We start from the raw sequence: 57,671 nt of genomic DNA on the forward strand, positions 1-57,671 counted from the left end.
AGTTCTCATTCATGAGAAAGAGTAATGAGCTTCTTTCACTCTGGAGAGTTGTCCGAGAGGCCGAAGGAGCATGATTGGAAATCATGTAGATGGTTCACGCTGTCTCAAGGGTTCGAATCCCTTACTCTCCGTAGCATTATTTTCCTGGCCCGTTGGTCAAGCGGTTAAGACACCGCCCTTTCACGGCGGTAACACGGGTTCGAGTCCCGTACGGGTCATTAATTGAAAAATGGAGGTTTAGCTCAGCTGGGAGAGCATCTGCCTTACAAGCAGAGGGTCAGCGGTTCGATCCCGTTAACCTCCATAATGAACTGGTTCCGTGGTGTAGGGGTTAACATGCCTGCCTGTCACGCAGGAGATCGCGGGTTCGATTCCCGTCGGAACCGTCATTCTTTTTCAATTAATACATTTTAAAATTTGGCGCGGTAGCTCAGTTGGTAGAGCAACGGATTGAAGCTCCGTGTGTCGGCAGTTCGATTCTGTCCCGCGCCACCATGGAGGAGTAGCGAAGTGGCTAAACGCGACGGACTGTAAATCCGTTCCTTAGGGTTCAGTGGTTCGAATCCACTCTCCTCCATTACATAGGGGCATAGTTTAAAGGTAGAACAGCGGTCTCCAAAACCGTTAGTGTGGGTTCAATTCCTGCTGCCCCTGCCATGGCGAATGTGGCGAAGTGGTTAACGCACCGGATTGTGGCTCCGGCATTCGTGGGTTCGATTCCCATCATTCGCCCTTCTTTATTGGGGTATAGCCAAGCGGTAAGGCAAGGGACTTTGACTCCCTCATGCGTTGGTTCGAATCCAGCTACCCCAGTTCTATAATTTCATTTATAGATTGAAAATAGTATAATGGCGGTATAGCCAAGTGGTAAGGCAGAGGTCTGCAAAACCTTCATCACCGGTTCAAATCCGGTTACCGCCTTAGTACTAATAAAATCAACTTGCCGGCGTGGCGGAATTGGCAGACGCGCTGGACTCAAAATCCAGTGCCCGTTGAGGGCGTGCCGGTTCGACCCCGGCCGCCGGTATTGACTAAGATGTACTCATCTTAGTTTTTTATTGAGAAATAAAATAACATTGTTTATAATGGCGAATGTGGCGAAGTGGTTAACGCACCGGATTGTGGCTCCGGCATTCGTGGGTTCGATTCCCATCATTCGCCCTTTCTTATTGGGGTATAGCCAAGCGGTAAGGCAAGGGACTTTGACTCCCTCATGCGTTGGTTCGAATCCAGCTACCCCAGTTTTTTTACGCCGGCGTGGCGGAATTGGCAGACGCGCTGGACTCAAAATCCAGTGCCCGTTAAGGGCGTGCCGGTTCGACCCCGGCCGCCGGTATCATAATGAACTCCTAATGTGTCTTACATTAGGGGTTTTCTTTGGCTCTTTGTCAATAAGAACTGATGAGTGGTGTAAAAACAAATCTGGGTCAGAATGAACCTCATTCTGTCTCAGATTTTTTTGTTATAGAGCCATTTTCTTTTTGAAGCGGACTATTGTCCTACTCTCTATACAGAAAATCATTCCACATCATGAAAAGAACCGTACCTACTGCCGTATAAGAAGCTAAAATGAATAGAGGTAATGAAGATGAAGAAAACGTTTTTCTATCTGATGATTTTTATGAGTTGCTATCGCTACTGCAAAGAGCAGAAAATGGTCATTATCATGGGTGAGGGTTCTACAGGGATTCAAACGTTAGATAGCCTATGATTCTTCTGGCTTCTAGGTATAGTGAAAGTCGTTTTTACCCACTCATCTGTGTTTGAAATGATTCATCTAATCAAATTGAGTAAAGAAAATACAATAATGGTAATCATCTAATTAAAAAAAACAGGGATCTATCTATTGTTTTTTTGAATACCTTAATAGTTTAAAATTGCTCCCACTCTATACAATTATGAATTAAATGAATTGGACTTTAGTCTAATGTTTTTTACATTAATCAATACTATAATTAATATAGTATTGTGGATTTAAGAAATTAAAGAGGAAAGAGAAAATATAGATGTTAGAGTTAATTATCTCCAATTTTTTTTTGTACATATTCTATTTTTATTTCTATCCTATTAAAGTCAAATTTGCTTGTTGGAGGGATTATGGATAATAAGAATCAAAAACTATTTATTGCTCAGTTTATTGCGACGATTTGTGTTGTTGTTATTCATTGTGGGACCATTACTAGTCACCCGATAGTGCATTTTTTTCTAAAAAGTATGGTTTGTCGTATTGCTGTTCCATTCTTTTTTGTAAATAATGCATATTTCTTTCGGATAAATAGTAAGAGGGAAGGATATTCGAAGATGTGGCTAAGAAGAATAGTACGTCTATATACTATAGTGTTTTTGCTGTACATTCCGTTTGGTGTTCAACTGTTACAAGATACAGTTGATATTCAGTGGAATTTATGGTCAATATTATTGGCATTGGTAGTTAGTTTCCTATATACTGGAAGCTTCTATCACTTATGGTATTTTCCTGCTTTGATAAGTTCATTAGCTATAGTTAAATATATGTTTCAAAGATTTAGATATAAATGGATTTTTCTGGTTTGCTTTTTATTTTTTTCTGTTGGTTCCCTTGAAACGTATTCCTTATTTATATCAAATCCAATGGTCATATCAGTTATGGAAAAATACTTTAATATTTTTTTTACTACAAGAAATGGGTTATTCTTTAGTCCACTCTTTATTTCCATAGGATTTGTTTTGGCTGATAATGTACATAATTTAGAAAAGCATCGAAAGTTATTAATATATGGACTAGTCGCTGCGTGTTTTTTAGGAGGAGTCGAAGGGATAATCACATTTTATAATCAAGGAATCGATAAGAATTTTATGTATTTCACAATCCCTTTTATTTTTAGTTTGTATGGACTGCTGGTTATTTCTAAAAGTAAAATCAAAAGTTTTGAAAATTTAAACTCCTATAGTAAGAATATATTCTTGTTTCATATGATACCTATTCAAATTTTTAATATGAGGCATGGCGAAATAACACCTATAAATGGATTATTCCGCTTGATGTTAGGGGTGTTTGTTCCAATAAGCATTGTTTTGTTTTACAATAAAATTGTGAAACAAATATCAATTTTTTATAAAATTAAAATGTGAGATGAATTGATGCAGCATATTTGTTTGATTATGCTGAATTAGGATTTAAGTCAGCAATGTTGTTTTGAAATTAATCACTTAGTCAAACTGAACTAAGAAGATACGAGATGGGTAATCATCTAATTAAAATAATCAGGGTTCTAGCTAAACCTCAGCTTTGGGGTATCATAGAACTCCTAATGGATCTTACATTTTTGGTCTCTTTGTCAAATGATGTTGGTTAAGAGAAACATCAGAATCATTTGGACAGAAAGAAGAAAATTTCTTTCTGTTCTTTTTATTTGGTTAAAATAGTATTACCAGGACAGATAATGATTCGTCGTTTGAAATGATAAAAATTTCGAAAACCATAAACTATGGTATGAAATAATGAGGGAGAAGTAAGAAGTAGTTAGTCTCTAAGGATAAACGATCGCCTGTGATAGCTGGGTTATTAATAGGTAGTATGATAAAGTATGAGTAACATATAAAGGATGGTGAATCATATGAAAGTTTTTAAGTTTCTCGTTAAAATGTTCTTAGCTGTAGTAATTCCTGCTTATGCCACTTATGGTTTGTTATCTGATAGGAATAAGTCAGACAGTAAGAAATCAAAACGCACTTAGATTGATTTGATGATTTTATTCGTTGTACCCTGATCCATGGGAATCGAAAAGCTAAAAGGAGCAAAACTATCAGAGGATGGAATGATTGTCGAACTTTATTTTTGACCTTATTAATACATAATAATGTAAAGGCATTCATTGGAAGGTGAGTTAAAATGAAGAATATTATTGAGTATAAGATACCCTTTAGTTCTAAAAATATTGAAATACAAGTCAAAGAATTTTTGAATTATTATGGGAAAGATAAAACCGTTTTTCACTCGTATGAAGTAGCCAACAAGGCGAAAGAACTTGCAGAAAAGTTTAACGTACCAAAAGATAAAGCCTATCTTGCTGGTTTGTTACATGATATTAGCGTAATCATTCCTGATGATGAAAGGATAGAACTACAAAAGAGTTTAGGGGAGGAAGTTCTAAAAGAAGAAGAGAAACTACCTATGATTCTCCACCAAAAACAATCAGTATGTATAGCAAAAGAACTATTCAATATCAAGGATAGAGAAATATTATCAGCTATTGAATGTCATACAACGCTTAAAAAAAATGCTTCTAGTTTAGATAAAGTTGTTTTCATTGCAGATAAGATTAAATGGGATAGAGACCATAGTGCTCCTTATTTAAAACAATTGAACAAAGCTTTAGACATCTCCTTAGATCAAGGGTGTAAAACCTATATTGAATGGGCTTTAACGGATATTTTCGTTTTACATCCTTGGTTAAAAGACGCAATGTGTGACTTAGGAATGTGAGTTTATGAGAAAATTCTATTTGGTTCAATAAAGAATTTGTGCTTTTTTATGATTATATTTTCGTCAGTTAATTTTATAGAGAGATTACTATTTTTTATGCCGAATGAGTGCAATCACCGATGAGGACTAGACAAACGGTTATTCTCAAAGCAGTAAAAGACATACACAATTTTACTTAGTAGTTTGGCGTGATCAAATAAGTTCTTTCAGATTAATGGGTTGAATAACTTCATCTTAGCGGTAGTGTGGTAGTTTTTTATAAAAAATCAGGACCGATAGAATACTCTATCAGTCCTACAATGGTTGAGTGTTCGTCTGATATAGAGATTAAAAGGTGAGTGTCCTAGACTTAACATGTTTTACTAGATCTGCTTTAAACGAAAGCAGAAGAAGTTGTCTACTGAGATCACTATACAATTTATTTTGATAATGGAATCAGATTCATTTCTTCATAATAAGACATTTCCCAAAAAAGATATTCAAATTCCAAACTGGAAATAAAAATTTGTTTTATTTTTTGTTGTTCCTTCGCACTTTTCATTTCGACTAATTCATCCAACAGGTCAAACATCCACTCAAATGATTTTTCAAAACTAGGATCTGCATATAAATCAATCCAGGAGCGATAGGGGTTCTTTTTTAAACTCGATTGATATCGTTTTTTTAAACGACTCGCATAATCGTAATAGGTCCAAGCACAGGGAAGGATAGCTGCGATGATTTCAGCTACACCTCCACTATGGCCGATCGCTAGCATATTTGTTGTATAAGAGCGATTGTAAAAAGAAGGTTGTACGGTGTTAAATTCTTCTTTTTCAATAGCATAATCCAACATATATTGGCGATGTAAGTCAAGTTCTGTTGCTAGAATACTGTATTGTGCTTCAACAAAATGAAATAATTGATGTTCATTGTCTGATTTGGTGGTAGCTAATGCGAATACTTTAGCATATTCAAATAAATACAAGTAATCTTGTAGTAAATAAAATTGAAATGTCTTTTTAGCAAGAATACCTTTTCCTAATTCTTGAATAAATGGATGATTAAATCCTTTTTCCCAGCTGTCATAAGCTTCGATTTTTAAATTTTTTGAAAATGACATTGATTTACCTCCCAATCGTCTGATCAATCAATCCTAAAAGTTCCTGACTGGCTTTTTTGATATCTTTTTTTGACAAAATAGCAGATACGACAGCAAAACCTTGAATGGGAAGTGAGTGAAAAGCTGGGATTGTTTGCTGATTGATTCCACCGATCACAATGATTGGAAGCGAGATTTGCGCACAGATTTTTTCTAATTCTTCAGTTGTGACATGTATTGCATCTGGTTTGGTATCTGTAGGAAACATTGCCCCGACTCCTAGATAATCCGCACCATTTTTTTCTGCTTCGATGGCTTCTTCAACCGTTTGTACTGAAACACCGATTAGTTTATCTGGTCCAAGATGCTTACGAGCTATAGTTAAGGGTAAGTCATTTTGACCTATATGGAGACCGTCTGCATCACATGCCAGAGCAATATCAAGGCGGTCATTGATGATCAAGGGAACGTTATATTTTTTGGTTAATCGCTTTATCTGTATGGCTTCTTCGTAAAACTTTCTAGAATCTAACTGTTTTTCTCGGAGTTGGACAGCAGTAACGCCTCCTTCAAGTGCTTGTGAGACAGCTTCTAGCAGTGTATTGGTAGTGAATAAGAGTGGATCTGTTACTAGGTAGAGCCGGTAATCAATCATCGAATGCAATATAGTCACCTCGTTCTGATAAGGTTTGATCCGTTAGTTTACTTATTTCATCTATTAAATGAGTACGTAAACTACCTGTTCCTTTGGTTTTTGCCTTTTCAAAAGCTAATTCACCAGCAACACCCATTGCAATCACGCTACTTACGGCTGCTTCAAAAAAATCATCGGAATAACCACCACAAAAACTAGCAATTAGAGAATCTAACATACAACCAGTACCAGTAACATGGCGCATTGCAGCACAACCATTTTTGACCTGCATCGTTCGAACACCATCTGAAACGATATCGATTGCGCCGGTTATGACGATGATACAGTGAAAAGAAGAAGCTAGTGTTCGTGCAATATTGATGACTTCAGTTTCTTTTTTTTGATTCACAAGCGAAGTGTCTACTCCTTTAGCTGAAGTTTGAATACCTGCTAGACAAAGGATTTCTGAATAATTTCCACGAATGACTGTAAATTGGATACTGTTTAATAACTTTTTAGTCACATCCATACGAAATTGAGAAATACCCACACCGACTGGATCGAATATGACCGGAATTCCATGCTTGTTCGCTTCTTTGCCAGCAAGAATCATCGAATCAACGGTTTGTTCATTCAAGGTTCCTATATTGAGAACGAGTGCATCCGTTTTAGCTGTTATTTCTGCTACTTCTTGAATCGCATCAGCCATTATCGGAGAACCACCAATAGCTAAAGTAATATTGGCACAATCATTGACTGTTACATAGTTCGTTAGATGGTGAACCAACGGATTGCATGCACGAATCTGTTGGATAATCGTTTCGAATGATGACATAAAATTACTCCTCTTCAACGGTATTTTGGTAAAGCGAGTAGAAATGATTCGTAGGACCATGTCCTTGACCGATCGCCAACGAATGTTGGATTGCAAGTGTAACGTATTTCTTTGCTTCACAGACAGCCTGCTCTAAGGATTTCCCTAGAGCTAATTCAGAAGCAATAGCAGAAGATAACGTACACCCTGTCCCATGAGTATTTTTGGTTTCGATTCGTTCTGCAGTAAAGTGATAGAATTTATTTCCATCAAAGAGCACATCGGTAGCTTCACCAGATTTATGCCCACCTTTGATTAAAACAGCTGTTCCACTATTTTCGTAGATGGTTCGTCCGACTTGTTCCATATCTGCTATTGATGAGATCGTACATTGAGCAATTTTTTCTGCTTCTGGGATATTAGGTGTAATCAAGTTAGCTAAGGGAAGAACCGTCTGAATCAGTGTATCAATCGCAGTTGGCTCCATCAATGCATTGCCGTTTTTAGCGTACATCACTGGGTCTAAAACAATATTTTGTGGTTGCCATTTTTTTAAACTTTCAGTCACTGCAAGCATTGTTTCTTGGCTAGAAAGCATCCCAATTTTTACGGCATCGGGAAAAATGTCTTCAAAAACCGCATCCATTTGATCTTTGATGATTTGAGGGGAAATATCTTGGTAGGTCAATACACGAACCGTATTTTCAGCTACGACTGAGGTGATAACCGACATTCCATACACTCGATGAGCAGAAAAAGTCTTTAAATCGGCTTGTATACCCGCGCCACCACTACAATCTGATCCTGCAATACTAAGCACTTTTTTCATCTGCAATCCTCCTTAAAATAGAAAAAGACATTCCCCTAGAAAGAAGAATGTCTTGTTTGTTTTGATTTCGCATCAACAAAAAGGACATTTGCTCCCTACGCTGGTATCAACCAAACAGGTTCAAAGGGTCAGGTTTTACCTTCTCAACGCAACAGCGTCCCCCTGCAAACAAAATCATATTTTATTACTTTTTAATCATAGCGGAAATAGTTAGGAGATTCAAGAGCAGATAAAGGAAACAGGTGAGAATCGGAACTGCTCTTACGTAACTTCCGTTTTTGTTATTGCTAAATATCCATATGAATCAAGTGATCCGCAATGGTGTCGGTAGTAATGATGGAGTCAATCAGTTGATTTTTGCAAGCATAATAGATTCCTTGCCATTTCGCATCATCATAAGCAATAGCGATGGTTTCAGGAATCGCTTTAAGCTCTTCAAGACTTAAACCAACCACATGCTTATTGATTGGATGATTTACTTCTTGCCCATCTTTATCATAAAAACGGGAGTTGATGTCCCCAACTGCACCAATCCCTCTTAATTGTGCCATTTCTTTTTTATTAGTATACCCGATTTCTTCCATCGTGTTGAAATGATCAGGGGAGGAGATACCGACAAGTGCTAATTCGACTTTTTTGGCTTCAGAGAGAATTTTATCAATGTAAATATTACCTTCAAATTCTTGACGAATTATCTCATTAGAAACCAGTGCTGGAGTGTAAAGATATTTTGAAGAACCACGTGTCTTTCGAGCAAATTCATGGCAAAGTTGATTGGAGTGGATATCAAAATGATCATATCCCATGCCGCCGATTAATGGAATGAATGTTGTATCAGGATAATTCTCAAATGGAAATTGAGTAACTAAGCTTTTGATTGACTTTCCCCATGAAATCCCGATTGTTTTCGTAGCTGCAATCTTATCTTTTAAAGAGATTGATGCAATTTGTCCAACCATTTTCTCGATTTCTGGATAAGATAGATTAGTTGTGTCCACCACTTTAACAAAAGATAAGGCAAATTTTTTCTCTAGTTCGGTTTCTAATTCAATGGCATAGATATTTTCACTATTAATAAAAAATTCAATGAAACCTGCTTTTCGAGCATCAATTAACCATTTAGAAATGAGTGAACGAGAGACTCCCATTTTCTTAGCAATCTGTGCTTGTGTCAGACCTTCTTTATAATATAAAGTTGCTACTTTCACCATGTTTCTTTCTTCAGACTTACTCATTTTTTCCTCCAATTGATCGTTTCACTCCAGTTATTCACTTCACTTAAATAGATCAAGTCGATCGGGTAATCATAACTGTCATACATTTAATAAAAAACATTTCCATTTTTAGTGTACTTTATTTTTTCGAAAAAATCAATTGACATTAATTTTGTCAAATGATATATTCTTGGTGTGGTATCATATGACAAATGAATTGTCTTTTGATAAAAGCGCGCAATTTGATCTTAAAAGGAGGAATGGGATTTGAATTTTCTGGTGAAGTTGTCAGATGGCTTTATGGGAATGTTTCAAGCTGGAGCAGATACTTTTGTTGGATTTTTAACGACGATCGTTCCGCTGTTGATTTCTTTGATTCTTTTTGTAAACGCTCTAATAAAAATTATCGGAGAAAAAAGAGTATTTGGATTCATGCAACGATGTACGAAATTCACGTTATTACGTTATACATTGATTCCGTTTTTAGCGTGTTTCTTTTTAACAAATCCAATGTGTTATACATTTGGACGATTTTTAAAAGAAGAACACAAGGCAGCTTACTATGATGCAACGGTTTCAATGCTTCATCCCATCGTGGGATTATTTCCTCATGCAAATTCAGCTGAACTATTTGTTTATCTTGGTGTAGCAGCTGGCTTTGGTAAAGTGGGAAATCAAAGTGAATTAGGTCTAAGGTATTTATTAGCTGCTTTTATGATTATCTTAGTACGAGGAATCATTACAGAAAAAATTGCTCGTTTCTTAACACAAAGAGAAGCAAAAAAAACAACAGAAGCATAGACGAAACTGAGAATGGAGGTAGAGATGGAAGCGAAAAAACTAATTATCCATAAAGGAAATGGTGGCTGGGGAGGACCATTAACCATTCCGTTAAATGATGAACGTAAGAAGTACGTTATCAGCGTAACCGGTGGGGGCATTCATCCCGTCGCTGAAAAGATTGCGGAATTAGCTGGGGTAACAGCGGTTGATGCATTTAAAAATCCAGTGGAAAAAGAAGAAACCTTGTGTGCAGTCATTGATTGTGGCGGAACAGCACGCTGTGGAACGTATCCAAGAATGAAGATCCCAACAATCAACGTAAAATTGCAAGCGCCTTCTGGGCCGTTGGCGAAATTTATGACAGAAGATATTTTTGTTTCAGGAACAACGATTACAAACATAGAAATTATTAGTGAGAGCGAAGCTGCACAAGTACATAATAAAGAAGATAAGAATGAAAAAACATCAAATATCAACACAAATAAACCGGAAACAACTACAGAAATAACAAAAGAAACCACTGAAAAGAAAAATCATAGCAATAAAAAAGGTGGGATTTTTGGCTTGATCGATACCATCGGACGTGGTGCGGGGAGCTTTATCAATATCATGTATCAAGCAGGGCGTGAAACGATCGATACCGTGCTAACAAATATTATTCCATTTATGGCTTTTGTTGCAACTTTGATTGGTATTATCAACTATACAGGAATTGGGGATATTATTGCGAAGTTTTTGTCACCTTTAGGCGGTAGCTTACTTGGCTTAGTTCTATTAGGTGCTATTACTAGTTTGCCGTTTTTATCTCCTTTATTAGCACCAGGGGCGGTGATTGCTTCGGTGATTGGTTTATTGATCGGAACAGAGATCGCCAATGGTACAATCCCGCCACATTACGCTCTACCAGCACTGTTTGCTATCAATTCACAAGTTGGCTGTGATTTTGCACCTGTAGGAATGACTTTGGGAGAAGCAAAACCAGAAACGATTTCTAATGGTGTGCCAGCTGTGTTGTTTTCGCGAATTTTAACTGGTCCGATCGCAGTTATCATTGCGTATGCTTTTTCAATTGGATTATAGAATAGGAGTGAAAAAATGCAACCTAAAAACATAACGTTTGGCTATTTAGCTGAGAAGAAGAATGCAAAGATCAAGGAAATACCGATGCCTGAATTGGCAGAAGATGAATTGTTAGTAAAACAAGAAGCTTGTAACATTTGTACAACTGACTATCAACAATGGTTAGGACTTAGAGAACATCAAGGCTATCCTATGGCTGGCGGACATGAATGTTCAGGAATTGTCATAGCAAAAGGCAAAGCTGTCGGAGATACCTACCAGATCGGCGATCGAGTCAGTGTACTTTATGATTATTGTGGTTACTGTGATGAGTGTAAATTTGGTGAAATTACGAATTGTGAAAACAAACGGCAATTTGGAAAGAATTATTCAAAAGAGTTTTATGGGATTTTTGGATTTGCGAATTATTTTGTTCGTAAAGCCAAAAGCTTCGTAAAGATGAGACCAACTTTATCTGCCTCAGAAGCTGCTTTTGTCGAACCCTTATCCTCCGTCGTTCAAAATATGAAAAAATTACGAATAGTGCCTGGGAAAGAAACGATCGTGATCATCGGTGGAGGAACAATGGGACTTCTCAATGGACTAACAGCACAAGCAATGGGCGCAAGGGTCATTATTTCTGAGGTCATGCCTAAAAAGTTAGCTCTGATCAAGGAATTAGGGTTTGAAGCGATTGATGCAAGTCAAACCGATCCAGTCCAAAAAGTCAAAGAACTCACAAATGGAAGAGGGGCTGACAGCGTTATTGTCGCAGTTGGATCAACTTTGGCGATGAATCAATCCCTTGAGATGGTGAAAGAAAAAGATGGGAAAATCTCGATTTATGCTGCGGGTTATCCTGCGCCTGAAATGGCTATCCAGCCAAATACGATTCATTATATGCGTCTCGAAGTGATCGGTACGTATGCTTCCACATTAGAAGATTTTTATGACGCAGCTACACTCCTAAATGAAGGGCGTGTCGATGTATCAAAATTGATCGAAACCAAAATTCCATTAATGGATATTCAAAAAGCATTCGAGATCGCTAGTACCCCAGGAAGCTACCGGGTATCAGTTGTATTAAATGAGGAGGGGAATAAAGAATGATCAAATGTTTAGCAATCGCAGATTTATTTATTGATCGAGAAATGATGGAAGAAGGCTTAAAAGATTTAGCGACAAAAGGAATTTCTGTAGACATCAAAGAATGGCGGCATTCTGATTTAGATAGTCTGCAAAAAGATAATATCAAGATTGAAAAACATGGGTGTGATGCAGTCGAATTACCAGAGTATCTCTTAGAAAATATTGAAGAGTATCAGTGGATCATTACTCAATTTGCACCGATTGGTAAAAAAGTGATCGAACGGGCGGAAAATTTGGAATTAGTTGGCGTACTGCGAGCAGGTACAGAAAATGTCGCTGTTAGCTATGCCGAAGAAAAAGGCATTGCTGTTTATAATACTCCTGGCAGAAGTAAGACTAGTGTGTCGGAATTTACTGTTGGTTTGATTTTGACAGAAATTCGAAATATCGCACGAGGAAATCAAAAATTAAGAGAGCATCAGTGGCAAAAGTACTATCCTAATGGGCTATTAGCACCTGAATTAAAAGAGTCAACGATTGGTTTAATTGGTTATGGCGAAATTGGCCAACGAGTTGCTCATTTGTTGCGACCTTTTGGATGTAACATTCTTTTCTTTGATGATTATTTTGATGGTACGTCCCCTGATACTCAAGTTAGCTTAGAGGAACTGGTGGAAAAAGCAGATATCTTTTCGATGCATTATCGATTGACTCCTCAAACAAAACATATGATCAATGAGTCGCATTTCAAGAAAATGAAACCTTCTGCTGTTTTCATCAATAGTGCCCGTGCTGGATTAGTCAATGAACAAGATTTGATTCAAGCATTAAGAAACAAAGAGATTACGGGAGCGGCAGTGGATGTTTTTGAACAGGAACCATTACCCGCAGACCATCCTTATCTAACATTAGATAATCTCACGATCACTCCTCATATTGCGGGCTCGACAATTGGTAATTTTGCCAATTCGCCTAAAATATTAGTGAACCGAATCTTTAGAGAATATTTATAAAAAAACATAAAAAATTGAATGAGTGGAGGAAATACATAAAATGACTTTATATGGTGAATTACAATTAAGAGAAAAAACAGGTAATCCAATCAAAGTGGGTGTAATTGGTGCAGGACAAATGGGCAGGGGAATGATTGCACAAATAGCGTCAATTCCAGGGATGATCGTAACAGGGATCAGTGACTTGTCCCTTGATTATGCACAAAAAGCGAAAGAAGCGTATCTAGCTTCGGCAAAAGTTAAAAATGATGTCCTTATTTCAACAGATGCTAAAGAAATTATTCACTCTGATTGGAATGAAGTAATCGTAGATGCTACTGGTGTACCTGAAGCAGGAGCAAAAATTGCGCTTGAAGCGTTATTAGCAAAAAAACATCTTGTCTTATTAAATGTTGAAATCGATATCACTATTGGACCTTTGATGCATAAACTCTATGATTCAGCAGGGTTGATCTATACAGGATCAGATGGCGATGAACCTGCAGCAACCACCGAATTATTTGAATTTGCTTCGTCTATGGGGATGGAAGTCTTAGTTGCGGGAAAAGGGAAGAATAATCAATTGAATATTTCCGCAAATCCGGCAACTGCTGAAAAAGAAGCTCAGAAAAAACAAATGGCTCCTCATATGCTAGCTGCTTTCCAAGATGGAACAAAAACAATGGCTGAAATGAATCTTTTATCAAATGCGATTGGCTATATCCCTGACAAGGTAGGTATGCATGGTTTGAAAGGGGATCTAGATTCTGTCATTACTTCGTTAGATTTAAAGGAAAATGGTGGGGTCTTATCTCAATTTGGTGTAGTGGAATATGTGGATGGTTTAGCGCCAGGCGTCTTTGTTATCGTTAAGGGGCAAAATAGCGAAGTAGCTGAAGAAATGAATTACTTGATGAAGAAAGGGGAACGGGATCATCATATCTTATATCGCCCGTATCATTTAGCAAGCTTAGAAACACCAATTACGATTGCAAAAGCTGTCTTACAACAAGATCATGCCATTGTTCCATTAGGCGCTCCAATTTCAGAAACCGTTGCGGTAGCGAAAAAAGATATTCAACCTGGGGATCATTTAGATGGAATCGGTGGTTTTTGTGTCCGAGGAGTACTTGAGACCCACGAAGAAATGAAACGAGAGGGACATATCCCGATTGGACTGATCTCTGGAGAAGTAGTAGCAAAACGTTTTATACGGGCGGGTTCTTTCTTAACTGAAGATGACGTTGAACTAGATGCCAGTACCACTGTTTGGCAGTTACGTCATTTACAAGATACGACGTTATCATAGAAGGAGGAGAAAACCATGCACACAACAAAGATTGTTGAGGTTGGTTCTTTAGTGGAAGAATTTGCGGCAGAGTACTTAATGATTCTTTTCGGACAACAGGTACCACCTGAATTAAAAGACATCTGTGTGGTCCATGACAATCATGAAACGGCTAAAAATGTCATCAAAACAGGGGAAATACTGACCATCGGCAACCAAGAATATGAAATCAAAGAAGTTGGCAGTGAAGCCAATCATAACTTTGAAACCCTCGGTCATATCTCCATTTATTTCCGCACAGGAGAAAACGAAGTCTTGCCAGGAGCAATCGTTGTAGAGCCTCAAATCTTTCCAGAGTTTGCGATTGGAGATACCATTCGATTTGGAGAATCACAATAAGTAGTCGCTAGTTGTTGAAGAACGGCTGGGATTGTTCCTGATCGTAGTAAAGAACTAATGTGTTTGATAGTATATCAATAACTGCTAGATCAGAAGAAAAAAACTAACTCTGCCTCGTGAAAATTTAGGTAGAGTTAGTTTTTGTTTGATAACAGTTATCGTTTTTTCTTTCTCACCAGATACAGTAAAAAGACAATAATGAGGACGAGAGCGAAAATAATACCTCCAGCTAGCCAAAGGAGCCAATTGTTTTGCGGCTCATCCTTTGTAGTAGATATATTTTGTTCATTATAAGTTGCAGCTGTTTTTTGCGAAATAGTAAAATTTATCTTTTGCTGCCAATTGATTTCCTTGTTTTTGACATTCGTCATTAGCTGATAGGTTCCTGGTTCGAATTCTTTTCCTTCTAAAAAAATCAAATAGTCCGTGCCGCTGTTAGGGGCGAACGAAATGGGCTGGGTCCCAGTTAGTACTGGGGTTTGTTGTTGTTCTTTTTTGATCTCATAGTGTATACGAGCACTAGATAGATAAGCAGCATTAGTATTTTCCAAAGTTGCTTTGATGGCATTTCTCTGGTTGATTTGGGTAGGTGCTGCTTTTTTTAGTTCTAAGTTCGGTTGGATTTTGTTTAGTTGTGTTTTAAGTAAGACAGCAATCTCCCGAGAAAAGACATGTTGGATATTTCCTTGTATATCTTTTTTTGGTTCTTCTTGGAGATAGAGCCCACCCGCAATTACTCCATCAAAATCTTTTTCTGGCATTTTGATGGTTAAAGGAATCTTTTTTTGTTCATGTCCCGCAAGAGTAAACTTTTGCTTATCAACAGAAACAATTTTCTCGATATCAATGGGCAAATTATTAGGACGATCTTGATTTCTACCAGAATATTCAACAACGCCTAGTTGATTGGTCTTTGCACGATTAAAGGACGGAATGATCGTGATCTCAGTTTCTTTTAGATTCGTGACTAAGACATTCAAAGTCGATTCCTGTCCAGGTTTTAGTTGTAGATCAAAATAATTGTCGTTTGTTGATGGTGTTGATTCATTGACTTGTATTTGTGCATCAAAACTTTGTAAGGATTCGCCGTAGACGGTTAGATTTCCCATCAGTAGAAAGAAGAAGGGTAGTATCCAAAACCACTTTTTCACGATCATTCCTCCTTTCTTAGTTGGTTGGACTGAATGAGAAAGTCCAATTTAATATAGTAGTATATTGTTCGGCTACTTTATTTGTATTCGCTGGAACAGATAAGCTGAATTGATTGATCGCTAGTGCAGTATCACCCGAGTTTTGACCTGCGGTTGCATCTAAAATCGTAGCATCTTGATTGAATACTTGGATCGCTAATTCATCGTTTTCATAGGCACTGGTAGGGGCTAACCCTAAATTATTTGTAAGTCCGCCAAAAGATAAATTGAGCTGTGCACCTGATAGCTCAACATCATCCGCTGTTTTGAACTGGTCAGTTTGAGATAACTTGACTGTCCATGTAGCTGCAGGATTTCCTCGGTTGTCTCGAACAGCTACGGTTCCAGTAGTAGGTGTAGAGCCGGTTTGTTCACCTGTAGCAGTAGCAATCCAGTTTTCAGCAGCTGCAGTCTGCAAGGGATGATCCCCAAAGTCTAAATTAGTTGGTATACCGCCAGCATAGTCAAACTCAAGTGTGCCTTCCACATAGGCCACTTCTCCTTGGGTTTGTGAATCAGCAAAAACGAGAGAACTTGAAAACAAGCTGATCCCCAAGACAAAAAAAGATAACGTTTTCTTTTTCATTTCTTCTTCCTCCTAAATAAATTACGGTGTATCCGATAAGAGCCATTCCACCATTGTTTGGTAGGTTCCCTTTGTTTTCAGACTTTCTTTGGGAACCGCTAATGAGAACTGATTGATTGCTAATTGGACTTGACCAGGATCAGTTACACCATTTAATTTGAGTAATGTTTGTTGCGTGCCTATAGATAGAGGGACCATTTGATTAGCAGTACTTGTGATCCCAGTGATAGGAAAGGTAGTTGTTAAATCTGCTGTTGAGATTTGTAATTGGGACGTTAATTGATTGGTTCCGTTTTGCCAAGGACTAAGTTGTTGGACTTTTATTTGCCAATTTTTTACAACTGTCCGTGTATCAGTAATCGAAATCGATCCGGTAGTTACTTGATTGTTATTGGTGGCTACTAAGTGCTCATCCTGTTGGGTCTGGATCAAGTGCTGACCAAAGTTCAAGTGAGTCGGCAAGCTTGTGGACTGCCAGGTGAGTGCTCCGGCTGAAAAATAAACAGGTGTTGTACCAGTAGTAGGTCCTAACTGAATCGTCGACTGATCTGTTTGAATAAAACCGCCCTTAAAATTAGCTGTTAGATCTTGGGTCAATTTGGGCGAAGATAAAAGAAATGGTAGCGAAACACTCGTATTACCTAAAATCGAAGCAGCAACCAAATTTTTACTATTATCAGAAGTTGGTGAATTTAAACTCGTAATAAATTGAGACAAAGCTGTGACAAAGGGGGACAATAATGTTCCTAAAACAGTCCCAATCAGCGGTAAAGCTTGGACGATCGTTAATAAATTTTGAATCCGATTTTTTAATGTCGTTGTCAGGATAGGTAATAGTCCTTGACTAATCGCTACGCCATATTGAGTGCTTGAGCGTGGGACGATAGCTAGAGTAAGATTCTGGGCACCAAAAGTTTCCGAACGTAATTCTGACAATGCCTGATTAACCGCTGTTTTATTTTGTGTGGAAACTAAAGGTGAGTTGACGATCAACGAAATCACAGAGGTTATGGTCGGCAAAATCAATTGTAAAGGGGACTGACTAAGTGGCACAGTAACAGTAGTTTGAACAGTCGCATTCCCATTAGGTTGGATATACCCGACCATTTCAGTCGGTGCTTCTAAAATGGCATATTTATCGCCAGTTGTGATAACCCCAGCGCTGATGCCATTTTTTCCTTCAATGAGAAAAGTGACAGGGACATTTACTCGGTTTAAAAAAGGCGCATTTGGACTGGTTTGACTGTTATTAGTTGCGGTAGTCGTACCAAATAAATTTAACGAAACTGCTTGAACAACATTTGTTTGTGCAAGCACTGACAGAAGTGTCAATAACAGAAAGATTACTTGTTGAATCTGTTTTCTTTTTTTGTGAAGCATCGTGCCCCCTCCCTAATGAGTGAACCATATTAACTCGACAAAAAATTGGCGAACGCTAAAATGATTGCAACTCTGATTAATTAAACTATAGCAATTTTTCGGAAATCTAGCTAATCAAAAACTCATTTTTTTCTAATTTTTATAATAGAAATCCATATTCTACAGTTTTTTCAAATGAGGAATGTTTCTATTTATCTTTAATATGATGCGTTTATAATGAGGGGGAGCCAAGAAGGATTTTTCAAAATGAAAGTTAAAAGAGATGATTTGAGAAAAATGGATAGTTGGATCTAGCACTTACATTCATTTTTCTGTTTCGTGCGTAAAGGTCGAAACAAAAAAAACGCCCTAAAAATTGTCGTTTTCACGTACAACTTTTGGAGCGTACCTCATTATAGAGTCTTTGAAAAAGAGACTTTGAAAAATAATCCGATGCATCACAACTTTCGTCCAATATTAGTTAACCGAAAGCGAAGAAAGCCAACTTTTCGCGGCAATTAATTCAGCCTTTGTTAATTGATGACCAGTAAATGTTTCTTGTAATGTGAGGTGAGCTTTTTGCATTTCAAAATCTTTGATCAGATTCGTAATCGCTATAGAGGAGACGATTGGATCGGTCTTGCTGTAAGAAAGCCAGATCTGAGTATCAGTCATTACTTTTGCTGGATAATTGACGTTTAAAGACATTGGATGAAAAAGGATTCCTTTTCGCAGCTCAGTATTTCTTGATAATAGCAAGTGAGCAGCGATATTCGCTCCATTGGAATAGCCTACGATCACCCAGTCATGTAACGAGATGTTTTCTTTTTGGCTAACTGCTGAGATTTTATGATACAGAAGCGCTGTTTCTTCTGCTAAACTCTGGTAATCGAATTGATTCAATCCATTCCGTCGAAAGAAGCGATTCATTCCGTCTTCTTTGATTGAACCACGAAAAGAAAGAATCGTAGCATCCGGTTCAAGGAACTGGGCGGTTTCAAGTAAAGAATATTCATCGCCACCTGTACCATGAAGAAGGAGTAAATTTCTACTTGTTTGTTTTCCCGCTTGAAAAAAATATTCCATGATTTGACCTCTTTTTCTTGAAAGTTATGTTTCTTGAAAACGACTGTCTGGATAGAAAGAAGATCATTCTCGTTGTTGGTTGGCATCCTGAGTATCGAAGGGACGAATGTACGCTTCGATTTCTTCTCTTTTACTTTCGAGTTGTGGTGGGAGTGATAGTTTTTCGCCAGCTGTATCTGCTGATTCATCGCCAAAAAAACCAGGTCCATCTGTTGCTAATTCAAAGAGAACGTGGGTGGCAGCTAAGAAGTATTCTGATTGGAAGTAGAAGCGATCCACAAACCCTGAACTTGGTACGTTTATCTGATTGATCACATGGATCCAGTGACGTAAGGCTTCTTCATCAGCGACACGCAAGGCAAGGTGATGGATATTGCCGAATCCTTCGATTGCTTTTGGTAAATCTGCTCGCTGTTCAACAATGATGCTTGCTCCATTACCGCCTTGACCGACTTCAAAGAGCGAAAAAGCTCCTGTTTGATCAGTAAGTTTAAACTCTAAAGTCTGTTCTAATAGTAACTGTAATGGTTCCATTTGACTCACTCGGACAAAAACTGGTCCCAAGCCTGTAATTGCATATTCTGATGGAATATTGCTGTTCTTCCAAGGAGTACCACCAGCAACACCTGTATTGTTTTCATCAGAAATCAATTGATAGAATTGATGGTCAAAGTCTTCAAACTCCAGATATTTTTTTGAAAAACGTTCCTTGATCGCAGAGTGAAGAACATTCTTTTCTTCAAAGCGTTTGAACCAATAAGGCAATGCTTCATCAGTTGGTACTCGAAAAGACACTCTAGAAATCGTATCCGTTCCTTTACTTCCTTGAGGTTGATTAGGAAAAGCGAAAAAAGTCATGTCAGTTCCAGGGGAGCCGTATTCATCTGTAAAATAAAGGTGATACGTTTCGATATCATCTTGGTTGATCGTTTTTTTTACTAAGCGCATTCCTAAAATATCCGTAAAAAAACGATAAATTTTAGTGGGACTTGAAGTCATAGCGGTAACATGGTGGATGCCTTTGATTTGAGTATCCATGGGAGTTCCTCCTTTGAACTTACAAAAAGTAAGTATTGTGTTAGTTACAGTATAGTGAGTGGGAACGTTTCTGGCAATTATTCTGTTTGACTCTGCTCTTTTGTAAACACCAAAAAATCCGTTTCACAATAGTTTCCTATTTTTGAAACGGATTTTTTTAGTTTGAACGGACATCAAGTAAGGAATAGTTGCGGACATCAAACCGATTTCTACTAGATGAATATTCGATGGGCTGACCATCTTTTAGATAAACGACTTGTTGCACATCCAAAACAGGATCTATTTCCGAACAATTCAAGTATTCCTGATCAAAGTGCGTACTTTTATCTGCTGAAATTGCTCGATAGGCGCCTGCAAAATGAAGATTTAGATCTTGGTGCAAGTAATCATAGATAGAAGAAAGCAGATGTTCTTTTTTTAGCCCTGGAACTAAATGTACAGGCATAAATGTATGTTCCAAAATATAAGGTTCGTTGTCTAAAATTCGTAAACGGTGAATATTATAAACAGGTTGTTCGGCACCAATCATTAATTTTTCTTGAATAAATGGGTTCGGAAACTCGACATCAAATTGAATGATTTGACTCGTCAGTGAACGCTGACGACGCTTCATTTGATGACTGAGTCCCTCATACTCATTGGCAGGGGAGGTATCTTTCTCGATAAAAGGATGATCTAAAATTTTGGTTCCAGCCCCTCTTTGCGAATAAACTAATCCTTCCATAGCCAGAATATTGATGGCTTTTTTGATGGTCATTCGACTTGCGCCAAATTCTTCGACTAAAGTGATCTGATTAGGCAAAAAGCTGTTTGGTGGATATTCTTTTGAACGGATTCTTTCCCTTAAAACATTTGCGATTTCTTCATATTTTGGCACGTTATTCACCTCGTATTGAGTATAACGAAAGTTATTTCGTTCGACAAGAAAGAAATAACGAAGTTTAGTTGTTGAATCACTCTTTTCAATGAAACAAGCATGAACAAATCAATTCACATCATTCCATGTTTTGACTGTTCATGCTAGATTATAAAATTTGCTTAATCTCTATTAGAAAGAAGATGATTTGCTTCACAGGTGAGTAGATAAGGCTTTACACAACGTCTAAATCAGGTTGTTTATCTAATACTTTTAAGAATGGGTACCAAATAAAAGCGACGATCACAAAATCGACTACTTGTAAGAGACCGCCTAGCCATGAATTGGTAGCTAAAACACCACTAGCAATGATCGGCACAGTCCACGGAACTGAAACACCAGTAGGCGGAGGAACGATGCCAGCTGCCATCATCAAGTAGTTGAACGTTGTCACGACCAAAGGAGCAACGACCCAAGGAATCAAAATGGTTGCGTTCAATACGATTGGTAGACCAAAAATTGCAGGTTCATTGACATTGAAGATTCCAGGTGCTAGCGCTAAACGACCAACATCACGGTATTGTTTTTTCTTCAAGACAAAAGCCATCAATAATACTACTGCTAACGTCATTCCAGAGCCACCGATACCAACGGTAAAGGTTTCCATAAATGGTTTTGTGATGATATGTGGTAGTTCTTTCCCATGCTGATAAGCTTCTAAATTATCAAGCATCAATGTATTCCAGATAGGGTCCATAACAGAATTAACAATAATTTGACCGTGAAGACCAAAGAACCACAAAAATTGAACAAAGAATAAGGCAATCAACGTGGCAGGTAAACTACTACCTAAACCAGTTAGAGGTTTTTGGATAACTTCATAGACTAAGTCATGAAGGTTCGCATTGAATACGCCAGTCATGACAGCGTTGATGATCAAGAAAACAGTCAATGTGACTACAGCTGGAATCAAAGCAGCAAAAGATTTCGTTACTGCAGGTGGTACGCCATCAGGCATTTTAATTTGCCAACCACGTTTGGTGATTCGACAGTAGATTTCCGCAGCTAAAAAGGCAGCAATCATTCCAATGAACATTCCTTTAGCACCTAGACGATCAAGTGATAGGACACCCGAAACTTCTTCACCACCAGCTGTTGTCATCACAAAAGGTGTGAGAATCAAAAAGCTTGCGAATGAAACAGCGCCACCAAAAATACCTTCTACATCATATGATTTTGATAAATAATAGCCGATACCAAATGTAACAAAAACGGACATGATACTCATCGTCGCATTTTGACCATTACCAAAAAGGGTGCTTAACGTGCCTTTGGTACCATCACTGAAGAACGGTAGATTATTCACAACGACCACAATTGATCCAAACATTGTTAGCGGAAATGACAACATAAATGCATCCCGTAACACAGTTAAGTAACGGTTTTGCCCTAAAAGATTGGCTAAGGGCATAATTTTTTGAGAAAGTTTATCCATAAAACCATTCATTTTTTTCACCTCAAATTTATTTTGCAATCGATTACAAACGTAGTATAACGTCTGTCTGTTTAAATGTCTAGTCATTTTTATCAAAAGTATTGATTTATTTTCAGTGATTGTTTATGATTACGGTAATTACTAAAAGAATTGAGGGATTATGAAATGAAACACTACGATTTTCCAAAGAATTTTTGGTGGGGAACCGCCGCAAGTGGACCACAAACAGAAGGCAGAATCAAAGGAGATGGGAAAGGAGAAAACATTTGGGACTATTGGTATGATCTAGAGCCAGAAAAATTTTTCAATCAAGTTGGTCCTGAGAAAACCTCTCAAGTTTACACGAAATATCGAGAAGACGTTCAATTGATGAAAGAGACAGGTCATAATACTTTCCGAACATCCATTCAATGGAGTCGTCTATTCCCTAAAGGAAAAGGAGAAGTGAATCAACAGGCTGTATCATTTTACCGCTCATATTTTACAGAATTACTGGAGCAGGGAATTGAACCATTTGTCAATTTATATCATTTTGATATGCCTTTAGAATTACAACAAACAGGTGGCTGGTTGTCTCGTGATACGGTTGACGCCTATGTGGCCTATGCAAAAACCTGTTTTGAGTTATTTGGGGATTTAGTAAAGAAATGGTTTACCCATAATGAACCGATTGTTCCAGTAGAAGGCGGTTATCTCTATCAGTTCCATTATCCTAACCATATCAATCTAAAAGAGGCTATTCAAGTTGGTTTCCACGAAAATTTGGCAAGTGCCAAAGCAATTGAAGCCTATCATAAGATGGGACAAAAAGGAGAAATTGGAATCATTTTGAATTTAACTCCTAGCTACCCGCGAGACGAAACAAACCCTGAGGATGTCAAGGCTGCTAGAATCGCTGATGCTTTTTTCAATCGTTCTTTTCTTGATCCTGCAGTAAAAGGAGAGTTTCCATCAGAGTTGGTTGCTATTGTGAAAGAATTAGCGATAATGCCAGAGATGGGGCCCGATGACTTAACGATTATCAAAGAAAATACGATTGATCTATTAGGAATCAATTATTATCAACCTCGGAGAATCAAGGCAAAAGAAACACCGATTGATCATCAGAATGGACCAATGCCAGAAGATTATTTTGATTATTATGATATGCCTAATAAAAAAATGAATATCTATCGTGGTTGGGAAATTTATGAAAAAGGGATCTATGATATCTTGACGAATACGAGAGAGAACTATGGCAATATCAAATGTTATATCTCTGAAAATGGTATGGGTGTAGAAGGGGAAGAACGTTTCGTTAACTCGGAAGGCGTGATTGAAGATGATTATCGGATCACTTTTGTCACAGACCATCTGAAATATGTGCATCAGGCAATCCAAGAAGGAACGAATTGTGTGGGTTACCACATGTGGACTTGCATGGATAACTGGTCTTGGACGAACGCTTATAAAAACCGTTATGGACTGATTGCTGTCGATCTAAACCAAGACGGTAAACGGACGATTAAAAAGTCGGGCCATTGGTTTAAAACCGTAGCCATGAAAAATGGGTTTGAAGCCTAAAAAGTTTTGTATATAGTTTTTAGAATAAAAACGAATGAAACTGGGACAAAAAGTTGTGAGGTACAAAGGTCATAATCGCAATAAACGATTTTATTATTTTTACCAATCTTCAGAAATTTCGGCTTATCGGCTCATTTCTTGAGAATAAAAACTTTTTGTCTCAATTTCATTGGTTTATTACATAAAAAATGGTAGAAAACAATACTAAAAAGCAGTGTGAACCGACACAGTTATCCATACTAGTAAGAACAAGGATACGAGTGATTAAAATTTGTTGCAATTTACAAAAACGGACGATAAAGAAAAGGAGATCGAATGGAAAAAAACGAAGGTTTATTTAATGTATATTTTAAAGCAGATCGAGTGGACTATGGAAAAAATGGCTATGAATCGATCAATTTAAAGAATAACCCGAATTTGATGTCAGATAGTATTTATTTATATAATCTTTTATTCATGAATAAGCCGGCATTTGTTCCAAGGGATTGGGAACAACACCAAGTTAACTTTGAAAGATATGTTATGCCGCGTTTAACTGTGAACGAACAATCAATAGTTAGAGAATGGATAAATACTCTTCGTAAAAATGAATTGTTACAGTACAGATCTTTAGAGGAAATGGCGAAAACTTACGTTACTTTTCATAAGCTGTTAAAAAAAATAACTAATGAAGCGGAACAAGCTTTTGAAGATCAGTTTAAAGATGTTCAGTCATTAGATCAGCAATCACGAAAGAAAACAATCGATATCTATAGTTTTTATCATAAGATTTCTAATGAAAAAACAGCAGAATCAACTAAAAGACTAGAAGCGCAGGTCAGTGATTTGTTGATCAAACCAGTGGTAAATAAAGGTGAAAATAGTCCTAATTGGTTTAATGATTTAGTGAGAGCAGTTATGGTTCTGGAACGAGGGATAGAGTCAGAGAAACTAAAAACAAAAATATTTACTGAAATAAAAAAATCCGGTAATCAACCCGTTCTTGAAGAAAAATGGGATTCATTCATCAAAAACCATGCGATTCCACGCATGCAAAAAAATAATGGTTTGGATAAAGTCTATTATGAATTATCTCAAACAATCAATGTTTTGAACAAGAAAATTAAGGTATCTGTAGAAGAAGCACAGTCTGTTTCTTCTGTTTTTTATAATAAAATATTTCCCAATTTACTCCGTTTGCCTGACATGTCTCATCTGGAAAAAATAGCAATTTATGAAATTTATATCGATGAAAGTAACTTATTACCGAAAACCAAAAATAAAATAAAAAAAACTTTGGAGAAAAATTTATTAAAAAAAGAAAAAAAGAAACTTGAAGAAGTCAAGCTTTTAAAAAAACAAAATATTCAGATGATAGAAGAGATAGAACCGCATGATTTATTAGCCCTTGAAGAAATACAGCGAGGAAAGCAAAAAGCAACAGTAGATTTTTTTACAGCTATTTATAAAAAGTATGAAGCATTAAATACAACAACAATGACTAGAGAAAAATATTTAAGTGAAGAAGTACAGCGAGGAAAGCAAAAAGCAACGGGGGATCTTTTTACAGTTATTTATGAAAAGAATGGTGCATTGAATAGAACAGCAATTTCTAGAGAAGCGAAGAAATATTTAAGCAAAGTAGGCTATTTAGAATTTGAATTTATAGTACATAATAGTGAACAAAAAAATCATATAATAAAACAAGAATCCACTTCTTTAAGTGTACTTAAATCTATGCTTAAACGGAAAGATTTATCTCCTTATGCAGTGAAAGCTTATTGTTTAGCCTATTTAGAAGAGCGACAACTGGAAAGCAATATCAAAAAACTTTGGAGAAAACCTTTTTTGAAAGATTTAACACCAGAAGAGATTAAAGTAGTGGAGAATCTAGTTTCTGAAAAAAGATTATGTCTACAATTGGGGAGGGAAGTAGGGCCAGAACTTGCAGTCAGATATGAAAGAAGCAATCAAGATAATCAAGTAGAACGACTGAAATTGTTCAATGAAATGGATCAAAAGGTTTTTTCAGTGACTTGTCGCCAATTCATCAAAGAGCAAGCTAAAAAATGTTTGAGTGCAACGAATTATACTCGATTTGAAGTAGCTCAAATGATACGAAATATAGAGAGAAAAAAAGGGTTACAGGAGAGAGAAAAAAACAATTTTTTTGATCCGATTATTAATAGTCAAGATTTATCTTCTAACGAAATTAGAGCCTATTGTCTAGCCTATTTAGAAGAGCAACAAATGGAGAGCAACATCAAAAAAAATTTGAGAAAACCTTTTTTGAAAGAGTTGAAACCAGAAGAAATATTGAAAGTGAAGAATCTAGTTTCAGAAAAAAGATTATATTTACAATTAGGAAAAGAAGTAGGTCCAGAGCTTGCAACTAAGCTTGACAATAGTAAGGAAAGCGACCAAGTAGTCCTATCTCAATTGTTCAAAGAGATGGATCAAAAAGCTTTTTCGGTAACTTGTCGCCAATTTATCAAAGAGCAAGCTAAAAAACATTTAAGTGAAGAAAACTATGTGAGATTTGAAATAGGTCATGTGATACGAGAGGGAGAGAGTAAAAAAAATTTACAGGAATGGGAAGAAACAGATTTTCTTAATCCATTTCTTAGTCGCGAAAATTTATCTCCTAACGAAATTAGAGCTTATGAGATAGCTTATCTAGAAATGAAATACGAACCATTTAGCCAAATGAATAGTTGGAAAAAGAGTTTACAACAATATTTTGAGAAAAACTTAACAAGTGAAGAAAGAAATGAAGTGCAAGCCTTAGTTCCTCAAAAAAGAGTTCTTATCCAATTGTCAAAAGAGCTAGATTTAAAAAACGTATTCCAGCTTGAAGAAATACAGCAAGGAAAACAAGAAGGAAGGCTTGGTTTTTTCACAGATATTTATGAAAAATCCTTTTCAACGACTAACCAAGAATATATCAAAACACAAGCAAAAATATATTTAAGTCCTGCTAACCATGCTGAATTTGCAGTGAAAAGTCAGATGCAAGATGCATTGAGAGAAAAAGGATTAAAGCTAGCGAATATTAAGTTTAGGGAAGATAAAATTCGGGCGTTTCTTGACCAGAAAATGCAATCACCACTTGAAATTAGAGCGTATTACTTAGCCTGTATAGAAGAACAAGTGATACCAATGGATATCAAAAAAAGTTTGATACACGCTTTGAAAAAAGATTTAACTGTAGACGAAAATCTGAAATTGTCAGAACTCATTTCAGAACAACAAAGACTTATCCACTTGTCTGAAGAAATAGGCCCAGAACGTACATTGGAATTCTTAAAAATAAAAAAAGAAAACAAAGCAGCAACAATTGATTTCTTTACAGATTTATATAACAACGTATCTTCCTATACCCAACAATGGATAAAAGAACAGGCATCGTTACATTTAAATCAAAAAGAACATTTAGAGTTTACTAAAAAACTCAAACTAAAAGAAATAATCAAAGAAGGTGGGCCTGATTTAAAAGCATCTGCAGTCTATAACCAATCTAAACGAGTATTCGAAAAAGCAATGAGTCTTCCAGTCATTGAAGAGCTGCAAGTGAAAAACGGGCTGCAACAAGTCAATGCTAATCTTTTAGATCCTCTTGAACTTAGGCGATTAAACAAGGAACAACTAATCGATTCTTTGGTCAAAGTCCAAGTGAGATTTCCACATTGGGAACAACGTTTAAAAGATCAAGCAATCGACCGCTCCATCTCGCATTTAAACGATTTAGAAAAAAAAGAGATCAAGACTTCTTTAAAAGTTAAAGAATTGAAAGGATTTTTAAATAAAGTTAAGTTTCATGATTCCGATGGATTTAGCTCAATTTGGGGTTATGCGAAATTTCACGTTGACAATGATCGTAGAATTATTAAACTCCAAAAAATTAAAGAACAACTAGATGAGATCGCACCAGCCAATTTACTTCAGCCAGTTGTTGTAAAAATATTAACGAATAATAGGTGTGATTATCGAGATCTAAAACTAAGAGAAGCTATTGTGTCCCATGATGAAACAGCGATTGAAATCAATCGTCAATTAAAAAGTGAATTTAAAGCAATGGGTGTAACATTTAAAGAGGTAAGTAGAAATCAAATACTAAGAAGAATATTCAAAAATCTTGATAAGGGACTAAAGTCAGAAAAAGAACAAATTGCGGAGGTTCTGTCAGATTCCAACTTACACTATAATAATTTACTAAATACATTGCTCGTTCAGTTTGAAAAGAAGGTACATGAGTATATTCCATATTTAGATACGTTGATTCAAAAGGATTATGAGGATAAAGGTGACGTGTCATTAACGAATAAAAGGATTTTAGAACTTGTAGAAAACGAACCGGGCCTTAAAGATTTACTCGTTTGTTGCCAAAATATGCTACCTTCTTATCCTTTAAAAAATTATGCTCAGACGATTCCAATGGTGTCTACCTATTTTGCCAATTTAGCGCATCAAATTGAGGAAACATATCAAAGTCCAGGAAAAAAATTAGCAAAGCAAATTTTCATGCTAGGGAAACTGGATCCATTATATTGTGCAAAAATGATTCAGTACTTGAGCGCACAATACACTAATAAGCAACCTAACCCTTTACCAATACATCCAAATATTTTAATACAAAATAAAATGGAGAAGATAGTAGAAAGATATCATGACCTATACCCACTTCCGTCCTTGCGTAGCGAATTGACTGGCAAAAAAGTAGTTAATAAAGTGGCTAATGAAGTAGTTGGAAATGTTGAAAGGCCAATCTCAACACCAATCATAGAGCAATCAAGTCAGCCGTTTGATTGGAATCCTTTTGTCATTTTAAATCAAGAAGTAAGACCGACTGAAACAGCTAAGGCAATTGTTGCGTTTCACAATAAATACCATGATCTAGAGATGACTAAGCAGTTTACAGCTTTTGCAACGAAACCAAGGCTTGAGAGAGAAAAAGACAAAACCAATACAACTAAAGAAGAGAGTCTCAAAGAAGTTGCCTATCAAGAATTTCTTAAGAAAAAAAAGAGCTATAAAAAATCAAAAACTTCCGCTGGAAGAGAGATTGCTCATGAAGAAATGGAACTAGCATTAAAAAAATATCAGCATGTCGTGCAAAAAAAACAAGATCAAAAAGAATGTGCGAACAATATGGAGAATCAAGAATTAGTTCGAGCAGGTGTGTATTTGACTCAACAATTACAGTCAGATGAGCTGACGAATTATCTGGTGGAACGAATGATTGCTCCTGAAACCAGTTCTCCTGAAAATAGGAGACCCGCTAATGTTCAATTGCAATATTTTATTAAAGAATTAGTACATGATTTAAATACAGCAACAGAAAGAGAAGCGGCAATTCAAACGATCATGCAACCCTATTTAAGTGTGGAAGAAAGACAAAAGTTTTATGCTTTTATGAAGCAGGATACGTATCTTCAACAGTTTCTTAAGCAAGAAAACCTATCGAAAATTGAATTAAAAGCATGTGTTAGTGCTTGCCTACATAAAAGTGATTTGCCATTTAAAGAACAAGTGGATCAGAAACTAGATGTTTTTTTAACAGACAAGGAACAACGTCAGTTGAAAGAAATGGTTAGTCAAAAAGAGATAGTACGTGTCTTAGCAGAACAACGGGATTATGAAACAGCAGTGAAATTTGAAAAGGTATTAAAGAAAGAAGAAGTAGGTGAGATAAATTGGCTAGTATCCATTTATAATGATACGCCATTCCTATTAATAAAAGAATCAATTACATCACTGATTGATTCTTCTTTTAATGAAGCAGATCGTATGCAATTTTATAATAAAATTAACTCTAACCATAAGCTGAAAGACCTTAGCAAACAAGTGTCTCTTACTACAGCAGAAGGAGAAAATTCTCGGTCAAACAAGGAAGACATGTTTTCGTTAGTTTCTGCAATCAGTCCAGAAGTTGCAGAGAGGATAGAAGCAACTAACTTAAAACGATTGCCATTAATTGCTGAAATAAAAGAAAATCTAGAAGAGAAAGGGATCAAGTATTATCTTCCTGAAATAATCAAAGAAATTGGAAAGATAGATTGGAACAACCATCAGGGAAATTCTGAAAATGAATTAATAAAAGAAAAATTGAGACAAGTAAGCATAACTTGTTCAGATGAGCAAATAGAAAATTGGAGAGATATATTTTTTGATAACTTTATAGAAGGCATAAGGATAGGGGATTTAAATGAACAAAAAGAAATATATCCTTTAAGTGGAATGGGAGTAACATTTAACACAACTATTGAAAAAATAAACGAACTTTTAAAGAAAAAATATGAGGAACAAATGAATCAAGTGGAAAGCCCATCAATGAAGAAATCTTTAGATGAGGCAAAAGAAAACTTAATCGAAGAAATTGAACAATCTGTGCGTATGATTAACCCAAACGATAAAAAAAGGACTATAGAAGATCAATTTGTTGAAAATTTTACTCGTTGCAGCATTCAAAAGTATGGAGGAAAAGGTCTCCCAGTCAAAAATATTTTAGAGGAATCACCTACATTGAAAAAGGTATTGTTAAAAAAATTACCCGCTATTAATCTTTCTTACCCTATTGAATTACGTAAGCTGATCAATGAATGGTATGAAAATACCCCATTCTCTCCATTTTTAAAAGAATATAATGAAACAGAACAAGAAATAATCCAAGTTGAGAAATCCATTTACAAATTATTTTATAATGATGACAATTATTGTGCAGAAAATATGCGTGTGATGCTTGTCGATTATGCGGGTATATCGGTAAGTTTAGACCCAAGAGATAGAGAAATGTATGGTTATCCCCTAAGAAAGAAGGCAGAATCAGTACTAGTGGGCTATAAAGAAGTAATGAAAAAACAAGGTATATCAAAGATACTTCCGAAAGAATTACAAGAATTGCAGAAAAACATTCCTGGGCAAACAAAAAGTACTATGATCTCATTTGATTTTATCACGCAAAATGATCAATCAGTGAAGGGCAATCAAAGAACGCAAGTTAGCATGCAACAAATAATGGAAAAAGCAGGAAATTGCTCTACTAATTCACCATTGGTACCAGAAAGAACACACGGCACGTCAATAAACAGAGGTGAAAGCACAAATGAGAGGAGCATCCCTAACGATAGACAATTATCAGAAAAACTTAGTTATAATCGATGAATTCGGAAATCATGTTTCTTGAGTTCAGTATTCTTCCTGATTGCCATCTAACTTGAAGAAAAAGCCAGTCAATCTATTGATTAATAGAAAATCAGATAGATAAAAACATAATGAGGGCAAATTCTGAATAAAAGGAGCAAAACAAATGGGAAGAGACTCTTATAAGAAAGACTATATGCAGATTAAAGGAAGTAAAGTAACTTGTAAAGAAAATGAAGAGTGGATCACAATTAACCTAGACAGTAATCCCAACTTATTGGCGGATAGTATTTATTTATTGAATAAATTATTAGATGAACAAGATGTACTACCTCGAAAGGATACGGAGGAGAAAAAAGAAATTTTAAAAACAAGTATATCAGAACGATTGGTAGGAGATCAGAAAAAAAATTTTTTAGATTGGCAAGAAGTCACCCAAGCAATCTCTGAAGGCAATCTTACAACACGACAAAAACTTATGGAGGTGTTCCATAAGAAAAGATTATTTTCTTTAGAAGAAAAGGCGAAAGTTTGTGTGCTGTTTCAAGAGTTGATAAACGATATCAAAGATAAAAAGGAAAAAAAGTTTAAAGAGCAATTTTATGCTAATTATTCATTAAATGATAACGAACTAAGTGAATCCATAGAAGTTTATCATTATCTATATCCATTCGAGAATGAGAAAATAGCCAAATCAATGAACAATATCGAACAACTATTTATTGATTTGGTGTCTCCTTCCAGTAGTACAGATAAAAGACGTAAAATGTATGATGTAGTCAGAGCCACTTTGATTTTAAAACGGAAATTATCCTCGACACAATTGAAAAATGATTTACTCAAAAAAATGGTGGAACCTCAGGTTTTTTCCCATGAACAACCCGAGTTTGATACGTTTATGGAGATAATCGTTAACCCCTATCTTAAGAAAAATCCTGCCACAGATCCTGACTATAGTCGTTTTCCAAGTGAAAACGAACAGGAACAAGTTGAATTATCCCTGACAAACGAGGTAGAACCATACTACTTATTTGCATTGAAAGAAGTTCGAAAAGGATTTAGAAAAGCATCAACAGAGCTATTCACACATATCTATTTACAGACAACAATTGAAGAGAAAAGAGATATTATTGATGAGTATGCAAAACAGTATTTAACTAAATTTGATTATTTGGATTTTATGTTCAGGATAAGACAGCAACATATTCAGAAAAAATGGAATAAAAACAATTCTTTACAAGAAAATCTCCATCTACTTGTAGATGGGAAAAGCAGAACGGCTTACGAGGAACGAGCGTATTATTTGGCTTATCTTGAAGAGACGACATTACCAAAGTCTCTAAAAGATACTTTGAAATACCTTTTATTGAACGAGCTATTTTCTGGTGAATACAGACAAGTGATAGAGCTTGTTCCTGAGAAAAGACAATTGTTGCTGTTGGCAAAAGAAATAGATATAGAGACTGTATATGAATTTGAAGCAATCCAACAAGGCAAAAAAAGGGTGACGTACGCTTATTTCTTAGAGTTATATGAAAAAACCAATTCGAAAAAGGTTCAAGAAATTATCACAGAACAAGCTAAAAAACACTTAACTGAAAGTAAGTATGTTGAATTTGAAATTTATACCTATTTTCAAGAAGAATTTAGAAGAAAATCAGTTACACAACCGAATGTAGAAAAAGTATTCAGACGATTTATTGAGAGGGAAGACTTATCTGCTAATGACATTCGAGCTTTTTACTTGGCGTATATAGATGCACAAAAATTTCCGAATGATATCCAAGTAATTATTGCAGAACGCTTAACAAAAAATTTAACGGATAAAGAAAAAAAAGAAGTGATAACGCAATCTTTAGAAAAAAAACAATTGTTACTGATGGGGAAATACTTAGAAAGCGACATTATATTAGAACTTGAAGCAATCCAAAAAGGTAAAAAAAAGGGAACAGATGACTATTTTTTAGCGATATATAAAAAGAGTGACTCGATATTGGCTCGAGAAATGATTAAAGAGCAAGCTCAAAAATATTTGACTGAAAGTAATTATCTGGAATTTGACATAAAGATCCAACTCCAAGAGGAAAGTAGAAAAATGGATTTGACTTTACCGACAGTGGACTTTAAAGATGAAGCGCTACGGTATTTTGTTGACCATAAAGTATTATCCAAAAATGAAAAGATCATTTATTGTCTAGCCTATCTTGAATTTAAAGAAATACCCAGTGATTTAGAAACAATAAGAAATTTAAAAAAAGCTGTCGTAACTCCAAGTCAAATCGATGTCGAGGATTTGGTTTTAGAAAAAAAACAACTTTTATCAATAGCTAACAAAATAGATCCAAGTGTATATGAAAGATTAAGAACTAACGCAGGAATATCAATCGGTGTCTTTACGGAGATGTATGAAAATGTGAAGTCTAATGAGCATCATCAATTTATTAATAAACAAGCACAATTATTTTTAGATGCTGAAAAACATTTAGAATTTAAAAAACGCATTGCACTTTATGAATTAAGCAAGTCTGACGAACTAACCTCTGAAGTTGCTTTTTTTATTGGACTGCAACGTCATTATCAACAAAAAAATGGGGAGAACCATCGAACGAAAGTCAGTCTCCAAGACATAGAAGAATTGAGGAAGCAAAACCTGTCTTTTCTAGCTAAGACGATGGTTTTAGATCAGAAATCTACCGAAGGAATAGAAAGCAAAAAAAACGATGAACAAAAAACTGTCAAGGAAGAATTAAAAGATTTCATTACTTTAATTTCTCGTTTTGATAGTAATGATTCATATACATTTATAGATAGTAATTTGAAAGATATATTCAGGTACGTCAGACATTATGCTCATCTGAGGAACCAAGTTTATTCTATACCACAATCAGTTAGAACGTTTAATAAATTGAAACATCTGAGGGTACCATTTATTGAAGAAAATAGAAGCAACTGGCTGTTCGTGTTAGATCTGAATGACAAGAAACAATCGAAGTATATCAAAATAATTAAACAATTCATTTTATTGCCTGAATGGCAATTTGTAGCTGAAATTGATCCTTTATTTATCGCTGTAAAGAAGAGAATAGAGAAAAAATTAGAACGATTTAGCCAAGAGGTGGAAGCAAGTCAACTGAAAACGGATGAAGAAATTTTAGCGCTCGCAGAAAAAGACCCTAAAGTCAAAGAACTACTTACATACTATCAAAACATTGCTCCAGCAGTTCCGTTGAAAGATTTTGCAAAGGCGACGCCAACCGTCGTTGCTCATTTTAACAATTCAGCACATCAACTTGCAAGAGAATACTTTGGAAAAGATGCGGAATTATCTCAACAAATTTATGAATTGGGAAAGCGAGACCTACCGTTTTGTGTAGATGTAATTAGGTATCTGCTATCAACTGACAATAATGAGAAAGCGAAAGGTATTCCGAAATCTTTTGATAAGGAAAGTCAAGAAAGAGCCGAGTATATAATAGAAAATTATCATCAAAAGTTCATAAAGCCACGGCAAACTAAGCAATCGAAAAAAGTTCTACAAAAGGAAAGGAAAGAAAAGCAGATTGCAAATGACACCCAACTGAAAGAATTAGTAAGACATGGCGTTTATAATTATCAAATGGGTGAGGGGAAAGAAATACATATAGGACAGGATAATATTGATTCTGTTTCGGGCAACGCTCGATTACAGCAATTTATAAATGAACTAGCTGAAAAGTTAGATACAGATATGCAAAGAGAAGCAGCGATTCAAACAGTAATGAAACCAAATTTAAGCTTGGAAGAAAGGAAAAAGTTTTACGCTTACCTAAAAAACGACCCGTTTCTTCCATTATTCTTACAGAAGGATAACTTATCAAAACTTGAATTAAAAGCTTATGTAGATGTTTGTCTTAAAAAAACAGACTTATCTTTTAAAGGGAGAATTTCTGGCTGTTTGAGGGATTATTTAACAGTAGCTGAAAAAGAAAAGCTAAACAAATTGATTACTGAAAAAGAAGTTATCCGTGCAGTTGCAGAAGAAATCAATCTTCAAATAGCTTTAGAATTGGAGCGAGTAGTAAACCAAAACAAACAAGAGATTGATCCACTCGTAGCAGTTTATCGTCAAACGTTCTTTACACCAATTAAAGAGTTTGTCCTACAACATGTTGATTCATCATTGACTGATGAAAATCGCTCTGAATTTTATCAGAAAATTGGTTCTGCAGCTTCTATAAAGCATCTAGATCAGACTAATTTTGGGGCACACTTAACAAACAAAGAGGAATTAGGACAAGAAACTAAAATAGGCTTTCTTTCACTAATTAATGAAATGAAAGAAACATTAGAACAACAAAAAATCGCCTATTACTTTCCTGAAATAGTCGGAGAATTTAATTCTCATCAAGTAACGAGAGAAAGTTTGGAAAAATTAGGTATCCATTTTACAGACGAGCAAATGAAAAATTGGGAAGCTACATATAAAAAAGGCCCGATAGTAACCGATAATATTCAAATATCCATACTTCAAACAATCGCAAAAGTAATTGAAAAGCATATGGAACGAAAAGGAACTCTAATAGAAAATATCCCCACCGAAAAAGAAGAAAAAAATAGCATAAAAGAAAGACTGAAAAAAGAAATCGAACAATCAGTAGCTAAGATTAATAAGAATGACCCTAGGATCAGTATAGAAGAGCAGTTTATAAGTCATCTTTCGACTCAGCCAATCTTCAACCATTTAGTAAGGAAAGAACCTAAAATAGGGGAGAAATTATTGAAAAAATGTCAGAACAGACTTCCTTTTATTTCGCTACCTTCTTCAAAAGAATTTCTTCAGATGATGAATAGAGAGTTCCTCAAAAAACATACCGGGATTAGACGTTTTGCATTAGAATATGCGAGAGAAAAAAGAGCACGATTGTTTGAAGAAAGAAAAATTTATAAGTTGTATCAAGAAAATCCATTCTGGTGTTGTGAAAATTTACGAGTGATCCTCGTCAATTATGCTGGGTTCAAGAAGAAAAATTTAAACCCAATATATAGACCTGAATTATACTCTTTTCAAGTGGATAGGAGTTTTAGTCAGCAGAGATTACTAAATAAAGCCAAAAAAATAACCGATTTTTATATAGATATCTCTTTAGATTTAAAAAAAGTATTACCTAAGGAACTTCAAAAAAAAGAATCAACGAATAAGGAAAGCCAAACTGAAGTATCATTTGAGTCAATAGTAAGCGACCAAGAGAAGTTAAATAATGATATGGCTTTAACAGAGGCGAGAGAAAAGAAGAGGTTATTTCCTGCCACAAATCATTTTGAACCGAAAAGTAATTTAGGACAAATGGAGCCGTTAGACAAAAAACTGCGTTTGACTCAGATAAAAGAATCAGCGAATAAGGAAAGTCAAACTGAAATATCATTAGAATCAATAGTGAGCAAGCATGAGAAGTTAAATAATGATATGGATGTAACAGAGACGAACGAAAAGAAGAGACTATATCCTTTTCTTGGTCAATCCGAATCAGAAAGTAATGTAGGACAAATGAAGTCGCTAGAAAAAAAGCTGCGTATGACTCAGATAGAAAAAGCAAGCCAAGAAGGTTACAGCTCTAATGAGAGAAAAACGCATGAACAAGTTCAAAGACAAGCGAATCGCTAAGTTTGGTCAGTGCTAGTAAATTAGTTGTTCCCTTAAAATAATCGTGCTACACTGATTGTAAAGGAGGCGGTTTCAATGGCAGACACCTATAAAAATATATTAGTAGCAATTGATGGATCAGAAAAAGCAGAAAAAGCCTTTTCTGAAGCAGTTACAATTGCAAAAAGAAATCAGGCAAAGCTACACATTTTGTACGTAAACGAAGTAACGGGTAACTATTTCGGTGATTTTGCATTTGTTACAACGAACTTACAAGAGGAATTAGATGAAGTTGCAGAAAACCAAATGAAAGAGCATCGCAACTTAGCAATTGAAAAGGGACTAACAGATATCGAGACGTATATTTTGTATGGATATCCGAAAACATTGATTGCAAATTTCAATGAATCAAAGGAAAAAATTGATTTGATTGTTATGGGGGCTACAGGATTGAATGCCGTGGAACGTGTCTTAGTTGGGTCAACTACTTCTTATGTAGTCACACATGCACCGTGCAATGTGTTGGTAGTAAAATAACGTCACTCGCTAGTTAGTGAGAGGATGCTAGACCTGAGCTGTGCACTGAAGAAGCAAATAAAAAAGTAAGCCGAAGAAGCTGAGCATCATCTCTTTTATGTCAGTATTCTTCGGTTTATTTTATGCTGTATTTTGCTTATTTCATCTTTTTAACTAATTAGTAAGTGATTAGTTAAAAAGATCCCTATTCTTAAGGAGATATCTTGAATATTACTAATTTGACAAAAGCTGCAATCAACAATTGTCCATCCACTACGATTTGATTCCTTAAAGTAAGAAGTGGTATAGTTGTGTAGAATAGGGAATGAGTTGGAAAAATAAAAAAGGGAATGAAGCGTATGAACGACCAATATGTACAAGTCATGACGATCGCGGGATCAGACAGTGATGGAAGTGCAGGAATGCAAGCAGATATGCATACTTTCTTTACCCGTGGCGTCTATGGTGTATCAGTTATGACGGCTTGTGTGGCAGGAAATTCTTATGGGATCGGAGCAAGTGTGACCTTACCAAGTGAGTTCATTGATAAAGAATTTTCTTTGATCGCTGAAGACTACCAAATAAGAGCGGCTAAAACAGGTGTGCTAGCTGATGCAGAATTGATTGAAACAGTAGTTAAAAATTATCAACAGTATAACTTCGGTCCTTTAGTGGTCGACCCGGTAATCGTGACGAAGCATGGGAATCTATTATTAGAAGAGGCTGCTTTAAGTAGTCTGAAAGAAAAACTAGTACCGTTAGCGACTGTCTTGACGCCGAATTTCTATGAAGCAGAGAAATTAACTGGACGAACCTTAACGACAGATGAAGATTATGTTCAGGCCGCTGTTGACTTACAAGCAATGGGTGCCAAAAATGTGATGATCAAAGGATTTCATACGAAAGAAAGTAATCAAGAAGAAGTAAGAGATTATGTGTTGCTGGAATCTGGACGATCATTTTGGTTAAGTGCAGTCTTTTACCCAACAGATCGAATCAACGGTACAGGAGACACATTGTCGGCTTGCATTGCTGCAGAATTAGCGAAAGGAAAAACAGTAGAAGAAGCAATCCGAACGGCAAAAGACTATGTCAATATTGCAATTGGTGAAGAAATCATTGTCGGTCACAAGTATGGACCCATCAATCACTGGGCAGCAGAAAAGCAACTCTCAGCAAAAAACTGTTCTTCAAAGAAGAATCAATAGGTATCTAAAAGAATCGTTTTTTTTTGCTTTTATAAGTTTTCAAAAAAGTATAAGTGAATCATAATGTTTTTAATAGTAAAAATGAAAATGGGACTGAAAAAATCAATTCTGATTCTTCAGTCCCATAAATTATAGAGCCTTTTTTGTGGATCAAGCAAAAAACTCATTTTAAATTTGAATGTTTATGATTTATAAGATAGGTGAAAACAAACGAGAAATTTGTTGTTTGAATAACAACCAGCCAGACATTTCTTTGACTGTTTCCGTGGTCATCGGTGTACATTGTTTTTCATCTTGTAAAAATTGATCTGCTAACTGGGTTAAAAAGGCTGGATCATAAATGACAGCACTGGTTTCGAAGTTCAACCGATAACTTCGAACATCTTGATTGGCAGAGCCGACCATACAAATTTCATCATCCATGATCAATGTTTTCGCATGTAAAAAACCATTCTCATAAACCAAGATTTGAACGTTTTCTTTGATCAATTGACGTGCATAATATTGGGTTGCTCGGTAAATAAACGGATGATCAGGTTTATTAGGAATCATGATCTTGACTTCTACGCCAGAAGAAGCGGCAATTTTTAAGGCAGCGATCACACTTTCATCTGGAACCAGGTAAGGTGTTTGAATCCATACCCGTTTTTTAGCAGCTGTGATCAATTTAATAAAGGATAATTTAATTTGTTCACGTTCGTTGTTAGGACCGCTTGATACTAGTTGAATCGAAGTATTTTCATGCTTGTCGTCTTTCCCAAGTTCTTTTTGAAAAAAGTAATCAAGATGATAGGCAACCTTCTTTTGTTCGGGTACTGAAACATTCCAATCCGTTAGAAAACGTAGCTGTAATAATGAAGCAGCAGCGCCATAGATTCGAATATGAGTATCACGCCAATAACCAAACTTTTTGGTTGGATTGACATATTGATTGGCGATGTTAAAGCCACCGGTATAGCCGATTTTACCATCGATCACGACGATTTTACGATGGTCGTGATAATTTAAGCGGAATCGAAGTAATGCTCTTTGTGACGTGACGAATGTATGGACGTGACCGCCATTTTGGATCAAACGGTTAAAGTCTTTCGGTTTAGTGCCGTGTGAGCCAAACGCATCATATAATAAGCGGACTTCAACCCCTTCAGCAGCTTTTTCTTCAAGTAATGTCAAGATTTGTTGTCCGATGTTGTCCGTGACGAATGCATAATATTCGATATGAATCGAATGCTTTGCCTGCCGAATATCACTTAATAGAGAAGTTAATTTTTGTTGACCATCTGTTAATAAAGTGACGGAATTACGTCGGGTTAATGGCATGCGATTTAAAGAAGAGAAGAAGTCAACAAATTGTTGATGCTCTTCATTATCCATGACGGGATCATAGTGATCGATCGTATCTCCTTTGAAATCTTGAAAATTTTCTAGTTCTTTCAAGTCGCTTTGTCTCAAATAAAATTTTTTCTTATCAGTCAATCCGCGACCGAAGAAGAGATATAGGATAAATCCAAGACCTGGAAGAGCAAATAGTACGAGCAACCACGCCCAGATTGCAGCTACGTCACGAGGTTTGATTAAAATAGTTACTAAAGCAATTAGTGCATTGATGAAATAAAGGATCGTGAGTATAGTGATAACCAAAATAGCTTCCTCCTTATTTAGAATAACAAACAGTATTATATCATGAGAATCCTTAGAATCCTAAATTTGAAGTTGCAGAGATTATAAAGTGGTTTGAAAAAATAAAGAACCACAAGGCAAAGTGGTTGCAATTTTCTATTCATTCATGTAGGATAAGAATATAGTTGAATATCTCCTTAGGGGAGTAACCGACAACGTTTGTTGTGATAATATCAACAGTAAGTTAACCATTTGGTTTTCTGGTATTGTATGAAATGGTGAGACCTAAGACAAATCCGCATTTGTCTTAGGTCTCTTTTTTTTCAGTCAGAAAACTTTTTGGTAACGAAAAACAAAATGGGGGATGGAATTTGGAAAACAAAGAACAGGCTCAGCAAGTTGTCTATAAAGAACCAATTGACTCGCTGATGCAAAAAACACAGAGCTCAATCGATGGTTTGAGTACATCACAAGCAAAAGAAAAGTTAGAAAGAGACGGATTGAATCAGTTAAAAGAAGCACCTAAGAAGCCAACGTGGAAATTGTTTTTAGAAACTTTTAAAGATGCAATGGTTATTGTCTTATTGATTGTCGCTTTGATTCAAATGGTCATGGGAGATTATATCGAATTTTTCGTTATTTTTGCCGTATTGATGTTGAACTCCGTGATTAGTGTGATCCAAACGAAGAAAGCAGAAGGTTCTTTAGAGGCATTGAAAAATCTTTCTGCACCTGATGCACGTGTGATTCGTGATGGAAAAGAAAAAACGATCCCTGCGAATGAACTGGTTGTAGGAGATATCGTTTTATTGGAAGCAGGAGATTATGTCCCTGCCGATGGTCGGTTGTTAGAAGCTGGATCATTGAAAGTGGATGAAGGGATGCTAACTGGTGAATCGACAGCATCGGAAAAAGAAGTAACTGATATTAGTCAGACAGTGCCGATTGGTGATCGTATCAACATGGTATTTAGTGGAACAATCATTACTTATGGTCGTGGGAAATTCTTAGTTACCGCTACTGGAAATAACACAGAAATCGGTGAGGTGGCAGGGTTACTTGAATCAACAACTGAACAAGTAACACCACTACAGCGTGGATTAGATAAATTTAGTAAGAAGTTAAGTTTAGCGATTTTAGCTTTATCGTTAGTTATTTTAGGTATCCAATTGTTCCGAATCTATCTTGGCGGCGGCACAGGTGATTTAACTGCTGATATCGTTAGTGCAGTAATGTTTGCAGTCGCTGTTGCGGTTGCTGCCATCCCAGAAGCATTACAATCAATCGTAACGATCGTTTTATCCTTGGGAACCAATAAAATGGCGAAGCGACATGCTATTATCCGAAAATTACCAGCAGTGGAAACACTGGGTTCGACTAGTATTATTTGTACAGATAAAACTGGGACATTGACCCAAAATAAGATGACGGTAGTTGATTATTATCTAGCGAACGGTTCGACTGGAGATTTTACCGATGATCCAAAAAAATGGACAGACGATGAAAGACGGTTGATTGAAATCAGTGTATTAGCCAATGATGCTTCCATCAGTGAAGATGGTACGAAACTTGGAGATCCGACAGAGGTAGCGTTTATTGATTTTAGTGAAAAATTGAATCAACCGTATCAAGAAATCCGTAACAACTATCCAAGAAAAGCTGAATTACCATTTGATTCTGACCGAAAATTAATGTCGACTGCTCATAACATTGATCAGGGACACTATCTTTTTGTTAAAGGTGGACCAGATATCGTGTTTGCTCGCAGTAAAAAGGTCTTGCTAAATGGTGAAGTTGTACCAATGACAGAGGAATTGATGAAACAATTCAAAGAACAAAATGAAGCTTTCTCAAACAAGGCATTGCGTGTTTTAGCCTTTGCTTATCGCCCAATTGAAAGTCCAGAGTTGTCATTTGAAGATGAAAATGACTTGATTCTAGTTGGATTACTTGCCATGATCGATCCTCCAAGAGCAGAAGTCACACAAGCAGTTAAAGAAGCTCGAAGCGCTGGAATTAAAACGATTATGATCACTGGAGACCACAAAACGACTGCTGTTGCGATCGCGAAAGAAATTGGGATCTTTGCAGAAGGAGATCAAGCACTTACAGGGACAGAGTTAGATGAATTGACCGAAGATCAATTAAACGAAGTCTTGGAAAAAGTGACTGTATACGCACGTGTATCTCCTGAAAACAAGATCCGAATCGTACGTGCATGGCAAACAAAAGGACACATTTCTGCGATGACAGGCGATGGAGTTAATGATGCTCCGGCCTTGAAACAAGCGGATATTGGTGTTGCCATGGGTACGGGTACGGATGTATCGAAAGATGCGGCAGCGATGGTCTTGACCGATGATAACTTTGCTTCAATCGTTAGTGCCGTAGAAGTAGGACGTAATGTTTTTGATAATATCAAAAAGGCGATTGCCTATTTATTCTCTGGAAACTTAGGTGCGATCATTGCGATTGTCTTCGCTTTAGTTGCTGATTGGTCCAATCCATTTACAGCATTACAATTATTGTTTATCAACTTAGTCAACGACTCATTACCAGCGATTGCTTTAGGAACAGAAAAAGCCGAACCAGCTACAATGAAACGTCCACCAAGAGATCCAAATTCAGGAATCTTTACCGATAAAACATTGATTTCGGTTACTTATCGAGGCGTACTAATCGGTATCGCAGTCATTTTTGCGCAGTGGTTAGGAATGCAACATTCACCAGAATTTGGCGTAGCAATGTCGTTTTCAACATTGATCTGGTGTCGAACATTACAAACATTCCCTGCGCGTTCTAACACACAAACAGCGATCCAAGCAGGTTTCTTCGCAAATCGAAGCGTATTGTTAGCTGTTGTAGTATGTAGTGCATTGTATTGCTTGACGATGATCCCAGGCTTGAAAGAAGTCTTTTCAATTCCAGCAGCATTTGGTTTGACAGAAGTCTTTACGTCAATCGGGATTGCCTTAGTAACGATCATTTTAATGGAAATCACAAAACTGATCCTTGTACACGTACAAAAAGAGAAATAAAAAGGAATACCTGGGATAATTTTTTGATGTGCTATTCAAAAGTTAATAGCAGAGTATTTCACCAACAGGCTGGTATGGCTTCGGGATTCAACCGAATGTATACCAGCCAGTTTTTTGTTCAATGACAGCTTTATTCTTTACTTGATGATAGCTGTCTAATATACATAGTGAAGAACTATATCAGCAATTTAAAAATTTGGCTCTGATGAGATAGAAAGAAAGGAAAACACATGTGAATCATGTATAATGAAAGGATAGAAATTTTAAAAATAATTATTTCGATAAGCCTAAGAGCAGGTTGGTTTTGGTTATGAATTAGTCAGTGTACTATTTATTCCGAAAAGTGAAAATGCGATATAAAAATAGAGAAATAGAGGAATGAAAATGAACGAAGAAGAATGGGACGCCTTTGCAAGCGATTACTACATGAATCAAAAAGAATCAGACAAAACAATTGTCCGAGATGTCATTGAGTATCTAAAAAAAGAAGCTGCATTACCAACTGAGAAAATAGTGGATGTAGCAGGTGGCGCTGGACGCTATCTAGCGATGTCAAAAGAAGCAACTACATATGAATTGATAGATTTTTCGGATGAAATGTTGAAGTTTGCTACTGAAGAAGCAGCTAGATTGGGGAGGGAAAACATTCATCTAACGAAACAGACTTTTTCTGAATTTCTGGAAAATGGAAAAACGTATGATTTTATTTTCTCTGCTTCTAATCCGGCTTTAGACGATTCCGTAAAGTTAAGTAGAATGTTAACAAAGATGAAAAAATATTGTGTCATCCTAAGAGTTGTCTCTTCTAAAGAAGATCTGTTTACATCGTTGGAAAAAAAATTAGGAATTTTCGAAGAAGATGCTGTGACTTCACCAGTAATAATGGATCAATTGGAAACTTATTTAAAAGATGAAGAATGGTCCTATAAAAGAAAAGAATTTACGTATACGTTTAAAGAAGAAATTACGGAAGATTTTATGAGAGCTTATTATCAAGAATACCTAGAAGAAACAATTTTTAAAGAGTATATTCAAAAATATTTTGACCCAAAAGAAAAAATTGTTAGTACAACGATGTTGACCTATCGGCTACTACTAATCAAGAAGGAGTGACCCAAAATGGGCATGACTAGTTTTGTTTACTCTAAGAATATAGAGAAAAACGATTTATCTCTTAGGACGGATTGACGAGGAACGACTTTTTGAACACCGTTTATCCGTCTTTAGAGATATGATGAGAAGAGACTGAGGCAAGTTGTGATATGCTCCCCCTATACAGGACTTTTATATTTCAGTGTCCTATATAGGGGGAGCATATCAGATTGGCTCAGTCTTTTTTTTGTTGTGGCTAATGGAGTAATCGAAAATTAACGTAAAAGAAAAAACACTTATATTTGCTTGTGTCTTAACAATTCACTCTAAGAAATCGGCCTAAAACTATTTTTTGACTGTTGGTTATCTTTCTAAAATAATAAACGGAGAAAAATGAGTTGTCAGATATATTGGTCTTATGTTTTCTTAACTGTTTTAAATCATTTTTATTATTTTATAAAATAACAAATCATTGAAATGTTTGTTTTGGAAAATTATAGCTTGCATCTTAATTATTTCTTTAAAAAAATAGTTTAATTGAAGTGAAAGTATAATTTTTATTGTGGTTGTTGACTATTTTATTTATACTTAAATGTATACGATTGCTTTGTTTGATTAAATGGCAATTTGTATAAAATTACATAACAGGAGGTTTTTTGTTTGAAAAAGATTTTTTTTGATAGGGTTATCAGTGTTATTTTTTGGTTGTTTGTTTTCTACGAATGTTCAGGCGCAAGAGGTAATTAAAAAAGAGATTTTTAGTATTCCTGAACCAACTTGGATCTTCAATGCAGGGATGAATAAAGGGAAAAATCATGATCGCCAGGATTTAGGATTTATCTTGCCAGAAAATGTTGAATTGAGGATTAGACAAACAAATAAACAATTCAAAAATAAATTAAGATTGAGATTGTTAGGTAATGCCTCAAGTATCGAAAAAAGTATCTTAGTTGATTCAGAATGGGTAAGTATAAGTGCAGATAATCCTTTAGTTCCGTTTATTGATACGCCATATGGAGAAGAAGCTGCTCAGATTGAATATGAAATCGTCACTTCTGAACGTATTAAACCATTACCAGTTTATAGTTATCATGGAGATGATACTATGTTTCTTTCAATGTGGGACAAGTTCGATGCTGAATATGCTTTGATTAAAGGACCAGATTTTCAATTACTTGTTCCTAAAAATGATAAAGAAAAAGTAAGAAACTTGAAAGATTACCGTTCCTTAGATGAATTGATCGAACACTACATCGAATTGTTTGGTTATTATAATCAAATGGCTGGTTTTGATAACTCATCTAAAGAAAATCAAAATGGAGTGAATCGCTTTTTCTTGAAAGCAGATAAAAACGGAGGTGTCGGTGCTTATTATTCTTCAGAATGGGCAGCAAATAGCTATAGCACAGTCGAGTGCTGGTTAACTGAAGACAGTTGGAAAGTGTTGCATGAAATTGCACATGGCTATCAAGCTGGCTTCGATAACATAGGGATGTATACAGGAGAAGTCTCGAATAACTTATTTGGTGTGCAGTATCAATATCTTATCTATGGAAAAGAAGCAGATGAAAAAGGTTGGCTATTTAATTATGGTAAAAAAGAAGAGGTAGAAAACGCACTATACGAAAAGCTAATCAATCAGAATGGAACTTATGCTGATGCTGATCTGCGCGAAAAATTAATTTTATTAACAATGTTAAAACAAAAAGCAAATGATGATTCGTTTACAAAGATGTATCAGGAATATCGTAAAATAGCTAATCAACCAGATTTTAATCGCAACGATTACCCATTACCTGATTTAATGAATCGTATCTATAGTGAAAATAGGCAACTAGATTTTTCAGGTGTTTTAGAGAAATGGGGATTGACGCTTGATCAAGTACAAGTTCAAAAAAATCGTGAGCATGGTTATCCGGCAGTCGCTTCTTTAGCTGATGTCGTACCAGAAAGTGAGTTGGCACGTGCGCGTGAATTAGTCGACCCATCTTATTTGATCAATTCTAATTTTGAGATGGTACAAAACAAGGAGATTGCTGCGCTAAATCTAAAAGGTGATCTTACGATTGAATTAAGTTTGAAAGATTTAAACCTATTAAAAGGTACCAAAATAACTTTAAAAGATGGAGCGAAAGAAATAGCTACTCAAGAAATCACTGGAGGAGTAGTCACTTTTAAAAACATTCCTAATGGCATCTATTGTGCAGAATTCTCTGGAAATCAAATGATGTATTTCATCCCACAGAATAGTTATGTTTACGTGAAAGAAGCAACAAATCATGCGGTTATTACGTTGGACGAAGTAAAAGATAGCCAAGTCATTGATTTTCATGGAGTGAATGACAGGAAGTTTGGCTCATTTACATTTAGAACAAACAAGAACAGTGATACTCAAGAAGCAATTGTTTCAGTTACGCACTCGAGACCTCATTATCGTTATGAGAATGAAACTTATGTAAAAGTAATGGTCAAAAGTAGTACAGGAGAACTGAAATACGAAAAAACGATCGAAGGCATAGAGTCTGTTACTGGTGAAGAAAATGTATCATTGAAAATAGGTGATATCGTTGAAATTTATCATGCAGAACCTAAAAACCGCTTCATTTCTTCTGAAGGGATCGTTGATACTACGCAATCGACCAATCGTTGGGTAGTAACCCAATTTGGATTAGAAAACCTAGCTTTGAAAAATGATGCCAAAGAGGATCTCAAAAAAAGAATTACGTCATTAGCCACTCAACTTTGGGATAAAGAGTTAGTCAATCCGGTTCCAAGTGACCGATCACCAGAAAAGAAATTGTTATGGGTGATGATGGATCAAACAACATTAAAAGAAAAATCAGAATATCGAACTTTATATTATATACTATTCAAAAAATGGTTCTAAATATTAAGAAGCATCATATAGTTTATGAAATAGGATAGAAAATCAAATAGCGACTTACAGTTATTTATTGTCACAACAATGTTGACAAAAGTAATTGCAAGCCGCTATTTTTTGTTTTACTGCTTTTTGTAGCTATATGTTAAAAGTTGCTTTTTTGCAAACATTTTTGATTACCTATTAAATCAATCAGGCAGTTGTCTCATATGGTTACTTGTAGTAACGAATGTCATTTTCAACTTTATAGATTGAAAATGGTACATCGGAAGAATATTCGGCTGTTTCCCCATGTTCAGGTAATTTTTCCTTGAAGATTGTTTCATATTGATCGACTGTGACAGCTTCTCTACCTTCTAACATTTCTTGATGTAGTTCAGTCAATAGGAAATCTTGATAGCCGTCTTGTAAGTAACCTGTGAAAAATTCACTGACAGCACCCGAACCATAGCTGAATAAGCCAATTCGATCACCTGATTTTAACACTTGTGAGTTTTCTAAAAGAGAAATCAATCCTAGATAAAGAGAACCAGTATAAAGGTTACCAATTCGCCGACTATAACGAATACTTTCTTCATAGCGAGTTAATAAGCGATTTTGTGTTTCTTCATCTGTCTGATCCAAGACACTTTGTAAGGCTTTTTTCCCCATTTTTGTGTAAGGAATGTGAAAACTTAGCGCATCATAGTCTTCTAAAGTAAATCCTGTTACCTCTTTATGTCGATTCCAAACTTTTTGAAAAGATTCGATATAAGTGGAGTTGGATAAAGGACCATCAACCACTGGGTAGTGCGCATAATCAGGACGCCAAAAATCATAAATATCTTCGGTTAAGAAAGTACTATCGTCTTCGATAGTGATGATTCGTGGATCTTTGGTAACCATCATAGCGACAGCACCCACACCTTGTGTCACTTCTCCACCACTAGCTAGACCATAACGGGCGATGTCACTAGCGATCACTAAAACTTTTCGATCTGGATGATTTTTTACATATTCTTTTGCCATGTGGAGAGCAGCAGTTCCACCATAACAAGCTTCTTTTACTTCAAACGAACGAGCAAAAGGTTGGACTTTCAATAAATGATGGATAATTACAGCACTCGCCTTTGAATGATCGATGCCAGATTCCGTTCCTACGATAACCATATCGATCAGCTCGCGATCTTCATTTGTGACGATCCTAGTAGCTGCATTTGCTCCTAAAGTCACGATATCTTCTGACACTCGGTTGATGGCCATTTGATCTTGGCCAATACCGATATGGTATTTAGCAGGATCATCTCCCCGACGTTCAGCTAACTCTGTCATATCTAAATATAAATTTGGAATAAAAAAGGAAAGACGATCAATCCCTACTTTCATTTCAACACCTCTTTACTCATGATAAAAAAACTTACTTTACTAAAGTATCATAAAAAGATTAAAAGAAATATAAAAAAGCGAATATTTAAGGATTTGTAAAATTTATTCCTAGATTTTTTTGAAGCTGTAGTGAGGTATTTGTTTTTAGCATAAACAATGGTATATTTTTCTAGGAGGTGACTGACTTGAAGGAAGTCGTTATTATAGATGCTGCGAGAACGCCAATTGGAAAGTATCGTGGCAGTTTAAGCAGTTTTTCTGCTGTAGAATTAGGAACAATCATTACAAAAGAACTGTTAGAAAAAACAGGTATCCATAAAGAAAACATCGATCAAGTAATATTTGGAAATGTATTACAAGCGGGGAATGGTCAGAATGTTGCCAGACAAATTTCTGTCAATAGTGGGATCCCTGTTCAGGTTCCTGCCATGACAGTCAACGAAGTATGTGGCTCAGGAATGAAGGCGGTTATTTTGGCTCGCCAATTGATTCAGTTAGGTGAAGCTGATCTAGTAGTCGCAGGAGGCACTGAAAGCATGTCACGTGCGCCACTGCTTCAGCAATATGAAGCAGAAAATGCAACTTATGAAGAGCCGATCTCAAGTATGGTCAATGATGGGCTGACAGATGCGTTCTCAAATGCACATATGGGCTTAACTGCTGAAAAAGTAGCGAATGAATTTTCCGTTACGAGAACAGAACAAGATCAATATGCGCTCAACTCACAAAAAAAAGCAGCTCACGCTAGTGAAAACGGGGTATTTGAAGCAGAAATTATTCCCGTTACTTTACCTGATCAAAGAATCATGGATAAAGACGAAGCCATCCGAGGGAATAGTACACTGGAAAAATTAGGGACTTTGAAAACTGTTTTTTCCGAAAATGGGACTGTGACAGCAGGAAATGCTTCTCCGTTAAATGATGGAGCATCGGTATTGATTTTAGCTTCAAAAGAATATGCGATCAAACATGGGCTTCCTTATCTTGCAACAATCAAGGCTGTTTCTGAAATTGGGATTGATCCGAGCATCATGGGAATTGCACCTATCTCAGCAATCCAAACATTATTGAAAAAAGCAGAAATTTCTATTGATCAAATCGATCGTTTTGAGATCAACGAAGCATTTGCGGCTTCATCGATCGTGGTCAATCGCAACTTAAAACTAGCTGAAGAAAAAGTCAATGTAGATGGTGGTGCCATCGCACTCGGTCATCCGATTGGTGCAAGTGGTGCTCGTATTTTGACAACATTAAGTTATGGCTTGAAACGAATGAACCAACAATATGGTGTGGCTTCTTTATGTATTGGTGGAGGCTTAGGACTAGCCATGTTACTTGAAGCAAATCTAGAAACGGAACAATCAAGTGACCAAAAAAAAAAGTTTTATCAACTGACGCCTGAACAACGTCGGAGTCAGTTGGTTAGTGAAGGAATCATCAGTCAATCACAAGCTGATGAATTAAAAGTAGGAACACTCTCTGAAGAAGTAGCCAATCATTTGATTGAAAATCAAATCAGTCAAGTTGAGATTCCTCTAGGGATTGCACCTAATTTTCAAATCAATGGAATCAAAAGGCAAGTACCGATGGCGACAGAAGAACCGTCTGTAATTGCTGCAGCCAGTAACGGTGCAAAAATATGTGGAGACATTATAGCAATTACACCACAACGCCTGATGCGTGGTCAGATTGTACTATCAGGGGAATTGGATAATCGAGGTATAACTGATGCTGTCATCGCCAGACAAGATGAACTACTAGCATGTGCGAATGCAAGTTATCCCTCGATCGTGAGACGTGGTGGTGGAGTGCAGGAAATCGCAACAAGAAACTTTAAGGGCAATAATTTGGATTACTTATCGATCGATTTCTTGGTTGATGTAAAAGATGCGATGGGAGCAAATATCATCAACGCTATCTTAGAAGGTGTTGCCCAGAAAATACGTTCCTGGTTTCCTAAAGAAGAGATTTTATTTAGTATTTTAAGTAATTTCGCAACAGAATCATTAGTAACAGCTAGTTGTGAGATTCCCTTCGAGCGATTGGGAAAAACGATTGAAGCAGGAAAGAGAATTGCTGAAAAAATCCAACAAGCTTCCGAGTATGCTAAATTAGATGTTTATCGGGCAGCGACACATAATAAAGGGATCATGAATGGCATCGAAGCTGTCATTCTTGCTACTGGAAACGATACGAGAGCTTGTGCAGCTGCCGTTCATGCGTATGCTGCGAAAGATGGTGCTTACCAAGGCCTGTCAGACTGGCAAATGATTGGAGATAAGTTAGTTGGACAATTAACGGTACCTTTGGCAGTGGCAACAGTTGGAGGGGCTTCTAGGATTCTTCCAAAAGCAAAGATTGCACTAGACATGTTGAAGATTGAATCAGCAAAAGAATTAGCTCAAATCATTGCTGCCGTCGGTTTAGCACAAAATTTAGCTGCTTTGCGGGCATTAGTGACAGACGGTATCCAAAAGGGGCATATGTCGCTTCAAGCTAGAGCCTTAGCGATCACAGTCGGGGCACAAGGAACTGAAATTGAACAAGTCGCTGAATTTCTAAGAAAAGCCGAAGGAATGAATCAGGACGTAGCTAGAAAATTTTTGATGCAATTACGTAAAAAATAAGTATTTATAAAAAAGAGAGACTGATTGGGATAACAGCAGAATGGATAAAAAGCTACTATTGTTTATTTATATGTTTATTCATATTATTCCTAGTCAAAAGCTCTCTTTTTTTGCTAATTGTCGGTAAAATTAAGGAAAAGGTTAAATATGACTAAATTTTTGTGAACTTTCTACGGGATGCTATTGTGAAATTGTTCGTTAAAGGATATACTTTTTTCAAATTTAATACTTGTTAGGCGAGGCTCCTAAACAAACATAGGCTATTGCGCAGAAACGTCGAAAGACGCCAATGTGTAAAACAGGAATTGTCGAATTAAGGCTCTTCATAAGATAGCTAAGAGAAATCTTTACGTTGTTTAGTGTCAAAACTCACACGATGAGATAGTTGTTGATGTACCCAACTTTAACAAATAAGCCGAAACTTCTAAAAATCTTTGCTGATTTTTGTGAATTTTCGGCTTATTTTTTGGAGTTGGATATTTACACCACTTACTTGAAAATAAATCACAGCACATTTTGATCACGCTACTTTTATTTTTCCTCATGTGAAAGTGACTCCTTTTGCCTAATAGAAAGGATGGCAAAATGGATACTAGTTGATAACGGATGTTTTGATAAGAAGATTAGAGAAATTCTGGTTACGAAAACTTTCGTTTAAGAGGTGTTGTGTGTGAAATCAAAATCATTTGAGTTTAATTATGCGTTATTTTTGCCGATTTTTCTTTTTTATTTATTAAGTATCGGTGTGCAATATGGAGCAGCAGTCTACGACCAAGTGCCTTATAAAACTATTGTTTTAAAACAAGTGATCTTTTGCATTGCTTCATTAGGACTTTTGTTACTGACACAAAAAATCAAGACAGCGTTATTGTTACGATTGTCTCCTTATTTTTATGCCATTTCATTAGCAATTATGAGTTTGCTCTACAAATTTTATGATCCAGTGATGTACCAATTAACCGATACGAAACGTTGGCTGAGGATTGGTAGTTTTACTTTTCAACCTTCTGAATTGGTTAAATTGACTTTTGCATTAGTTCTCGTTTATTTCACCTTGCTTTATGAAAAGAAAGTCAGTGAACGTACCGTGAAAACGGATCTGATCTATGTCTTTCAAGTTCTGTTGATCAGTTTACCAACTTTCTTGTTGATGTATATGCAAAAAGATTTTGGGACAAGTTTGGTATTTATTATTTGTTTGGGGGCTCTGTTCATGATTGCAGGGGTCCATTGGAAGATCTTGGCCGTATGTGCTAGTTTTTTATTTATTATTGGGGTCATATTGATTTGTCTAGTTTTTACGAAATACGGTAATGAGATCCTTTATAGTCTGAACTTTAAGACGTATCAATTAGACCGGGTGAGAGCTTGGATCGATCCTTTTGCTTATAGTCAATCGATCGGATACCAACAATCACAAAGCTTATTGTCTGTTAGTGCAGGTGGATTTAGTGGACGACCAGCTGAAATACCACCAATCTATGTACCAGTACGTGAATCAGATATGGTATTTACTGTAATTGCCGAAACGTTTGGTTTTTTAGGTAGCGTGACCGTCGTTTTTCTATATTTCTATCTTTTCTACCAAGTTATTTACACTGCGATACAGACAAACAATAAAGGAAATCTATATCTAGCGGTAGTACTCGTATTTGGACTATTATTTCAAATCGTAGAAAATATCGGCGCTTCGATTGGTTTACTGCCTTTAACAGGAATTCCTTTGCCTTTTCTAAGTCAAGGAGGAACCTCTTTGTTGATCATGGGAGGCGGATTAGGTATGATTTTAGGTTTTAAAAAAGTAGAATAAGTCATTTGTTTAGTCAGATGAAGTTAGAAAGTAAGTGAAAGTTTTATGAGTGATTATCAACAAAAAGCACTGAAATTATCAATCGTTCCATTATGTCTTTTGATTGGATTGATTTTATGCGTAAAAATCAATCCTCCATGGTTCGAAACACTAGATTTAGCGGTTTATACAAAGATCGATTTACCTAATTTTCCACAACTAACAGCGATTGTTCGTTTGTTTGCTAAGTTAGCAACGATTGGTCCGACCTTATGTTTCGCCTTTCTTTTTGCTTTTTATATTTGGAAAAAGAATTACCATTTGTTAGCGATTTGGAATATCTGTAATATCTTTGCGGTTAGTTTTTTTGGGTATATTCTAAAAAAGCTCATTGCACGAATCAGACCTGCCGTTTCACAATTGGAAATACGTACGAGTTACTCGTTTCCTAGTGGACATTCTTTATTATCCTTTGCGCTTTTCCTAACAATTATCTTATCGTTAAGTATTATTTGGAGTCGTCAGGATACCAGAAGAGTTGCTTGGTATCTTATCAGCTATCCATTGCTGATTGCAGCAACTCGATTATATCTAAGAGTCCATTATCCAAGTGATATTTTAGCTGGATTTTCGTTAAGTGCAGTAGTAGTTTTATTGTCTTATGTTGTTTGTTTCTCTTTTATCTCCACAGATTCAATATTGAAAACAAGGCAATTAGAGAAGAAAAAAACGCTTTTTTCTAAAAAGCAAAAAGTAGTTTTAGGTCTTTTAGTCCTTTTACTAGCAGTAATTATTTCTGGTGTCGCTTATGAACTGAATGTCTTTTATCATGCACATGGGTAAGCTGGATAAACATAACCAATAAACTAAGGGGGAGAGACCGCTTGGTTTTTTGGTCCTATCTTTTTTTAGATTGGTGAAGATTATTGACAGCTTTTGGTGATTCAAAGTAATAGAAAAAATATTTTACTATAAAAAAATGAGCAGAGGGCAATTGCCTTTCTGCTCATTTAACATTTTATGATTTCTCATTACTGGCATCATTTGACAAAAAGCCGTTTTTTGATGCGGTGGATAGATTTGTGAAACTGGTTATCTTTCTGAAATAGCTGTTGCAGCAAACTGTTCGATCAATGGGATCAATGTCAGTTTCACTTTGTATTTGCGTTCTAACGCTTTTTCAATTGTAAATTGGTTTTCTGCTGTCATTGAAATTTCAGCTAATTTACGTGGTTCATCTGAGGTTTTCTCATAGATGACTGCTGCATCAGCTTCTTTTTCTACATAAAATTTTGGATATTCCGCTACTGCGCTTGAAAAATCAGCGAAATTCAAAGCGGCAGTTTCAGTTGAGCGTTGTTTTTCAGTTGTTTCCGCTTTTGATACTTCAGCTGTTTTAGGTGATTCCACAGGTTTTGAGTCAGCAACTTTTGTTTCAGCAACAGGTGTAGAAACCTCTTGAGCAGTTGGTTCATCATTTTTAAGACGTTGATCATTCCAATAAGAAACGATTTCAATCAATAAGTTGTCACGGAAGCGTTCAAAAATGTCTTTTTCTCCTGAACGGATTCGTTTTAAGACAGTTGTGAAATTATCATCAATCGGTACATTGATGCGAGTATCTTCATTTGTTTTTCCTGCAAGTCCAATCGTTAAGATGTGGCGGTCTTTCGGATCAAGCATGACTTGTAAAGGTAAGCCGTAACGACGTAGACTTTCATCCTCTAAAGAATGAAATAATTGACTTCTGATTCCATCTAAAGAAGGACGGAATTGATTGAGTAATTTTTGTTTTTGTTTTTTCTTCATATGTTCTCTCCTTCGCTCATACCCTTTCGATTATAAGAAAAAAAAGATGAAATGAAAAGGATTATACGAAAAAAACTTAGATATGTATGTATTTATACGCATTTTTTTAGGAAAATATTTGTTTTTAACAGAAATGTTTCCTCTTTTTAGGTGTATATCAAAAGATAAGCCGATACGACACCGGCAAGAAAAACTCAGTGTGTATCGGCTTATCACGATCATTGAAGTCAGCTACGTTGTTTTGGAACAAGGAATCAAAGCAAAGACAGACAGTTCAGGTGAATAGATCACTTCATGTCCTTGCCAAGTCGTAACCATTAGCGAATGATCGAAACGGTTGGTTAGCTCTTGAATTTTTTGATCATGGGACCAGTTACGTGCTGGGAAGTGTTGGATCTTGTCTGGTCCGATCAAAAAGATGAAATCAGGATGAAAAGTACGAGTGATTTCTTCTGAGAGCCTTTCTAAACGTTCAATCGGAGTCATTGTTATCAAACATCCTTAAATTAAAATTGGGTAGTATCTGGATCTTTTGCTTTACCAACTACGCCATCTAATTGATCGATTTGTTGCAATTCTTCTTCTGACAGTTCAAAGTCAAAAAGTTCAGCATTTTCTTTGATCCGACTAGGAGTTACGGATTTTGGCAGAGGCAAGAAACCATGTTGTAAGGACCAGCGTAAAGCAACCTGAGCAATACTCTTTTGATGGGCTTTGGCAATTTCCTGCATCTCTGGTACATCGAAAATTTTTCCTGTGCCAAGTGGGCTGTAAGCTTCCAGGATCATTTCGTGTTTTTTGGCATAGTCAACGACTGCTGGTTGTAATTCACCAGGAGCTAAGAAAATTTGGTTGACCATTGGCATGATCTTGGCTGTTTTTTGTAACGCATCCAGATGATGGGGCAAGAAGTTGCTGACGCCAATGGCTTTGATTTTTCCAGCTTCATACAGCTCTTCAAAAGCTCGCCAAGTTTGGGCGTTTGCTTCTTCCCAATTGTCACGGAAAGCCACAGGATTAGGCCAGTGGATCAAGAAAAGATCAATATAATCTGTTTGTAATTTTTGTAGTGATTCTTCAAACGAAGACATCACTAAGTCATAACTGTGATTGGCATTCCAAAGTTTTGTTGTTAGAAAAATCTCTTCTCTGGGAATCCCACTTTCTTTGATCGCTTGACCGACGCTTTCCTCGTTTTTGTAACCTTGTGCTGTATCAATGTGGCGATAACCTGCAGCCAGCGCTTCTTTGACTGAAGAAACTGCGACATCGCCATCCGGTGTTTGCCAAGTACCAAAACCAACAATCGGAATTTCATAACCATTTGATAAACGATACGTATTTGTTAATGAATCCATATTCTCAACTCCTTAATTTTTAGTTCACTTTTAAGTGTAGCGCATTTTCTCAAAAAAGGAATCCATTTTGTTTAGGAGACAATTATTTTTTTCAAAAAAAGGAAAATAATGATTTTCGTTCTGGTATTTTGTATTGATTTTCCGTAAACTAAACCAGAAGGGAATGAGAACATGGATATTTATTTAAAAAAAGCAATTATGCATATTATTGATCGTGAAACGGGATCACCCGTATTTTCTCAACAAGAATTGGATCTGACTAAAGAGTTTATTCGAGATTTTTTACAAAAGAAAATCCAAAAAATTTCTTCTGCACAAACGAAAACAGGACAGCTGTCACCTGAAAGTATGATGGCGAAACAAGTCCAGGACTGTCAAGAAAACTTTGTAGCAGCAAGTGAAGGGATCGTTCAACGCTGGTTCGAGATCTATCAAGAAAGCGAAGAAGCACCAAGCGCTGATGTCTTTGTTGTTTTGTATGAAGTAGATACGGTGATGTATGTGGCTTTGTTAAAAGTCAATTACCGAGAATCCTATACACATTTTGTAGAGGCAGACGAAACAGGAATCGCCAATCAATTGATTTTGAATCGAGCGATATTGGGGGCAAAATCCCAAAAGGCAGATGAAGCGTTTGCGGTGGCGTTAACTGATTTAACCTATGAATTGATTGAAAAAAAATATGAGTTTTCTGGAAAAAAAGAACTCTATTTTTCGGGGAGAGTCATCGAAAGTGTTCCTGCGCCTTCATTAGAAGAGAATGTCAAAGTGATCCAAAAAGTAGCTAAAAGTTTAGGGAAAAAATTTGAAACTGAAGAATTTGATCTAGTGGCTGATTTAAAAGAGGCTGTTTATGATACGATCGAGGAAAAGGGCAGACTAGACCATGAAATGATTGCGGAAAAAGTCTTCAAAGAAAATATCACAGCGAAATTAGCTTTTCAAGAAGAAGTCCAAGAACAGGGATTTGTTGCTGAAGCTTTGCCAGTCAGAGAAGTCCAAGAAATTTCTGAGAAAAAATTTGGTAAACAAAAATTCAAGTTATCCAATGGAATCGAATTGATCGTCCCTGTAGACGTCTACCGAAATCCAGATTTGATCGAATTTGTTAATAACCCAGATGGAACAATCTCAGTCATGATCAAAAATGTAGACGAAGTATTAAATCGTTTATAATTATTAAAAGAATGCTTATTCAGAGAATACAATAAAATGTAGCAGACAAGAAAAGAGCCAAGAGAAACTATAGTGAACGTTAAAAGTTGGATTAAAAAGTTAACTTTTTTCGGTTAGTATAAAGTTTTCCTTGGTTTTTTTGCAGGTGTAAACTATATAAGTAGTGCATATCTTTAGATGTTTCAGAATGACAGCTTTCTTTTTACCAGATAACACCATTTCTTTTGTGAACTGATCACTAAGCGCAAAAGCCAAAATAATCACATCATTCTTTATCAAATAAAGAGAAAATGGTATAAAGGATAGGAAGAGATAACGAAAATATAAAGGAGTGTTACAAAATGAAAGTTGAACATATTGCTATTTGGGTTAATGATTTGGAAAAAATGAGAGCGTTTTATGAGAACTATTTTACTGCAGAAAGTTCAGAGAAATACACGAATCCTAAAACCCGGTTTCAATCTTACTTCCTGAATTTTACCTCAGGAAGTCGGATTGAATTGATTACAAAGCCTTTTTTATCAGATCGTGCAGTCGATACTTTTGGTTATGCTCATTTAGCAATTTCAGTGGGAACAAAAACAGAGGTGGATTCATTTGCTGAAACATTTGTAAAAGATGGCTTTCCACTGA

The 57,671-nt window shown here is 36.1% G+C and carries 39 protein-coding genes, 15 tRNA genes and 2 riboswitches (2 of these 56 only partly in view); of the genes, 37 read left to right on the forward strand and 17 right to left on the reverse strand.

What is annotated here, in order from left to right; genetic code table 11:
* The 18 genes from IGJ32_RS04335 to yqeK all read left to right on the forward strand — a co-directional run.
* Window positions 1-2, forward strand: a tRNA-Asn gene (locus IGJ32_RS04335) (it extends 72 nt beyond the left edge of the window).
* Window positions 3-42: 40 nt separating this feature from the next.
* Window positions 43-131 (forward strand) — tRNA-Ser (locus IGJ32_RS04340).
* Between the two features lie 15 nt (window positions 132-146).
* A tRNA-Glu gene (locus IGJ32_RS04345) sits at window positions 147-218 on the forward strand.
* A 13-nt stretch (window positions 219-231) separates the two neighbouring features.
* A tRNA-Val gene (locus IGJ32_RS04350) sits at window positions 232-304 on the forward strand.
* Between the two features lie 9 nt (window positions 305-313).
* Window positions 314-386: transfer RNA gene (locus IGJ32_RS04355), tRNA-Asp, on the forward strand.
* A 33-nt stretch (window positions 387-419) separates the two neighbouring features.
* Window positions 420-495, forward strand: a tRNA-Phe gene (locus IGJ32_RS04360).
* A 1-nt stretch (window position 496) separates the two neighbouring features.
* Window positions 497-577 (forward strand) — tRNA-Tyr (locus tag IGJ32_RS04365).
* A gap of 6 nt (window positions 578-583) precedes the next feature.
* Window positions 584-657: transfer RNA gene (locus IGJ32_RS04370), tRNA-Trp, on the forward strand.
* 2 nt (window positions 658-659) lie between these two features.
* Window positions 660-732, forward strand: a tRNA-His gene (locus IGJ32_RS04375).
* Window positions 733-741: 9 nt separating this feature from the next.
* Window positions 742-813: transfer RNA gene (locus IGJ32_RS04380), tRNA-Gln, on the forward strand.
* A 37-nt stretch (window positions 814-850) separates the two neighbouring features.
* Window positions 851-921, forward strand: a tRNA-Cys gene (locus IGJ32_RS04385).
* A gap of 21 nt (window positions 922-942) precedes the next feature.
* A tRNA-Leu gene (locus IGJ32_RS04390) sits at window positions 943-1,027 on the forward strand.
* A 61-nt stretch (window positions 1,028-1,088) separates the two neighbouring features.
* A tRNA-His gene (locus IGJ32_RS04395) sits at window positions 1,089-1,161 on the forward strand.
* A gap of 9 nt (window positions 1,162-1,170) precedes the next feature.
* Window positions 1,171-1,242, forward strand: a tRNA-Gln gene (locus IGJ32_RS04400).
* Window positions 1,243-1,251: 9 nt separating this feature from the next.
* A tRNA-Leu gene (locus tag IGJ32_RS04405) sits at window positions 1,252-1,336 on the forward strand.
* Between the two features lie 252 nt (window positions 1,337-1,588).
* A complete protein-coding gene (locus IGJ32_RS04410; RefSeq protein ID WP_275112614.1) occupies window positions 1,589-1,711 on the forward strand; it encodes a hypothetical protein in 123 nt (40 codons plus the stop codon).
* Between the two features lie 386 nt (window positions 1,712-2,097).
* Window positions 2,098-3,111, forward strand: coding sequence for an acyltransferase family protein (locus IGJ32_RS04415; protein WP_181914884.1), 1,014 nt, complete (start codon window positions 2,098-2,100; stop codon window positions 3,109-3,111).
* A gap of 760 nt (window positions 3,112-3,871) precedes the next feature.
* Window positions 3,872-4,465 carry a bis(5'-nucleosyl)-tetraphosphatase (symmetrical) YqeK gene (yqeK, locus tag IGJ32_RS04420; RefSeq protein WP_181914885.1) on the forward strand — a complete coding sequence of 198 codons (594 nt, stop codon included), beginning with the start codon at window positions 3,872-3,874 and terminating at the stop codon, window positions 4,463-4,465.
* Between the two features lie 418 nt (window positions 4,466-4,883).
* Here yqeK and tenA read toward each other — a convergent pair whose 3' ends face one another.
* The 5 genes from tenA to IGJ32_RS04445 all read right to left on the reverse strand — a co-directional run bounded on the left by tenA (window position 4,884) and on the right by IGJ32_RS04445 (window position 9,058).
* Window positions 4,884-5,567, reverse strand: coding sequence for a thiaminase II (gene tenA / locus IGJ32_RS04425; RefSeq protein WP_342081917.1), 684 nt, complete (start codon window positions 5,565-5,567; stop codon window positions 4,884-4,886).
* A gap of 4 nt (window positions 5,568-5,571) precedes the next feature.
* Window positions 5,572-6,201 carry a thiamine phosphate synthase gene (gene thiE, locus IGJ32_RS04430; RefSeq protein ID WP_034710950.1) on the reverse strand — a complete coding sequence of 210 codons (630 nt, stop codon included), beginning with the start codon at window positions 6,199-6,201 and terminating at the stop codon, window positions 5,572-5,574.
* Window positions 6,194-7,015, reverse strand: coding sequence for a hydroxyethylthiazole kinase (thiM, locus tag IGJ32_RS04435; RefSeq protein WP_342081919.1), 822 nt, complete (start codon window positions 7,013-7,015; stop codon window positions 6,194-6,196). The genes thiE and thiM overlap by 8 nt, the downstream gene beginning before the upstream one ends.
* Before the next feature lie 4 nt (window positions 7,016-7,019).
* The gene (gene thiD, locus IGJ32_RS04440; protein WP_053766473.1) at window positions 7,020-7,823 is read right to left on the reverse strand and encodes a bifunctional hydroxymethylpyrimidine kinase/phosphomethylpyrimidine kinase; all 804 of its coding nucleotides are present in this window, start codon (window positions 7,821-7,823) and stop codon (window positions 7,020-7,022) included.
* Window positions 7,824-7,898: 75 nt separating this feature from the next.
* A riboswitch (TPP riboswitch) is annotated at window positions 7,899-7,997 on the reverse strand.
* A 113-nt stretch (window positions 7,998-8,110) separates the two neighbouring features.
* Entirely contained in the window at window positions 8,111-9,058 is a 948-nt protein-coding gene (locus IGJ32_RS04445) for a sugar-binding transcriptional regulator (RefSeq protein WP_063626857.1), read from the reverse strand.
* 246 nt (window positions 9,059-9,304) lie between these two features.
* Between IGJ32_RS04445 and srlA the strand changes: the two genes are divergently transcribed.
* The 6 genes from srlA to IGJ32_RS04475 are packed head-to-tail and all read left to right on the forward strand — an operon-like array spanning window position 9,305 to window position 14,647.
* Complete coding sequence (gene srlA / locus IGJ32_RS04450) at window positions 9,305-9,838, forward strand: PTS glucitol/sorbitol transporter subunit IIC (RefSeq protein ID WP_010737301.1); 534 nt, start codon at window positions 9,305-9,307, stop codon at window positions 9,836-9,838.
* A gap of 24 nt (window positions 9,839-9,862) precedes the next feature.
* Entirely contained in the window at window positions 9,863-10,900 is a 1,038-nt protein-coding gene (gene srlE, locus IGJ32_RS04455; RefSeq protein ID WP_010737302.1) for a PTS glucitol/sorbitol transporter subunit IIB, read from the forward strand.
* Between the two features lie 15 nt (window positions 10,901-10,915).
* Window positions 10,916-11,989 carry a zinc-binding dehydrogenase gene (locus IGJ32_RS04460; RefSeq protein ID WP_207427283.1) on the forward strand — a complete coding sequence of 358 codons (1,074 nt, stop codon included), beginning with the start codon at window positions 10,916-10,918 and terminating at the stop codon, window positions 11,987-11,989.
* Window positions 11,986-12,981, forward strand: coding sequence for a 2-hydroxyacid dehydrogenase (locus IGJ32_RS04465; protein ID WP_010719623.1), 996 nt, complete (start codon window positions 11,986-11,988; stop codon window positions 12,979-12,981). Before IGJ32_RS04460 ends, IGJ32_RS04465 begins: the two co-directional genes overlap by 4 nt.
* A 40-nt stretch (window positions 12,982-13,021) precedes the next feature.
* The gene (locus IGJ32_RS04470; protein ID WP_034867482.1) at window positions 13,022-14,269 is read left to right on the forward strand and encodes an NAD(P)H-dependent oxidoreductase; all 1,248 of its coding nucleotides are present in this window, start codon (window positions 13,022-13,024) and stop codon (window positions 14,267-14,269) included.
* Between the two features lie 15 nt (window positions 14,270-14,284).
* The gene (locus tag IGJ32_RS04475; protein ID WP_081128751.1) at window positions 14,285-14,647 is read left to right on the forward strand and encodes a PTS glucitol/sorbitol transporter subunit IIA; all 363 of its coding nucleotides are present in this window, start codon (window positions 14,285-14,287) and stop codon (window positions 14,645-14,647) included.
* A 155-nt stretch (window positions 14,648-14,802) separates the two neighbouring features.
* Here the strand turns inward: IGJ32_RS04475 and IGJ32_RS04480 are convergent, their stop codons facing one another.
* From IGJ32_RS04480 to celB, 7 genes are all read right to left on the reverse strand, one after another.
* Complete coding sequence (locus IGJ32_RS04480; protein ID WP_342081921.1) at window positions 14,803-15,798, reverse strand: DUF916 and DUF3324 domain-containing protein; 996 nt, start codon at window positions 15,796-15,798, stop codon at window positions 14,803-14,805.
* A 16-nt stretch (window positions 15,799-15,814) separates the two neighbouring features.
* Window positions 15,815-16,423: a WxL domain-containing protein gene (locus tag IGJ32_RS04485; RefSeq protein ID WP_094940907.1), complete on the reverse strand. Its 609-nt coding sequence runs from the start codon at window positions 16,421-16,423 to the stop codon at window positions 15,815-15,817.
* 21 nt (window positions 16,424-16,444) lie between these two features.
* The gene (locus tag IGJ32_RS04490; RefSeq protein ID WP_207427293.1) at window positions 16,445-17,803 is read right to left on the reverse strand and encodes an adhesive domain-containing protein; all 1,359 of its coding nucleotides are present in this window, start codon (window positions 17,801-17,803) and stop codon (window positions 16,445-16,447) included.
* A gap of 456 nt (window positions 17,804-18,259) precedes the next feature.
* Window positions 18,260-18,868 (reverse strand): alpha/beta hydrolase, encoded by a 609-nt coding sequence (locus IGJ32_RS04495; protein ID WP_053766466.1) that lies wholly within the window; start codon window positions 18,866-18,868, stop codon window positions 18,260-18,262.
* Between the two features lie 63 nt (window positions 18,869-18,931).
* Window positions 18,932-19,906 carry a VOC family protein gene (locus IGJ32_RS04500; RefSeq protein WP_342081922.1) on the reverse strand — a complete coding sequence of 325 codons (975 nt, stop codon included), beginning with the start codon at window positions 19,904-19,906 and terminating at the stop codon, window positions 18,932-18,934.
* 157 nt (window positions 19,907-20,063) lie between these two features.
* Window positions 20,064-20,783, reverse strand: a complete 720-nt coding sequence (locus tag IGJ32_RS04505; protein WP_053766465.1) for a GntR family transcriptional regulator — start codon at window positions 20,781-20,783, stop codon at window positions 20,064-20,066.
* A gap of 214 nt (window positions 20,784-20,997) precedes the next feature.
* Window positions 20,998-22,269, reverse strand: coding sequence for a PTS cellobiose transporter subunit IIC (celB, locus tag IGJ32_RS04510; protein ID WP_010719614.1), 1,272 nt, complete (start codon window positions 22,267-22,269; stop codon window positions 20,998-21,000).
* A 153-nt stretch (window positions 22,270-22,422) separates the two neighbouring features.
* Here celB and IGJ32_RS04515 point away from each other — a divergent pair, with 153 nt between their 5' ends.
* From IGJ32_RS04515 to thiD (IGJ32_RS04535), 5 genes are all read left to right on the forward strand, one after another.
* A complete protein-coding gene (locus tag IGJ32_RS04515) occupies window positions 22,423-23,820 on the forward strand; it encodes a glycoside hydrolase family 1 protein (RefSeq protein WP_081204224.1) in 1,398 nt (465 codons plus the stop codon).
* A 315-nt stretch (window positions 23,821-24,135) separates the two neighbouring features.
* Window positions 24,136-30,960 (forward strand): hypothetical protein, encoded by a 6,825-nt coding sequence (locus IGJ32_RS04520; protein ID WP_430610846.1) that lies wholly within the window; start codon window positions 24,136-24,138, stop codon window positions 30,958-30,960.
* A 277-nt stretch (window positions 30,961-31,237) separates the two neighbouring features.
* Complete coding sequence (locus tag IGJ32_RS04525; RefSeq protein WP_373169137.1) at window positions 31,238-36,580, forward strand: hypothetical protein; 5,343 nt, start codon at window positions 31,238-31,240, stop codon at window positions 36,578-36,580.
* Window positions 36,581-36,655: 75 nt separating this feature from the next.
* Window positions 36,656-37,096 (forward strand): universal stress protein, encoded by a 441-nt coding sequence (locus IGJ32_RS04530; RefSeq protein ID WP_010719609.1) that lies wholly within the window; start codon window positions 36,656-36,658, stop codon window positions 37,094-37,096.
* A 338-nt stretch (window positions 37,097-37,434) separates the two neighbouring features.
* Complete coding sequence (thiD, locus tag IGJ32_RS04535) at window positions 37,435-38,283, forward strand: bifunctional hydroxymethylpyrimidine kinase/phosphomethylpyrimidine kinase (protein ID WP_342081926.1); 849 nt, start codon at window positions 37,435-37,437, stop codon at window positions 38,281-38,283.
* Window positions 38,284-38,472: 189 nt separating this feature from the next.
* Here thiD (IGJ32_RS04535) and cls read toward each other — a convergent pair whose 3' ends face one another.
* The gene (gene cls, locus IGJ32_RS04540) at window positions 38,473-39,924 is read right to left on the reverse strand and encodes a cardiolipin synthase (protein ID WP_010737327.1); all 1,452 of its coding nucleotides are present in this window, start codon (window positions 39,922-39,924) and stop codon (window positions 38,473-38,475) included.
* A gap of 350 nt (window positions 39,925-40,274) precedes the next feature.
* Here cls and IGJ32_RS04545 point away from each other — a divergent pair, with 350 nt between their 5' ends.
* The 3 genes from IGJ32_RS04545 (at window position 40,275) to IGJ32_RS04555 (ending at window position 46,920) form a co-directional block, all read left to right on the forward strand.
* A complete protein-coding gene (locus IGJ32_RS04545) occupies window positions 40,275-42,941 on the forward strand; it encodes a cation-translocating P-type ATPase (RefSeq protein WP_342081927.1) in 2,667 nt (888 codons plus the stop codon).
* A 384-nt stretch (window positions 42,942-43,325) separates the two neighbouring features.
* Window positions 43,326-44,054, forward strand: a complete 729-nt coding sequence (locus IGJ32_RS04550; protein WP_034867499.1) for a class I SAM-dependent methyltransferase — start codon at window positions 43,326-43,328, stop codon at window positions 44,052-44,054.
* A gap of 670 nt (window positions 44,055-44,724) precedes the next feature.
* The gene (locus IGJ32_RS04555; RefSeq protein ID WP_342081928.1) at window positions 44,725-46,920 is read left to right on the forward strand and encodes a putative mucin/carbohydrate-binding domain-containing protein; all 2,196 of its coding nucleotides are present in this window, start codon (window positions 44,725-44,727) and stop codon (window positions 46,918-46,920) included.
* A gap of 207 nt (window positions 46,921-47,127) precedes the next feature.
* Here IGJ32_RS04555 and IGJ32_RS04560 read toward each other — a convergent pair whose 3' ends face one another.
* The gene (locus IGJ32_RS04560) at window positions 47,128-48,279 is read right to left on the reverse strand and encodes a hydroxymethylglutaryl-CoA synthase (RefSeq protein ID WP_373169141.1); all 1,152 of its coding nucleotides are present in this window, start codon (window positions 48,277-48,279) and stop codon (window positions 47,128-47,130) included.
* A 185-nt stretch (window positions 48,280-48,464) separates the two neighbouring features.
* On the opposite strand from IGJ32_RS04560, the gene IGJ32_RS04565 reads away from it, so the two are divergent.
* The 3 genes from IGJ32_RS04565 (at window position 48,465) to IGJ32_RS04575 (ending at window position 53,538) form a co-directional block, all read left to right on the forward strand.
* Window positions 48,465-50,906, forward strand: a complete 2,442-nt coding sequence (locus IGJ32_RS04565) for a hydroxymethylglutaryl-CoA reductase, degradative (RefSeq protein WP_342081929.1) — start codon at window positions 48,465-48,467, stop codon at window positions 50,904-50,906.
* Between the two features lie 221 nt (window positions 50,907-51,127).
* Window positions 51,128-51,295: riboswitch (M-box (ykoK) riboswitch) on the forward strand.
* Window positions 51,296-51,576: 281 nt separating this feature from the next.
* Window positions 51,577-52,716 (forward strand): FtsW/RodA/SpoVE family cell cycle protein, encoded by a 1,140-nt coding sequence (locus IGJ32_RS04570; RefSeq protein WP_010719601.1) that lies wholly within the window; start codon window positions 51,577-51,579, stop codon window positions 52,714-52,716.
* 45 nt (window positions 52,717-52,761) lie between these two features.
* On the forward strand, window positions 52,762-53,538 hold the full coding sequence (locus IGJ32_RS04575) for a phosphatase PAP2 family protein (RefSeq protein ID WP_034700241.1): 777 nt from the start codon (window positions 52,762-52,764) through the stop codon (window positions 53,536-53,538).
* A 249-nt stretch (window positions 53,539-53,787) separates the two neighbouring features.
* Here IGJ32_RS04575 and IGJ32_RS04580 read toward each other — a convergent pair whose 3' ends face one another.
* From IGJ32_RS04580 to IGJ32_RS04590, 3 genes are all read right to left on the reverse strand, one after another.
* Window positions 53,788-54,504, reverse strand: coding sequence for a hypothetical protein (locus IGJ32_RS04580; RefSeq protein WP_034867500.1), 717 nt, complete (start codon window positions 54,502-54,504; stop codon window positions 53,788-53,790).
* A 231-nt stretch (window positions 54,505-54,735) separates the two neighbouring features.
* On the reverse strand, window positions 54,736-54,990 hold the full coding sequence (locus tag IGJ32_RS04585; RefSeq protein ID WP_010719598.1) for a hypothetical protein: 255 nt from the start codon (window positions 54,988-54,990) through the stop codon (window positions 54,736-54,738).
* 20 nt (window positions 54,991-55,010) lie between these two features.
* Window positions 55,011-55,862, reverse strand: a complete 852-nt coding sequence (locus IGJ32_RS04590) for an aldo/keto reductase (protein WP_342081930.1) — start codon at window positions 55,860-55,862, stop codon at window positions 55,011-55,013.
* 171 nt (window positions 55,863-56,033) lie between these two features.
* Here IGJ32_RS04590 and IGJ32_RS04595 point away from each other — a divergent pair, with 171 nt between their 5' ends.
* Together IGJ32_RS04595 and IGJ32_RS04600 are read left to right on the forward strand one after the other, a co-directional pair.
* Window positions 56,034-57,038: a nucleoid-associated protein gene (locus tag IGJ32_RS04595; RefSeq protein WP_010719596.1), complete on the forward strand. Its 1,005-nt coding sequence runs from the start codon at window positions 56,034-56,036 to the stop codon at window positions 57,036-57,038.
* A gap of 341 nt (window positions 57,039-57,379) precedes the next feature.
* Window positions 57,380-57,671: the 5' portion of a VOC family protein gene (locus IGJ32_RS04600; protein WP_207414565.1), read on the forward strand. 89 nt of this gene lie beyond the right edge of the window; 292 of the gene's 381 nt are visible here — the first part of the coding sequence; the start codon lies at window positions 57,380-57,382; the stop codon falls past the right edge of the window.

The sequence above is a fragment of the Enterococcus sp. DIV1639a genome, assembly GCF_050530445.1.
Taxonomy (GTDB): Bacteria; Bacillota; Bacilli; order Lactobacillales; family Enterococcaceae; genus Enterococcus_B; species Enterococcus_B hirae.

Coding starts and splice junctions, on each gene's coding strand:
- IGJ32_RS04410 (WP_275112614.1), top strand. CDS start 1,589: ATGAAGAAAACGTTTTTCTATCTGATGATTTTTATGAGTTGCTATCGC.
- IGJ32_RS04415 (WP_181914884.1), top strand. CDS start 2,098: ATGGATAATAAGAATCAAAAACTATTTATTGCTCAGTTTATTGCGACG.
- yqeK (WP_181914885.1), top strand. CDS start 3,872: ATGAAGAATATTATTGAGTATAAGATACCCTTTAGTTCTAAAAATATT.
- tenA (WP_342081917.1), bottom strand. CDS start 5,567: ATGTCATTTTCAAAAAATTTAAAAATCGAAGCTTATGACAGCTGGGAA.
- thiE (WP_034710950.1), bottom strand. CDS start 6,201: ATGATTGATTACCGGCTCTACCTAGTAACAGATCCACTCTTATTCACT.
- thiM (WP_342081919.1), bottom strand. CDS start 7,015: ATGTCATCATTCGAAACGATTATCCAACAGATTCGTGCATGCAATCCG.
- thiD (WP_053766473.1), bottom strand. CDS start 7,823: ATGAAAAAAGTGCTTAGTATTGCAGGATCAGATTGTAGTGGTGGCGCG.
- IGJ32_RS04445 (WP_063626857.1), bottom strand. CDS start 9,058: ATGAGTAAGTCTGAAGAAAGAAACATGGTGAAAGTAGCAACTTTATAT.
- srlE (WP_010737302.1), top strand. CDS start 9,863: ATGGAAGCGAAAAAACTAATTATCCATAAAGGAAATGGTGGCTGGGGA.
- IGJ32_RS04460 (WP_207427283.1), top strand. CDS start 10,916: ATGCAACCTAAAAACATAACGTTTGGCTATTTAGCTGAGAAGAAGAAT.
- IGJ32_RS04465 (WP_010719623.1), top strand. CDS start 11,986: ATGATCAAATGTTTAGCAATCGCAGATTTATTTATTGATCGAGAAATG.
- IGJ32_RS04470 (WP_034867482.1), top strand. CDS start 13,022: ATGACTTTATATGGTGAATTACAATTAAGAGAAAAAACAGGTAATCCA.
- IGJ32_RS04475 (WP_081128751.1), top strand. CDS start 14,285: ATGCACACAACAAAGATTGTTGAGGTTGGTTCTTTAGTGGAAGAATTT.
- IGJ32_RS04485 (WP_094940907.1), bottom strand. CDS start 16,423: ATGAAAAAGAAAACGTTATCTTTTTTTGTCTTGGGGATCAGCTTGTTT.
- IGJ32_RS04490 (WP_207427293.1), bottom strand. CDS start 17,803: ATGCTTCACAAAAAAAGAAAACAGATTCAACAAGTAATCTTTCTGTTA.
- IGJ32_RS04495 (WP_053766466.1), bottom strand. CDS start 18,868: ATGGAATATTTTTTTCAAGCGGGAAAACAAACAAGTAGAAATTTACTC.
- IGJ32_RS04500 (WP_342081922.1), bottom strand. CDS start 19,906: ATGGATACTCAAATCAAAGGCATCCACCATGTTACCGCTATGACTTCA.
- celB (WP_010719614.1), bottom strand. CDS start 22,269: ATGAATGGTTTTATGGATAAACTTTCTCAAAAAATTATGCCCTTAGCC.
- IGJ32_RS04515 (WP_081204224.1), top strand. CDS start 22,423: ATGAAACACTACGATTTTCCAAAGAATTTTTGGTGGGGAACCGCCGCA.
- IGJ32_RS04520 (WP_430610846.1), top strand. CDS start 24,136: ATGGAAAAAAACGAAGGTTTATTTAATGTATATTTTAAAGCAGATCGA.
- IGJ32_RS04530 (WP_010719609.1), top strand. CDS start 36,656: ATGGCAGACACCTATAAAAATATATTAGTAGCAATTGATGGATCAGAA.
- thiD (WP_342081926.1), top strand. CDS start 37,435: ATGAACGACCAATATGTACAAGTCATGACGATCGCGGGATCAGACAGT.
- IGJ32_RS04550 (WP_034867499.1), top strand. CDS start 43,326: ATGAACGAAGAAGAATGGGACGCCTTTGCAAGCGATTACTACATGAAT.
- IGJ32_RS04560 (WP_373169141.1), bottom strand. CDS start 48,279: ATGAAAGTAGGGATTGATCGTCTTTCCTTTTTTATTCCAAATTTATAT.
- IGJ32_RS04575 (WP_034700241.1), top strand. CDS start 52,762: ATGAGTGATTATCAACAAAAAGCACTGAAATTATCAATCGTTCCATTA.
- IGJ32_RS04580 (WP_034867500.1), bottom strand. CDS start 54,504: ATGAAGAAAAAACAAAAACAAAAATTACTCAATCAATTCCGTCCTTCT.
- IGJ32_RS04585 (WP_010719598.1), bottom strand. CDS start 54,990: ATGACTCCGATTGAACGTTTAGAAAGGCTCTCAGAAGAAATCACTCGT.
- IGJ32_RS04590 (WP_342081930.1), bottom strand. CDS start 55,862: ATGGATTCATTAACAAATACGTATCGTTTATCAAATGGTTATGAAATT.
- IGJ32_RS04595 (WP_010719596.1), top strand. CDS start 56,034: ATGGATATTTATTTAAAAAAAGCAATTATGCATATTATTGATCGTGAA.